The organism is Roseibium sp. SCP14 (genome assembly GCF_040329475.1).
Taxonomy (GTDB): Bacteria; Pseudomonadota; Alphaproteobacteria; order Rhizobiales; family Stappiaceae; genus Roseibium.
Map to the genome: position 1 here is coordinate 1 of NZ_JBDZYH010000005.1, position 57,671 is coordinate 57,671.

Sequence of the window (57,671 nt, forward strand, 5' to 3'; positions counted from 1 at the left end):
TGTGACGGATTTCGCGCTTGCGGATTTCGCAGCCCTGCAGGCACTGGCCAGCGACCGTCCCTCCGGTCTTCGTCTTGACTTCGGAGACGGAGACATCCTGTTCATCGACAACATGAGCCTGGCCCTGCTCGATAGCGGCGACGTGATCCTTTAGGACCCTCCTTGGTGATTAGGGCAATCGCAGTGCGGTTTCCTTAAGCGCTCGCGTTCGCAGTTCCACAGATCGCAAACTGCTCCGAAACATCTGGCATGTGGTTGCCTTTCGTCCATCCAGAGCGATTTCTGGTCTGCTTGAATCGAGCTTCTCAATTTAGCTGAAAGATGATTCAACATTAGAGCCGGGACTGGAGGCCAGCTTGCATGTCCAAATCTCTGTCAGAAGATCTGCACGCGCAGGTTCTTGATGCGGTTGTCCAAGGCTCGTCGTTCCGCCGCCACCCGCTTTGGTGTTGCCCCCTCGACAGCGGTGCATTGGGTCAAACGTTTTCAGCAGACAGGAGATCGAAGAGCGTTGCCACAGGGGGGCGATTATCGCTCACAGGACATAGAAGCTCATGCACACTTCATTCTAACCCTTGTGGCGGATCGCAAAGACACAACTCTTGCTGAGATCGTCAACCGTCTCAATGCCGACAAAGCTTTCTCCTGCGCGCAAAGTATCGTCTGACGGTTCTTTTCAAGGCGCGGCTTCACGTTCAAAAAAGACAGCGCATGCAAGCGAACAGCAGCGCCCGGATGTCTTGAGGCTTAGACACGCCTGGTTCGATAACCAGCTCGACCTTGATCCGGACAATTTGGTGTTCATCGATGAGACGGGAGCCTCCACCAAGATGGTCAGGCTTTACGGGCGTTCGAAGCGTGGCGAGCGTTGCCGGGCGTCGGTGCCCCATGGCCATTCGCTGCCCGGCAGGCGATGCAAGGCATCGCTGAGAGGGGGAAAACTACCACATTTGTGGCGGCACTCCGGCGCACAGGATTGACCGCTTCCATGGTGCTGGCCAGGGCCATGCACGGCATAGCGTTCTTGGTGTATGAGGAACAAGCTCTCGTCCCGACACTTGCACCTGGTGATGTCGTCGTCATGGACAACCTTCCCGCCCACAAACCTGCTGCAATACGAGAAGTTATTGAAAAAGCCGGGGCGACGCTCCGCTTTCTGCCGCCCTACAATTCTGACTTCAACCCGATCGAAATGGCCTTCTCAAAACTCAAAGCTGCCCTGAAAGCAAAAGCATGCCGCACAATTAACGAACTCTGGACCGCAATCGACGAGTTCAAACCGAAGAAATGCCAAAACTAATTCAATGCCTCTGGATACGAACCCGTGTGATCAGAAAACGCTCTAGTTAAAATTCTTTTTTTAAGAATAAGTGCATAGAAAACATTCTCCAATTTTTTGGAAGCGCTTCCCCCTTTACGGGTTTTATATGTAGCTCCTGTATCAATCACAATGTGTTTTCGGTTTGAAAGTGCATATCCACTACCGAAAAATGATCATGCGACTTCGCTGAATTCGAAAACCAAGTGATTGATATACACGCCCTTTGAAGATGAGGAATCTCAGCACGTGTGTACGCTTTGCGTTGCGAATGGCCGCTCAGAAGCACTTCCAATTGTTGCAGGATTTTCCTGCAGTCAGGCGATAACTAATTCTTCGTCTAATGTGCAGGCCTCTTCTCCGACCTACACTAACGACCAGATCGCTTACCAACTTACAAACGTCTATTGGGGCGGTTCGTCACTTTCCTACAATGTCGCTGTTGGCGGCACCATCAGTGTCAACATCACCGCGTTACCATCAGCTGTCCAAACCCTGGCCAGATATGCCCTCGAGCTCTGGTCGGATGCCACGGGTCTGACTTTTTCGTTCACTTCGGAAAGCGCTCAGATTGAATTTGACGATTCGAACGCAAACGGGGCGTACGCTTCCTTTTCTTATAGCGGGTCGACGCTCATCTCCAGTGATGTAAATGTCGGCACAAACTGGGTCGCCAGTTACGGCACTAGCATCAACTCCTATACGTTCCAAACCTATATCCACGAGATTGGCCACGCACTCGGTCTCGGGCATGCCGGCAACTACAATGGCTCAGCGACTTACGGCCGGGACAACCACTATGCCAATGATTCCTGGCAAGCATCGGTGATGTCATATTTCAGCCAGTCCGAAAACACCTCCATCAATGCAAGCTACGCCTACGCGATCACACCGCAGGTGGCTGATATCATTGCAATCCGGAACCTGTACGGAACGACCGGGACAACACGGACCGGCGACACGACTTATGGTGACAACGCCGATTCCGGCGACATCATGCAGCAGATTTCCAGCCTGAAGAGCGCTGTTTCCTACACAATCATCGATGATGGCGGCACGGATACGCTCAACTTCAGTTCTTCAGGCGCCAACCAGACCATCGACTTGCGCGAAGAGGCAATTTCCAGTGTGCGTGGATATACGGGCAACGTGACCATCTCTCGGGGAAGCGTGATCGAGAATGCGATTGGCGGAAGTGGGAATGATGTGCTGGTGGGGAATGGGGCGAACAATATCCTTACGGGTTCTTCCGGCAATGACTCTCTCGACGGCGGAGCCGGCAACGATACACTCATAGGCGGCCAGGGGACAGACACGCTGAGCGGGGATACGGGAAGCGATACCGCCAGTTACGGAAGCGCGACAGGCGGCGTAAGCGTTGATTTGCGCTACAGCGGTCGCGATGTCGGGGGTGGCCAGGGACGAGACAGTTTTGTCGGAATTGAGAACCTGACCGGTTCCGACTTCGATGATCGCCTGTCGGGAGACCAATACGCAAATGTCCTAGCCGGGGGCTCCGGCAACGACGTCCTGCGTGGTCAGGGAGGTAGCGATCATCTGCTCGGCGACGAAGGCAACGACAACCTACGCAGCGGAAACGATGGCGACACACTCGAAGGTGGAACGGGTAACGATACGCTGACAGCATTGGGCGGCAATGATTTGCTATATGGCAATGCGGGGAACGACTATCTGTATGGCGGCGCCGAAGACGACCAGCTTTTTGGCAATCGGGACAACGACCGGCTTCGCGGCAACAGTGGCAGTGATGAGCTCGATGGCGGTGCAGGCGATGACGACCTGCGTGGCGGCAACGGAAACGACATCATCATCGGTGGTGGTGGAAATGACTTCATTCTCGGTGACAATGGTAGCGACACGATCACTGGCGGCGCTGGCCGAGACATCTTGCGAGGCGGATCGGGCGGAGCAGTCGGCGACAGTGGCGAAGATACCTTTGTCTTCAATCGGGGCGACGAAAGCGATGTCATTCGCGACTATACGCCCGGTGTCGACAATCTCGATCTTAGCGATTTCGGGTTCACCAGTTTCAGTGAAATAGCTGCACTCGCGGAAGAGCGGCCATCAGGCCTGAAGCTCGACTTCGGAAATGGAGATGTTCTTTTCATCGACAATCTGGTTCTGGCGAGCTTTGAGGCCGGTGACGTGATCTTTTGATCAACGTTCAGCATGGACATTGTCACAACGCTGTCGATGCTGTGTACAAGGACCCTCGTCCTGATCATCGGGGAAGCAGAAGCGCTTCTTTTCGAAACTTGAGGATTAAAGAGTCGTATGTGAAGCCCGCCTTCGCGGCAATTGGTTTTCCCGATACGTCTCTTCTACCTGCCAATCAATCACTGGTGGTTCTGAACCAGCGGTGACGCACTTAATCACTGGCAATGAGCGGCCAACAAAAGTAGCTTTTGCAACCAGATTCGGTCTCCGGTTTATTCACTATCCAATTGAACCCATTTATAAGTTATTGAAATTTCTGATTCCTTGGAGGCTGTGGACCGAGGAGCGGCGTATTTGCCGCAATTATCTTCGAAATGAGTTGTCTCCGTCGGTAAACTGGGTGGTAATGTGCCTAGCCATAAAATGGCTTCAGTGCCGGTCAAGTATCGAATTAGCAAAAGGGATTCCACGTCGTGCGGGTGAGTGCACCTTCAATAATGATCAAGCGTCAGCTCGCAATAACCGGTGCGCTTATCATACGTGAAATGACCACGCGATATGGCAGCAAGATTGGCGGTTATGTCTGGGCCATTCTTGATCCGGTGCTCACCATCGCCATTTTGACAACCGTGTTTTCCGCAATTGCCAGAGTGCCGCCACTGGGACGCAGTTTCGCGTTTTTCTTTGCCACGGGCTACGTGGCCTTTTACATGTACCGCTCGCTAAGCGACCAGGTGAGCCAGTCGGTTGAAGTGAACCGGCCGCTTTTAATGTATCCAGTAGTTCAGATATATGATACTATAATCGCAAGATCATTTTTACAAATAATTACATTATTTGTAGTAACATTGGTGATATTTGGAAGTTTTAGAATCTTTTTAGGATATTATCACATCAACCTCGCCCCAATATTACTAGCAAGCTTAATATCAATAACGCTAGGGATAGGTGTAGGAATGTCCAATATTGTCTGGTTTCATTTAAATAGTACTTACCAGCAAATTTGGGACATCATCAACCGCCCGGCATTTCTGGTCTCTGGCGTGTTCTTCCTGCCTGAATCGCTTCCGCCGACCATTCGGGAAGTTTTGATGTGGAATCCGCTCGTTCATATTATCGGCCTCTTCCGATCGGGATTTTATCCAACCTACCGGGCCAGTTATGTGGATCTTCCCTATGTCATAGGACTTGCGGTTTTTTCTCTGGTATTTGGATTCGTGCTGATTTGGATTTTTGAAGCAAAACTCAGGGAACCGAAAAAATGATTAGACTCGAAAACGTCACTAAATCCTTTCGGTTCAAGCGCAACACAAGGTACATCGTTAAGGATGTCACATTTACGATTCCGCGAGGAGACAGTATTGGGCTGATGGGGCGCAACGGCGCCGGCAAATCGACTCTGCTGAAACTGATTGCCGGGACAATAAAGCCAACATCCGGCAAAATTCTTCGCCATGCAAATGTCTCATTTCCGCTCGGGTTCCAGGGAAGTTTCAATGGTACGCTGACCGGCGAACAAAATGTCAGATTTGTGGCACGCATATACGGCCACGACACAGATGAGTTAGTAGCCTATGTTGAAGACTTTGCCGAATTGGGCAAGGCCTATTACATGCCGGTCAAGTCCTACTCCTCCGGAATGAAAGCAAGACTTGCATTCGGCGTAAGCATGGGAATCAATTTTGACTATTATCTGGTCGATGAGATTACTGCGGTTGGCGATATGAACTTCAGGAAGAAGTGCAAAAAAGTATTTCAAGAAAAATTATCTTTTGCTGATATCATAATGGTATCTCACGGTGTTAAATCTTTGAAAGAGTACTGTGGCACGGGCATCGTACTAGAGGACGGCAAGTTGACTTATTTTTCTTCTATCGATGATGCAATAGAAATGCACAACGCCAATTTGGCTCGAAATTGATCATTCATTGAATCCGACCAAAGGAATCAACTATGTCTGCGGACCGTAAGCTAAAAGTTTCTGCTACGGAAAACAAACCTGCCGATAACGACGTTCTTCCATTGAACCGGGTGCAAAAGGTAAACTCTCCAGACAAGATTAAAGATCCGTCTTTATTGAATCGTCTTAAGAAGTCCGGCCTTGATCCACAAAAACTTCTGGATCTGGCACTTCCCGATGCCCAGACTGCAAAACGCGACTTGCGGGCCCGGCACAACGTCATTCGCGTCAGCCTGGTACTATTTGTCATTATTCCTTCGCTATTTTTTACAGCGTACATGTTCTTCGTCGCAAGCGACCAGTATCACAGTACCGTGGCGTTCGCCGTCCGGAGTTCCAATTCTTCACCCGCTACCGAAATTCTTGGCATGGTTTTGGATAGCGGCGGCGATTCAGTGACGTCGAACAGCTATATTGTTCACGATTATCTGCAAAGTCAGACCGTAGTGGAAGAAATTGGATCCGTGCAGGATCTGGATTCCGTTTTTAACAGAAGCGGCTCGGATTGGCTGTTCAGCATGGGTAATGACCTGCCAGTTGAAGACAAGCTGAGCTATTGGAAGCGCATGGTTGATGTGGACTTCGATGCGACGTCAGGCGTGATTTTCGTGGAAGTCCGCACCTTCGACGCCGAAGACTCCGTCAAATTGGCAAGCGAGATCTTGAATCGAAGCGAGACCCTAGTGAACAAGTTGTCGGAAGCCAATCGGCGCCAGAGTGTCCGGTTTGCCGAGGAAGCCGTGGCCAGGGCCGAAACCAGGCTGAAAGCCATCCGCAGACAACTGCTGCAATATCGGGAGCAGACCCAGGAAGTCAGTCCGGAGGACAATGCCCGGATATCAATGGAAAAGATCGCAGGTCTGGATAAACGGGTTTCCGAAAAGGAAGCCGAGCGCGAGACTTTGCTGAGCTACCTGGATGAGAACTCACCCCGCATCCGCATCCTGAGCGAAGAGATTTCGGCCCTAAGATCTCAAATCGCCGTCGCACGCGCCCAACTCGGGGCAGGAAGCTCGGCTGGCGATGTCAGTGAAAACGGTAACCCTCTCTCCAATAGGTCGATTTCTTTCAGGATTGCCGACTATTCGGACCTGAAACTGGAGGAGGAGTTTGCGAACCAGCTATTCGTCACCGCGCTCGCAAGCCTTGAACAGGCCCGGCAGGATGCGGACGCGCGTCATATGTACCTTGCGACCTTCATTACGCCGACCTTGTCGGAAGACGCTCAATACCCCAGCAGATTGTTCTATTCCCTCGCCGTCTTCCTTCTGCTCGCCGGGGCTTGGACCGTCGTGGTTCTTATGTACTACAACATTCGCGATCGGAACTGATATCCAGGATCCCCTGAAGTGTGACACCACCGAACCGGGTAGCCTCACGGCGCTTGCAGCCGTCTTGATCGAAACCAGCGCCAGTGAGCGCCGTGATTGGCGTTATGTGACAGCTTCGCCAGATCGCGCAGCGTCCCAACATCAAAATCCTGGCGAAGTGAAATGCGACCACTCATGTCAAACTCCTTGTTTGCCGTGGTGAATCATGAATTGCACTTCAGTGTGACATTGCGTCTTTCGAGATTGGTCATAGCACGCAGTGGTCCATTGCATCTCTTGCGTTAAGCAATAAGTAAACTATAATGATGCGTTAAGGCGACTCGCACTTTCCGCCTAAACTTCGCAATTGACATGACATTTGGAGGGATTGATTTTTTAGATTGTAATTGAATTGATTTTACCCGGTTCTTTGGCGCCGTCGAATTGGATAGCGTCAGATTTTATATTTCATGGTTTGTCCTTTGAGTTTCCATCCGGTCAGATGAACTCGTCATTCGAAATGGATTTTTTCTAATTTTTTTGTGGCGGCGGCAGAATTCCTATTCAGAAGTAATGAACCGCAAATAAAATTCAGAAGTTTGGAGTGGATACCTTCGTGCAAAGATCGGCATCATGTATTCAAGCTCTGAATATTTGTGAAAATTTAGTATTAGTTGTATGAGGTAGTGAGAATGTGTAAGGCTTATCTGAAATATCTATAGATAGTCTTTGAAAGCCCCTATTGCTATTTAGTAAGGGTGCTTCACAACAAATTTGAGATTGAAGGGGCACGGGCAACGAAATTGATCAATGCCCAGTGAGATATCAATCGGGTGACGATTGTCTGTTGATGCAGTGTTTTTAATTTAAATAGTATTTAGACTGCAAACGCGACCGCCAATTGTGATGGCGGGTCAATCCTCCCCAAAGACTATAGTTAACCTTGACCAGATCATAGTAAATATGGTTTGCCAGCTGTAATTTTTCGAATTTTACAGCGTCAATACTGGAATTTTATTTGCAAGGAGATTTAATATGCCTGTAGCGACTGTGACACAATTTGAAGCCGGTAGCGTTGACAATCTTTTGGACAATGAACTGGGATATGCCGAACTCGAATCCGGCAATTCCACAACGGCGACCATTCGCAAGCCTTCGTCTTCGGTAGAAATTATAATTTCCGGAACAGGGTTCTCTTATGACAACACGCCAACCTATGACAATGGCGAAGAGGTAACGGGAGGCACGGTCAATCAGATCGAGTTTCACGACAACTCAGGCCTCGTCTTACGCATCTCCGGCCTGTCGATTTCGGCGGTGGCGCTTGGCGATGCGCTGGGCGATATTCAGACGAGCGGCGACTACACCGCATTCGATGCCTTACTTGCGCCTTATACAATGAACTATGACGGCACCGCGGTTCCTTACGCGGCCCAGGTAGATGTTGGCGGCACCGATGGCAATGACACTTATGTTCTAGGTGACGGTGACTATTTCATTGCCCCCGGAGATGGCGACGATACGATTAATGCCGGCAATTCCTCCTCTTGGACCCAGATCGATTATGCCAACGAGTCAGGAGGCGGAATAACGGTCAACTGGAGCGCGGGAACGGTCACCGACCCTTACGGCAACACCGACACGTTCACAGGGCGCGTCAACGCGTTCCGAGGCACCAGTTCCGCCGACAATGTCACCGGGGACGAGAACAACAACGCGCTCAGAGGTCTGGCAGGCGACGACGTATTTGACGGAGGTGGTGGCTTCGACGAGATGCGTTATGACCGCGATGCGAATTATGGCGGCATGAATGGTGTGACGGTGAACCTGGCCACCGGCGTCGCGACTGACGGTTTCGGAGACACCGACACTCTCATCAACATTGAGCGTGTCCGCGGTACAGACTTCGCAGACACACTGACGGGAAACAGCAGCGACAATCGTCTGAGAGGTGAAGGAGGAGATGACATCCTGAGCGGCGGCGCCGGAAATGATGAATTTGAAGGCGGATCAGGCAACGACACAATCAATACCGGAAGCGGGGAAAACTACATTCGCGGTGCAGCCGGAAACGATATCATCAACGTCGACACGAGCACCAGCCTGACCGTTGAATACAACGATCTGTCGTCGGGCATTCTGTTTGATATCAACGCCACCGGGGCAACAGTCAATAAGGGTGCAAACGGCACGGACACGATCAATGGTCTGGACAACCTGGATTTTGAGATCGGAGGCTTTTCTTTTAGAGGCGGTTCCGCTGGCGATACGTTCAATATCAATACCGCGTCAAATCAATGGACCGGCATTAGCGGTCTGGGTGGAAATGACACGATAAACAACCTTGGTGATGGCTTCGTGCGCGCCGACTATCGTAGCGACGGCCAGAGCAACGGGTCAGGAATAACCTACACCAGCAACAATGGCAGCCGCGTAAGCGGTACCGTAACCGGCGCCGGTACAGGCACCGACACGCTCGTCGACGTTAACGAAATCCGCGGCACGGACTATGACGACGTCTTCAATGGCGGAAACGGTGACGAACGCTTTATTATGCGCGGAGGCAACGACACTGTGAACGGTGGCGGTGGCACCGACACCATTCGCTTTGACCGCTCGGGCATGGGCGCGGTGACGGTCAATTTGACCAATGGCGTTGCAACCGGGTCCTTTGACGGGAACGCTTTTTCCCACACGCTCAGTGGAATTGAAATCGTTAGAGGGTCAATAGATCACAACGACGAGATAACCGGGTCCGACTCTGACGAAACATTTTGGGGCAAAGGTGGCAACGACACATTGTCCGGGCTTGCGGGCAATGACATGCTCTTTGGTGAGGATGGCGATGATGACATTTCAGGTGGGGCGGACGAAGACACGCTTGATGGCGGCGATGGCAATGACACTCTGACTGGAAACCGCGGCAACGATACGCTGCTGGGTGGTGCCGGAGACGACATGCTCGACGGTGGCAACGATACGGACACCGCATCCTACGCCAACGCAGCAGGTGGTGTGAGTGTCGACATTCGCTGGAGCGGCCGTAATGTCGGTGGTGGTGAAGGCCGGGATAGCTTCAATTCTATTGAAAATCTCATCGGCTCCGACTTTGGTGATCGTTTGTCTGGCGACGTTGGCGACAACGTTCTGGACGGTGGTTCAGGGAATGACGTGTTGCGTGGTCAGGGTGGCAATGACACGCTGTTTGGTGGAGATGGCAATGATAACTTGCGCAGCCACGACGGCGTGGACTCATTGGATGGCGGAGCCGGAAATGACACGCTGATTGCGCTCGGCGGAAACGATACGCTGAGTGGCGGATCGGGAGAGGACTACCTGTACGGCGGCCAAGGCAACGACGAGTTGTTCGGGAATGAGGACGACGATCGTTTGCGCGGTAACCGTGGCAATGACGAGATGGACGGCGGCAATGGCAACGACGACCTTCGTGGCGGTGGCAACAACGACACGATCAATGGCGGCGCCGGGAACGACTTCATACTTGGCGAAAACGGTGCCGACACCATCACTGGCGGGGCCGGAAACGATGTACTTCGCGGCGGCTTCGGAGGGTCCACCGGTGATGGTAACAGCGACACGTTCGTGTTTAAGAATGGAGACGAAAGCGATTCTATCAAGGACTTTGAGAACGATCGCGATCTGCTTGATGTGAGCGATTTCAGTTTCGCGAGCTTCAATGACCTTCTCGCTTTGGCGGAAGATCGCCCTTCCGGTTTGCGCATCGACTTCGGCGATGGCGATGTCCTGTTCATCGACAACATGTTCCTGGCAAACTTCGATGCCGGAGACGTCATCCTGTAGATTGTAACAGGGGTATCAAGTTCCCGGTGTGGAAGTATTTCTCTAGTGTCAGTGCGCCATCGAACTTGTATTCGATGGCGCAGAAATTGAGGATGTTGATGCCGACGATAGTGCCATTCTCGAACGGACAAGGAATGTGACCTGAGACCCCAGATCTCCTCCGGTTTGGTGTAGAGTCTGCCGTAACTTGCAGTGCTACCCAACATGCCCTCGGGACGGGCTAGAGTTTTCCGGACCAAATCAAGAATACGGGCTGATCAAGAATACGGGCTGGCTGCATGTTCTGATTTCATCAGATCCACTGGCACCTTGTTGCCGATGGCACCATGAGGTCTGTGTTCGTTGTAGTCCTTGCGCCAATCCTCCAACTTTTCGACTGCATCCGCAAGGCTCAGACATCATTCGGGCCGATAGCTTCTTGGCGATCTTCCCGGAGTTTCGCTTTCACCCGGCGCTTCGGATGTTTGTTCCTGAGTTGCAGGCCCAAGTCGTTGTAGATACGCCGAGTTTTCTTCTGATTGATCATCCAGCCCTCCCGGCGCAGCAAAACATGCACGCGCCGGTATCCGAACCGGACACGTGTCTGGCAAATCTCCTTTATCCGCTGTTCCAAAGCGGCCTGGCCGGGTCGACGGGACTTGTACCGATAGGTTGTCGGATCGAACAGGATCACCGCGCAGGCGCGGCGAATGGACACCGGCCAGTCTGATCGCATCTCTTCGACCAGCGTTCTCTTCCGGGCAGGCCTCGGATCTTTCGCTTGACGATGTCCTGAAGCATCTCCTTGTCGAGAGACAGGTCCGCGACGATCTTCTTCAGCCGGGCATTCTCCTGCTCCAGCTCTCTGAGCCGCTTCATCTCCAACGGCATCAGACCCGCATACTTCTTGCGCCAGTTGAAATAGGTCGCCTGGCTGATCCCCGCCTCACGGCAGATCTCAGCGACAGAGACACCTTCGTCCCCACGCTTCACACTGAACGCCTTCTGCGCATCCGAAAACTTCGATGCCCTTCATCAATTCCGCTCCTTCCCGGCCAGGAAAATCGCCGCGGAAAACTCTAACCCAAATCGAGGATATTTGTCGGGGGCACATCACGCTCGAAATGGGAGCTAGTTCAATCACTGCAATCGAGAATGCACGCATCAGGGTAAAATGTGCGTGGTAGAACGCCCGTGGAAACCCTGATCGATGGAAAGCAGGTTTGGTTCGAAAAGAAAATAGACCGAACGTGATCTGACAAACACAGCCTCAAAGGCGGTAACCGTCAGATCAAATCGAAACTTCTACAAATAAGCAATTGAATGATCTCGCATTCGGAGCGACCGGGTCGAACCCGATCTTTGATATCAAGATGGATCCTGCAATAATTCAAATGCGCATTTCATGACAGGCAACTCAGGTTCGTTTCGCTATGCTCTTTAAAATAAAGTCGATTCTGCTCAGTATTGGTCGAGTTGCGGGCACACGGTCATATATGTACTCGCCAATCCTATAGATCCTGCGCCCGACATCAACTTTACTGCTCTCTCTTATTTCGGTCCTGACAAGCTTTGAAACGACTTCGGAATAGAATGGCGTACATAAAAGGTGTTTCCAATACAGGTCCGCGAATGGAACTGACTGGTTGTTCCAGGGCTTAAAACCCTCCGCCGCAAAATGGACAATTGCCGGGTTCTTCTTCGCAGCCATTGCCGAGTCGTAGTTTCTTCGAGGCACCTTGCTGTAACCGTCCGAAAAGGTATTAAACACGTTGTATCTACTCGGCAAAACCACCATTTCTTCCTTGAAGTAGGAATTCAATATGTCTTGATCTCTAAACAGACATTTTCCCTTCAGACCTTTTTCCTTCAGTTCTCTAGAACATTTTTTTGCATCAATTCGCTTCAAGTTGAAAAGCAAAACACCGGCATTCACGTAGTTATTGATCTGGACATCGGACAGTCCCAATTCGGATCTCTGATAGTTGTATAAGTCGGGAAAGTTTGGATCTTTCGTGGTCACCTGAATGTTGAGCGTCCGGGTCATTATGACATCAGGCACCCCGGCCAGGAGAGCGTTCCCCATTGGGGTGTTGAACAGCTCTTCAACGCATTCCAAGACTATCGTGTCACAATCCAGATAAAGAATGCGGTCCAGATGCGGAAACAAATCGAATATGAAAAATCGGTTGTAGGTCGCGTTTGATGGCGTTCGCGTTGGGCTTTTATAACTTTTTTCGAAATATTCTCCGACATTGATGAAAAACAGATTGGATCGGTCAAATCGGGATACAATCAGTTGTAACAGCTCACGGGCTTTTGCATCCACATCGGTCGCCAGGAAGAACAGGTTGTACTCTGCATTTTCCGTCTTACTCTGCAGCAGAGAGTGGATCATTGCAGCACTGTGCGGAACATAGGCTCTGTCCGCAGCAAATACTATGTTTACACTTTCTTCAGTATTAAAATCTTTTGAAAGTCTATATGGGTAAGCAATCGCATTTGAAATATTTAGAATGTGTCTGTGTTCTATGCGAAGTTCCGGTTGTTTTCTGTGAAGGTAATTGACATAAACCGTCAATAGTCTCTCCGCGATAAAGCCCAGGTACCTTGACTGATAAGGACTGTAGTACTCTCTGTTTAATTTTAGCTTTTCCAATTTTTCGAGAACGTCAAACAACCATTCACAATATTCATTAAACAGATTTCTCTTCATCAAGAAGATATTGCCGAGATATATCTCTTTCGACGCCAGTGTCTCTTCGAATGCTTCGAAAATCGCCGGTGAACCGTCTTTGAGTATTTCCCGAACTGCACACAGGTCCTGTTCCTGGTGGCCGGTGCAGTAATTGTCCCACACCGTTTGCGTCATCTTGAATGGTTTTGGAACAAATATGTCCGCAGAAGTCGAGGAAACAATCTCACTCGCATGATTTACATAGCGGTTGATATCAAACTCACCAACGAACACCTCTGCTTTTTCAGAGTCAAACGCTCCCTCGAAGTCCAGAAATCGTCGATAATGCATAAGCCCGACGTATTCGTCGGCAGTGCTGTTTTTCCATGCCCAGTATATAGCTGTCAGTTCACAGTATTCGTTATTCCTTGTCGAAATGTTATCTCCGGTGTCGTCACCGATCATAGACAGCCTGGGTCTACTCTTTAACGAACGGCCGACCTGAATCGGATGGAATACAGAACCGGAAACTATTGGAGCGTCAGCATGATAGGCTACGAATACTTGAATACTCAACCCTTCACCCTCTTAGCAGCATGAATAACTTCCTGTCGGATGATAATTATTCCTATACCAGAAGATCTTCTTGCAATTACTCAAAATACAAGAGCTCTTTTCCTGGTCATCTTGCCTACGACGCTTTATTCAATCTGCGCTCGCGCGCACAATTTTTCCATCAACGATGTGAATTCCGCACTCGGTCTTTTCGTGCCCTGACCACCGGCCGGCTCTTGCATCTTCGCCCAATTGGGTCGGATTTGTGCACGGGGCACATCCAATTGAACGATATCCCTTTTCTTTGAGAGGATGAGGCGGAAGATCGTGCTGCAAGTAATACTCGTTAACTTCTTGCGCAGTCCAATTATAAAGCGGATTTACTTTAATCCATTTGTCTTGAAATTCGAACAACCGGATGCGCGCGCGCGCATTTGAATGCACTCTTTTTCTTCCCGTAATCCAGCAATTGAACTCCTGAAGAGCCTGGACCATCGGAATCGTCTTGCGCAAGTGGCAGCATGCGTCTGGGTTGACCTTGCACAGATGATCGTCTGGATCCTCAGCGGCAATCCTCTCCAACTTTGGAGTAACGACCCTCAGCCCGGTCAAATTGAGTCGTGAACACACCTCATCCCGATATTCAATCGTCTCCGGGAAATGTTTCAACGTGTCCAGGAAGATAACTGGTGTGCTTGGATCAATCTCGGAAATCATGTGCAAAATGATCGCCGCTTCGGCTCCAAATGATGAGACGACAGCCGTTCTTTGCTTGAACTCGTACCCAACAATGGCGCTTAGCACGACTTCCGGGGCATGGCCCTCAAACCTTTCGTTCAGCTGGCTGACGGTCTGTTTGAGTTGCAGCTGCCTTACTGTTTCAAGCACCATGCCCCGTTACTCCAATCAATGAGCTATCTGATCAGGACCTGTTGCTCCAAATGGATACGCAGGGAATTTTTGCCCGGTCGCAACGGTCGGAGTACTTTTCCGCGATTTCCTTAACTTCATCCAGAAGACCGGCACTCAGTGTGATCGGCTCCAACCCAAGCCCCAAGAAACGGTCATTGGAGACGTGAAGGTCGTTTTCATCGGCTTCATTTCTCGGATTTTCCAGATATGCGATTTCGGCACCGGTCAAGTTCGAAATCATCTCTGCCAATTCCCGCACCCGATGCGTTTCCGTCATCTGGTTAAGGATGTTGACGCGTTCGCCGTGCTGCGGCGGGTTCTCCAGAGCGAGTTCAATGCAGCGGCAAGTATCTTGAATGTGAATGAAAGCCCTGGTCTGGCCACCAGTTCCGTGAACGGTCATCGGATAGTCAACCGCAGCCTGCATGACGAACCTGTTCAGCACAGTGCCGTAGTCGCCATCATAATCGAAGCGATTTACCAGCCGCTCGTCCATCTTTGTCTCGGCTGTCTGCGTACCCCAAACAATCCCCTGATGGAGGTCCGTAATCTTGACGCCGTCATTTTTGTTGTAGAAATGGAAAAACAGCTGATCCTGCGTTTTGGTCATATGGTAGATAGAACCAGGGTTCGCAGGATAAAGAATTTCCTGCTCACTCGGACCGTTCTTCGTATCTACGGTAACTTTCAGGTACCCTTCCGGGATTTTCATCCCGGCTGTTCCGTAGCCGTAAACACCCATGGTTCCCAAATGAACCAGATGAATTTCCTGACCGGATTCAACAATCGCCGCGAGAACGTCATTGGTGGCATTCAGGTTATTGTTTACGGTGTACCGCTTATGGTCGGGGGACTTCATTGAGTAAGGGGCAGCACGCTGTTCTGCAAAGTGTATTATCGCGTCCGGCCGCTCGTTTTCGATGAGTGTCAACAGGCGATGATAGTGCTGACCGACGGTAAAATCGTGAAACGGGATATTCTTCCCCGTCAGTTCTTTCCAGACACTCAGCCGTTCACCAATTGGACGAATTGGGGTCAAACTGTCGACTTCGAGCTCAATGTCAATTTTTCTGCGGGAAAGATTGTCAACAATTATTACTTCATGGCCGCGGTTTGAAAGATGCAAGGCGGTCGGCCAACCGCAAAATCCATCACCGCCGAGAACTATTACTTTCATCTTCTCTTCCTTGACTTCATTTCCGTTCAATTTGAGCGGAATTATTAGAAATTAATCTCATTCTTACAGCAATAAGGCACTCGATTTCGGTGCAGCCCGTTCCAAACCTCGCGCCACGCCCGTTTAAACGTGAGCTCGAATTACAGCGGCGACCTAAGTGCTTGCCTGTTCGTTGAACCAGGCCCACGTCTGTGCCAATCCGTCTTCCAATGAAGTCGGCGCATCGAACTCAAATACTTTCTTGGCCTTGTCAATGCAGCACCAGGTTCTGTGCAATTCCCCCGACCGGAATGGCTCGTAGTGAACTGTCGGATTTTTCCCGGTCACCGAACGGATCACATCGAGGAGTTCATTGACCGTTGTCGGCCGGCCGCTTCCCAGCTGATACGCACCCGAGGCAGTGCTTTCCATGGCTTTTTGGATACCGGTTACGAGATCTTCAATATATAAAAAATCCCGTGCCTGGCTTCCGTCTCCATAAACAAACAAATCTTCGCCACGCAATATCTTCCGATAAAACTCAGCAACCACGGATCCTTTGTGGAACGACAGAGGGCCATAGATGTTGGAAAAGCGCAGTGCGCAGGACTGAACCCCGTACGCACCAGAAAAGGCCGACAGGTAGCCTTCCATTGCAAGCTTTGACGCTCCATAGGGCGCCATGGGTTGTGCCGCCATTTCCTCGTTTACAGGGGGCTCCACCTCTCCGAGGATCGCACCACCCGTAGAAGCGGCGACCACACGTTTGACGCCATATTTTCTACAAGTCTGCAAAAGCTTGAAGCTGCCGACGACATTGACATTGAAGTTGAAATCGGGATTTTCGACCGAGTCCATAACGCGGGTATCTGCCGCCAGATGTACAACAATATCTTTGCCGTCGACTGCTCTTTCCAAATCGTCTGTCGATGTAATATCTCCGCGAATAACCGTGACATCATACGGAGCTAACTTTGAGCAATCTCCGGTTGTCTCGTTATCCAATATCGTGACGTTATATCTATCCAATGAACTCAAAAACTTAACAAGGTTAACGCCAATAAAACCTGCGCCACCTGTCACTAATACTTCGGCCACCTTGCGCGCACCCCATTATCATAAAACTACTTAGAACCCATATGAATTCCTCAGGTGGGTCAGAGCAGCTTATAAATCCCCATAGGTTAATTGTCGACACTCCGGCGAATGTCTGTTTGCTCGTCCCCAAATTTCACTTTATGCAACGCCAAATTTCATCTCTTTCTGCTTCGTATTGAGTTGGCTGCCGCGTACAATCAAAACTAAGTTGACCGATCGACGCAAAGCATTCCGACGCAATTCGCCGTTTCATCCAATACAACACCTGAAAAGCCAATCGTATTTCGCCCGCCCCAAACAAACACAACCAGGAAGCAGGATACGCCGCCGCCCGACCGCAGCGCAAAGATCATTGATCAACTCGCCTTCAGCGAATGCCACACGTTCCGTCGACATCGGGGGAAAATATGTGAGCGTTGCAACTGCCCTCAACATTCATCAGAGCCTCTGGGTTGGAAGCTTCAACCGATTGTCCAGACTCAATCTGGGCAGACTGGCAGACATCCTGTTTTTGATGCAACCGCATCCGTGACACAAACTGCAAAGCCAGGTCGATGTGAGCATCGGTGCGGCGCATTGGTCAGACACTTGCCATACGCGGGCATACGGTCATCCGGGCAACCCGATCTGGATGAGGCGCTCGGCCTTGTTGTTGGTTTGCCGCGGTTAGGTTCTGTGCGGACTGGATTGCAGGCTCATTTGTCTGCAAGCATGCCCGAAGGCAAAGCAGCTGCAGCAGGTAGCGTTGTCACTCATGCCCCGGTAATCGTGACGCCGAGCCGATGACACAGCCATGTTGCCTCCAGCCAAAGCCCTCTTCAGGGTCGAACGACGCCCCTGATAATTGCCGAAATCAGCTTTAGGAAATCCCCGTCCTGGCAGACACTTCGGCCGCTCCAGGATCGTGGGGTGGCGCTGATCGCCTCTGGTGCCGACGACCAGCGCCCATGCGCTCGAAAACACATGAGAATCCTATCCCGTTATTGTATAGGACTGTTGACCCTCATCATCTTCCACAAGCTGCTCATATCACCGGTAGGACAGTATGACTTCATATGATAGCAAATTTTATGACAGAATTGGCGAAGGTTCAGTTACCTCAGCAGAAGCAGTAATACCGGTTATCCTAGAGTTTGTTGAACCGGAAAGCGTGGTAGATCTTGGATGCGGAACGGGGGCCTGGCTGCGGACACTCCAAAGACTCGGTTCGTGCAAAGAGATTTTAGGGATTGAGTCGGGTCAAGTGGACCCCACCCAATTGTTAATTCCCGTTGAAAATACTTGTTCGGTAGATGTTTCAAAACCTTTCGATGTCGGCAGACGATTCGATGTCGCAATGACACTTGAAGTCGCTGAACATCTGCCACCGGAAGCCGCAAAGACCTTTGTAGAAAATTTGACGCGACTTTCTGATGTCGTGATTTTTTCCGCAGCGATACCAGGTCAGAAGGGGCGAAACCATGTCAACATGCAATATCCGAGCTATTGGCAAAAACTGTTCAACGAATTTGGCTACGAACTTGCAGATGTTTTGCGTTCCAAAATCTGGTCAAATGAAGAGGTCAAATTTTGGTATCGGCAAAACATTCTGTTTTTTTGCAATAGAAGTGGCCTGGACAAGTTCCCCAAATTGAGTAGCGCCGCCGCCACCCATTCAAACCTGGCCATTGACATCGTTCATCCCGAAATGTTGAAGAAAGTCATTGATGAAAACAAAGAGCGTCTTGCCGAAGTTCACACAACATACAAGGCGCGCATAAGCGATGCCAAAAAAGACATCTGGGAACGCGCCCGAAAGAAGTTCGGCAGCGCGCAAGACTGAAAGCAGCATTTCCTCTCACCGGTCAAAACGGTGGGCAAATGTGCAAGAGATTCTACCGAGAAAACACGTCGAGCAAAATCTGGGCAAAGCTTTCACCGCCGATATGTGCGCTGCTGCGCAAGCCTCACGAATCTGTTCTGGTAGTTTCTGGATAATAAATTTGCCGGACTACAATGTAATGTAGCGAACGGAGCAAATAGGGCAGGCAGCGAAACGAGCATGAAGATCTGTGTAGTCGGGACTGGAAGGTGTGGAACCACCTTGCTTTGGAGAATATTTAACCAGCACCCAGATGTTTTCATGTTCAAGGAAACTCACTGGATTCCCAAATTCTTGGAGCATTTTCGAGAAAGAAATTGTAATTCGGTCGATGAATACATTTCATTTATCAAGAAATTTCGATTTGCAGGCGGAGAAATAATTCTTGATACGCATTTACGTCGCCACAGAATTCGTGAAGACGACTTGCGAAACGAGTTATGTCTTCGATTTGGCGACAAGAACAGTGTCAGCCCAAAAGACTTTCTGGATATGCTGGGCGAGACATTTGCCAAACTTTCCGGAAAAACCATATGGGGTGACAAGACACCGTCTTACGGACTTCATCTCGCCGAACTGGCAAGAGAATGGCCTGAATGCAAGTTCATTCATATTGTTCGCAATGGCGTAGCAACGTCGGTGAGCATGATGGGGCACGCTGGCTTTCAATTTCTTTTGGCTCGTGGCGAGCATGACTATTCAAAGATCGCGGACACAATTGCCGGCAAAAACGGGACAACCGCGGCCCCGGACTCTGTCGACCCTTATGTTGATTTGTGGGCGCAAATGCTAACCGAAATACGAGAGCAAGCTTCTGAACTCTCGAAAGACCAATATATAGAACTACGATATGAAGACCTATTGGCGGCACCGACAGATGTCATAGAGCAACTGACAGAGTTTCTTGACCTGTCAGTTGATGATACTTGGCTAAAGTTTGTTGCGGATGAGGTAAGATCCGATCCGAATGCGCGAAAAGTATCGATAAGCGCCGACTTCAGAAAGCAGCATGCTCAAGCGACATCTCTGATGAACGACTATGGCTACTTGGAGGACTTTGGCGCCTTACCGAATTTAAAGGGCACGCCGGCTGAGCAGACGATTGCCGACACCGCGCACGCGAGCTTCGGATCCGCATCTCGAAACGACTTACCTGCTGGCGAGATGATGACGCGATTGGATGACAATGACATCAGCAACATAAAACAAGACGAGCTGTTGTTGTTTTGCGTCGGACGCAATGAATTTGAGCGCTTACCTTTTTTCCTGCAATATTATCGGAACTTGGGCATTGACCGCTTTTTTTACGTAGACAATGGTTCCGATGACGGCACATCAGAGTATTTGCTTGAACAGAATGACGTTCATCTATTTCATACCAAGCAAAGCTACCTGAAAGCCCAACGCGGCAATTTATGGTCTTCTTCCCTTAGAAACCAGCACGGGGTTGGCAAGTGGTGCCTGACCGTAGATGTCGATGAACTTCTAACTTACCCACTCTCTGAATCCTTTGATCTGAAACTGCTCGTTGGATATCTCGAGTCCCGTTCGTATGAAGCCCTCTTCACACTTATGGTCGACATGTATCCAATGGAATTGAACGCCTACAAATACATTCCGGGGGATGATTTTCTAAGGCACAGTCCATTTCTGGACGCTGCACCCTACTATTTTTCGTGGAACGCCAAGTTTCCATATGTCAGTGCTTATGGAGGAGTTCGCTATCGTCTGTTCTTTCAAAACAATGAAAACAGGCATGGGATTATCCGCCGGAACGGCGCGCCGGTATTACGCAAGGTTCCGCTTGTGAAGTGGTCCGCCGGCAAGAGATATTTCAATTCGACCCATAGCATGACCCCCTGCGCGCTTGCAGATCTAACGGGAGCCCTCCTGCATTATAAATTTCTGGGCGATTTCGAGGCATATGCATCAAAAGAGGTTGCAAGAGGAGAACGCCCACCAGGCGAGTATGAAACCTACCAAAGGGGGTTCTCCAAAGGAATTGACCGAAACCTACTTTGCAAAAATTCGGTCAGGTATGAGGATTCTTTGCAGCTTTTGCAGCTGGGCCTCATCAGATCCAGCAAGAATTATCGAAATTTCCTGATCGAAGAGCAAAAGCAACGGCAAGGGCGTCGCTCAGCGAAGGACCTTTGGAAAAAGCTTACGGAAATGGAACGATCTGTCGGCGCGGATTTTCAACTTCAGTTCAGTCATAGTTTTTCCGTCTGGGACAAACTGACTAGGTAAGAAACCGGTGTTACTCATCCACAATCGAGGGCTTCCGGCTCACGCGTTCACCTGAACTCGGAAGACATTCAGTGCGACATTGCGCACTTGCAGGTCAGTTCGCGCTGACAGAAGATGTCGACATTTCCGGTCCCGGACACGTACTTTCCCGCTTGTCAAAGTCACCTGTTTCCAATGATGCGCGTCTGTTGGATATCAAAGTCACCCGGTGAAAAGCGCCTTGATATTCTTTGGCACCGCTCGATGATCCTCGGCTTTGCACCTACCCGTCCTCGTCGAATTGTGCGAGTCCGTCACCCGGTCACAATCCAGAAACTCTCGACGCGGCCGGGTCCGGCGGCAACATTACCGCTGACCGGCACTTTGGGAGAGAAACAGCACGAAAATGGCCGACCGCCCAGGCAACCGATTGCCCGGGCGGCAAAAGACACTTTGAGCCTTCGGCAATTTGCTATCGACAATCCGTCAGACCGTCGAGCGAATGCCCCAATGCGCCGTCAAACACAACAGCACAAAACCTCAACCTCAAAATGAAGAAACAAGTCTGCGAACCAAACCGACTGACCGCCAAGCAGGAGTGGCGGCTATCAAGTCAATGCTGTTTCAGTAAACTCTTGGCGCTTGAACTACTTTCCTGCTCCGCATTGCGCGCCAACAGTTCAATTCATTGATCTGGCCCTCATTATGATATTCTTGATAGCGCCGCCCAATTCCCGAAGATGAACAGCCTTTTTTCTACCTTTTCCGGGCTGTGTTACTTTCTGGTAAGACCCATTAACAAGTTTTGCCCATTCCTCATTCTCATTAGACCAGCTGACGCTACGTCTACCTTGCAATGGAACCGGGCATCGTCTGAGGGACGTATTAGTGCCAAGCGGTCGGACATCCAGGAAAATGTCTTTGCGGCCTTGTTCATAAAAATACTCTAATGGCAAATCGGCCTTCCAGCCGAAGCCAACACCTTGCGAAGACTTTAGATCCTTGCGGGCGTTTCGGAGTTCCCCAAGAGCGACGAGTTGATTGTCAATGAAAACGGCAACCGGCCCCGGAAGTTTGTCAGGTGACTTGTGGCGAATCCATCCCCGTGCGACCCCGTTTTCAACCGACTCGACGACGCCATCCATTTCGGCAGAGGAAACCTTGTTCACCGATCGCTCGTTCGGCTGCGCGTTAAACACCGACACCGTCAACAATGGAGCCCCAAGCACCTGTCTGCTTTCACTCGACCTCCGGGACTCTCCCGTGTCAAAAGGAAAAACATCGTCCGGACTCAAATAGAAACACATATCCCGAAACAAATGATTCTTGCCCTTTTTGTCATTTGTCAGGTTGTGCTTGAGCTTATAGACGGACGGTAAAGAGGAATTTTCAGCAATTGAAAAGTTAGCATCTGAACCGTCCAGTTTTACTTTAAATTTGAACTCCCCTTCCGCAAAACACGAAATGCACAAATTCAAAGTCTTATGCCTGTAAACAAGATTTTCCGGAAGAAATACATAAACGTATTGATAATCAACATCGACTATCTTGATAGTTTTTCGTAGGTCTTGCAGCAATTTCATATTATCGAAATTACTTGGGATAACTGAATTACTTGAAAAATATGCAAATATTGATGGGTTATTCAGGATCGGCCAAATAAAAGGCAGTTGCCGCAATGACAATTCTTCATATTTGTTCAGCATAGGTGGATTAGAGAAATTCTCTTCACCATTTTTGCCCTGGAGAGCAGGACGTCCAATTTGACCTTCTTTGACCTTGCCCGTCGAGACGGCGTATTTATTATACTTTTCGGACGTCACGACGATCCCGTGCTGAACCAGATCACGAGACGATTGATACATCAGGGAATGCGGCCCAAAGAAACAAGGGTCCCTTTCTACCTTTTTCGCATAGTGATCGTAATCTTGCTGCTGCCGACGGTCACCGCGTTTGCTTTCTCTTGTCGCCAACTCAATGAAAAAGTCGAAAAACTTGAAATGTAGCAGTGCCCCGGTAATCGAGCTCAACTTGATGACCCTGTGAGAGTGCGTCGAATAAATGTAGCTGAACCCCTCACGCCACTTCACCAGCGGGATCTTTTTCATCATGGGGCCGGCCGTTTTTGGGAAACTCGGAAGAGATCTCCTTCGCGGGCCACCGAAAACATTCAGAAATGGCGGATTCCCACCTGGCTTCAACATATAGGAATCCACTTCAAAATATCTGCACGTATTCAGAAATGGTTCACCTGGTTGATATTTCGTCTCGGACAATGGGCGATCGGAGTACATGTCGAGAAATACACAAAAGATCCCGTCAGCACCTTCGTTGTCCAAGAACTGACATAGGTCAGGAATACTCAATTCTTCCGAGTTTGGGAAAGTCAGCAATTCATCGACATCAGCTGTCAAACACCAGTGACCGGTCCCGTAATAGTCGCACAATTCCTGCAACCAAAGGCGGCCAGCTGAACTTCCTTTGTAGCTGGAAGCCGTGTAAAAGTAATGAACATCATCTTGCGCCAGCAGAATTTCAGCAGAAGAGTCCGTTGACGCATTATCAATGATGAAGAAATGTTTTATACCCTTTTCTCTATAATACTTAAGAAAATACGGTATTCTTTCTGCTTCATTTTTCAAACAGCAAAAAAGCAATATTTCTTCTTGAGCAATTTCTATATCTTTTTTATCGAAATATTCGCTCTTTGGTGGAACGGCGAACATCATATCGTTCATTCGTATAACTCTTTCATATGTTGCAAAGACCAGAGCCAAGCTTCATTGAATGTAAATTACGAATATCAAGCACACGATTTTCGATCAACAATTTAATCACTCGTCAACAGACCGTCTCGATTACACGTATTACCTCCCCTCCGGTTGTCGAAAAAATAATTGACGCTCAATAAACTTACACCCCAATATTTTCGCCCGACGGTAAAATCTGGTCACACCTTATTTCGATTACAGTAATATCATCAACTATACATGCTCGAATTTCTTAGTTCTTCACATTTGCGCGTTCTATTTCGAATAGCTAATCATCTCACCTAATCTCCCGCAAATCCGATCGCGATTACAGGATAACCGTTGCTAAATATTTCCATCCAACTTGGCGCTCAAATTCGACCATAGAAAGGTATCGCGGTTTTCTGGCGTCAGCCGTCAACTGATCCGGTGTTTCGTGCGTGGTTTTGCGTCTGCGCTTAGACAATAGCGGCTGCAACTTTGAAAACTGCTCATCGTTGAGCCAGAAGAACCCACCAGACATCGTCAAACTCCAATCAGGAGCTTGAATCAGACTTCAACTGATTTGCATAGCTATTTTATGGGTCCGAAGCCTAACGCCCCGCGAGCCGTGCTGCGCTCTCCGGCATATGTTCGCTCAGCATCATGTACGCCAGGCGCTCTCGACCGTATCGCGTTAATCGGACATTCTTACGCAAGTTCATTCGGGCTCTCCGGGAGGTCCTGAATTGTAGCAACTCCAGACTTCTCGGGTCGGACCCGGTCATTTACATCAGACTAACGCACCACTTCCGCCCGGATCACCACAAACGAATGCATAACATGCATAATTCAACTCTCGCGTCTGCTACTCATCCACGCTTTCAAGAAACTGCTGTGCCGTATCAAGCGCTGCGCGTATGGTCGCGTCCATATCGAGATATTGATAGGTTCCCAGTCTCCCCACAAAGGTTATTCCGGAAATGTCTTTCGTTCTTTCTTTGTATTCCTCAAACTTGTTCTTATCTCCAACAAGCCGAATGGGATAATAGGGAATATCGTCGGGACCACAAGAACTACTGTACTCGCGGTAAGCAACAGAATGTGAAAACTTGTCCGTTTCCCAAGGAGAGAAATACTTATGCTCGGAGATTCTCGTGTAAGGAATTTCCTGGTCCGGATAATTCATCACCGCGGTCCCTTGAATGTCCCCCTTTTGCCGGATCTCTTCGAATTGAAGTGTGCGGTATTGAAGTCGGCCCAAATCGAAATTGAAGTAACGGTCCAATGGGCCGGAATAGAATATGTGCTGGAACGCCTCACTCAAGTCTTCAAATCGGCAGTTCAATTTCAATTCAATATTGTCATGATCCAATATTTCTTCAACAACTGCAGAATACCCTTTCCTCGGTATGCCTTGAAATCGATGGCTAAAGTAGTTGTCGTTATAGTTGAACCGAACAGGAAGCCGTTTCAAAATCGATGCGGGCAGTTTCTTGGGTTCGACACCCCATTGTTTGCGCGTGTAGCCATCAAAGAATGCGTAGTAGAGCGCTTCCCCAACAAACTTTAGCCCTTGCTGCTCAAAGGTCTGCGGGTCGTATATGTCCACCCTCGACTGCGACCGAACAAATTCTCTTGCTTCATCAGGGCTGAAGGACGCTTCAAAGAACTGGTTGATCGTGTGCAGATTTATCGGCAGGGAATACACACGGCCTTTCACAGTCGCCTTGACGCGATTTACATAAGGCATCATTTCGCCAAACTGGCTGATATATCGCCAAACCTCTTCATCGTCCGTGTGAAAAATATGCGGACCGTACCTGTGAACCATAATGCCGGTCGCGTCGTCACGCTCTGTATGGCAGTTTCCCGCAACGTGCCGGCGTTCATCAACAACGAGTATTTTCCTGCCTTTTTGAGCCAGTTCTCTCCCGATGACCGCTCCACTGAAGCCAGCGCCGACAATGCAAACTCTAGACACGTCTCTTCCTCGGATTTTTCAAAGAACAGCTCTCTGATTTGGGCCAATATTTTGCTACGCAGAAAAATCCAGAATTCAATTTCAACGATGTTGATCGGCGTATTCCGACTTGTGTCACCGTCAAGAAGAAATTCAACAACAACTTCTCTCTTCTTGTCATATCAGTCGACAACAATCACTCAACTCTACAACACACAAAAATCATCTCACCGTTATCGCGATTTCAGCAGCAAATCTTCATATACTCTTCTATTGTAGCACGGAACTACGGCATTACTCAGAACCTGATGTGAAAAGAACTTTAGACTATGAAAGAATGTCCATTTGGGATTGCAAACTTCTTGCCGTACTTCTTGCAGACCGGAAAAATAGGCCCACCAGAGCTTTGCTCCTCTTTTCAGATATCGTCCATCGACGGTTTCGCCGGCAAGGATGGCTGGCATTTGACGCTTGATTTCGAACAATCGGAAGGTCGCATCACGCTCCTTCATAATGTCAATTTGCATTTTTGACATATTAGATTTCAGGTGCTGCTTTCTTGGCCGATAGTGGCCCATCGGCGTCGCATCAACGATTGCGACCTCGTTCGCAGGATCGTCAGTCAATTGATGCCAAAAGAAATCCAAACCCAGCGCAGCATGCCTGTCCTTGAACAATGGCAAAAGACGCCTGACAATATCTCTGTGCATGATCGGCATCATCAATTCGACAAAATTCGTGTTCCTGAAACTAAAGCTTGGGTTAACAATTGTCATTCGGTCAGCATAGTAACTGTCAGGCTTGAGCGCTGGTTGAGCAAGTTTGAAGTTCTTTTCAACAACAGTGTCTAGGAACTGACCAGCGACGGCCGGCGTCGTTTCGATGTCATCGTCTGGAAACCAGAAATACTCGTATTTATTAATGTAGTTCGGATTATCGTAGAAAAAATCATAAATACCCGTCCATTTTCCACCTGAAAAATAATGTAATGACGGAATATCTCTGACGTTCGAGATGTCTCCATACAGGCTATAGCGATAATCACTTATCCGCCTTAGAGAATCATCCTCCGCCCAATTCGATGTATCTGATTTTTTGTCAGTTCTTATTAAGATGAATACTTTATCATTCATACGATCAGCACCGACCATTCTATTCACTTTACCTGCGGTTAATTCATGAACTAAAAAGCGCCAGGCGAAGGCGATATGTGAGCTGGTTTTGGCAATTTGTACTGAAACCGTTTTGAACGTACATGCACCGGCCCTTCTTACAGGCTATGCGGTTCGATTGCCATGGCTGTTTCTTTCTTTTGAGCCTGAGGTTTCAGAATACGGTCCTTGACGGCCTGTTGAGGGACTTTTCCCTTGCCTTTCGACCGTTTCCCGCGTATTTCCCCTCGCCCATTCCAATTCCAGTACCACACATCCCTGCCGGGAATGCACCTCGCACCCGGCGGTCCTTCGGCTTGCTGTTTCAACGAGGATATTGCCATGCACCAAACAATCGGACTTGATTTCGGCACCTCCAACACCGTGGCGGTTTCAGCAGACAGCGACTTTGCGACACAGCCGATTTCATTCGGAGATGGCAACGAAGTCTTCACATCGCTTGCAACGGTCCTGAGCTTTCTCGACCGCGGGGCAGCGCGGGCGTTGAATGCCGAGGCGGGACCCTGGGCGATCAAGCAGTTTCTGGAAAGTTACGGCGACGTGCGGTTTATCCAGTCGCTGAAAACGTTTGCTGCAAGCCCGGTTTTCAAGGGCACAGGCGTCTTCGGTGTCCGGTTCGAGTTTGAAGACCTGATGGCCACTTTTCTTGAGTGTGCGTTCGAGCGCGCTGGTACGGCATTCGATCCATCTTCGACACGGCTAACCGTTGGCCGACCGGTGGAATTTGCCGGGTACAATCCGGATGAAGCGCTGGCGATGGAGCGGTATCGCAGGGCGTTTCAGAAGGTCGGTTTCAAGGACATCCTGTTCGTGATGGAACCCGTCGGTGCGGCATTCTCCTACGCCCAGTCTCTCGAGAAAGACACCACAATACTGGTGGCGGACCTCGGTGGCGGTACCACCGACTATTCCATCATGCGGTTCGAAATGTCCGCAGGTCACCTGAAGGCAACGCCGCTCGGGCGTGGCGGTATCGGCATTGCCGGCGACACGTTCGATTATCGCATCATTGACAATGTCATCCTGCCGAAACTCGGCAAGGGCTCGACCTATAAAAGCATGGGCAAGGTACTGGAAATCCCACCCAACCTGTTCTCCAACTTTGCCCGCTGGCACATGCTCTCGATCTTCAAGACTTCCGACGACTACAAGGAAATGAAGAAGCTGCTGCGCTGGTGTGTGGAGCCGGAGAAGATTGAGCTGTTCATCGATCTTGTCGATGAAGACCAGGGGTATCCGCTTTACAAGTCCGTCTCGGAAACCAAGGCGCTCCTGTCTTCTGAAGAAGAAGCAGAATTTTCCTTTGCGCCTCTCGGCCCGGACTTCAAGGCAAGTGTCTCCCGAAAGAATTTCGAAAACTGGATCGCGCCGGACCTTGCCAGGATGGACAGGGCACTGGATGCAACCCTCGCGAAGGCCGGTCTGACCGAAAACGATATCGATCGGGTGTTCATGACCGGAGGCACTTCCTTCGTTCCCGCGGTTCGCCGTCAGTTTGCCAACCGGTTCGGGCAGGAGCGGATGTCAGGCGGCAACGAGCTGACCTCGGTCGCCAACGGCCTTGCACTTATCGGCGCCCGTGAAGATGCAGGCGATTGGGCAATCGCGGCCTAAGCCTCCACTCAAAATCCTGGTGGTGCCAGGAGTCTCAAGATCACCTCGGTTTTATCTCCGGCAGATATCTTCTGCGCCCTGCGCACCGCAGCTTTGACCGGGAGCAGAAATGAGCCGGAGGCCTTGTCGGGCCAGATTGTCGTGTCCCAGGTCGATGAGCCGATGCTGGCTTTCACTTTGATCATGCCCCAGGCCCGACCTTTCCTGCTGCCGGTGTAGAACCGGATCTGATCCGCACAATCCTGTGGCAGCGTGATGAAGGTCCAGCCCCCCGATCCGGGCGAGAGCCACAGCTCTCCGGAAAATTCCAACTGATCAAGCACTTTGTCTTCTTCATGTCCTGGAACAGCATGATTGCAGTGTCTTGCGACAGGTCATTCCAGAAAACAATCGTCGCCGTCAACCCACTATGCCGACGTCTTCCGGTCTGCTGTCGCGTCCAGACACTGGAAGTACCGGGCGCTGATAAAAGCGCCCGGACAAGGTTCATCCAAATGCTTTCCGGAGCGCCGGCACGCGCTTCACCAGGATGTAGTCGAGTGCCAGGACAGTCAGCAAGGTTATGCCGACAAGCGGAAAGGCCAGCGACAGGAACAGCATCAGGATCATCGCGCCACGCCAATGCGGCAGGTTTTCCGGCGTCTTCGGAGCAAACACGCGAAGAGCAGCCCCCTTTGGCCGCCGGAGCCACCACATCGCAACACCGCTGACACACAGGAAAATCACCGACAGGCAGACAATCGTGTTCAAGATGAAGTTCCACAAGCCAATCAACCCCATATGCAGCGGAATGCCGACTGCCATGGCTTTGCCGGCAAGCGAATAATCCGCAAAGGCGACATTGGCCAGTACCCTGCCCGTATATTTGTCCACATGAACCGTCCGATCCGAGAACGGATCTTCGGCATCGGCGCTCATAGTATCCTGATTGATCGTCCAGACCCCTGTCGCACCGTTCGGGTAGGCAACACGGTAGCGGGCGTTAAAGCCGATCGCATCGGCGAGCTTCGCGACACTGTCAATGGTGACCGGTACGCCGGGGGCGATCCCCACGACACCGGCTTCAGATCCCGAGGTGGGCATTGGGGTCTGTTCGATGGCCCAGGGCACTTCCCCCACAGGTCCGTGGTTCATCGAAGCATGGGTTTCGTCGGAAAGTGGCACATTGTTCCATTTTTCAGCCGGAAAGGTATTCCACGCCTGAACCAGCTTGCTGCCCCACACTCCCGTCCAGGCCATGCCAGATATCAGGAAGAGCAGCAGGACCACCGACAGATAGACGCCGACATTGGCGTGCAACGTCTTCCAGAGTGCCCGGCCCCGTTCGCTCAGGTCCGGCAAAAGTGTACGCAGCAAGGAGCGGTCTCGCGGCCACCAAAGGTAAATGCCGGTCACAATCAAAACGATCGCCAGCCCGGCTGCGATTTCCAACAACCGGTCACCTGTCGTCCCGAGCATAAGGTCGCTGTGAATGCCGTCGGCAAAGTCGTACCAGCCTTGACGCCGTTGCCAGCTCTCAACCACGTCACCAGTGTAAGGGTCGACCGCGACCATGGTCTGGACGCCATCGGTCTTGATCCGGAATACGGAAACATTGTCGCCGCCCCTGCCCTTGAGCCATTCGACGATCTTTCCATCCGGCTGGGTTGCGAGAGCTGCCTCCGCTTGCGCCGACACGCTTAGTGCGGCGGCTCCGGATGGAACCGGCACGGTGATCTTTTCGCCGTCACGGCCGTCGAAATAGCCGATATACATCATGATCAGGCCCGTCACGGCCAGGATCATCAGAAACGGGATGACAAACAGTCCGGCATAAAAATGCCAACGCCAGGCCGCCAGATAAAAGCGGTTGGGGGTGGACGCACCTATGGCGCCCCGAGAGATGTTGCTCATGGGATCTCCACACCGGAACAGCCGCGAACTGGCAACGCTGCAGGCAGGTCCGGTTTCAATTGAAATTCAGATAGGAAGCGGGAAGATCAGGCCCCATGAGGCGGCGCGCGGGCGCCGTTTTGGCCGAGAACGGCGGATTGCCGCCAGGCAATGGCCTGCGGGAAAGGTTTTTGTTGCGCAATGACATCCGGGAGGGCGACTTCGGGCTGCTTGCCCGCCTCCAGGAACGCCCCGACACCGGCGAACACACAATGTTCCATCGCGCCGGTTTCCGGCTCCTCGTCAGAGCCAGGCGGGATTTCAACACCATTTGCGTTAAGCGTAACGGTTCTGATGCCTTCGGTCGTACACAGCGTGACCGTAAAGCCACCCTCGGCCTGAACCGAAGGCATGAAGCCCTGGGGCACAAGCGCACTGAAGACAAACGGCAGGAACAGCAGTGCCAAGACTGCTGATTTCACATCCGGAAATTTTAGCCGGAATTGTTTCAAGTTCCTGTTGCCCCCGATTCAGAACCGCAGATCCTTAAGACATAATCGGTTCAAAAACAAACCTGACCGATACAGAAACTCCAATGCCCAAAACCCAACGGACCGGCGCCGAATTGCCGGATGTGTCCGATTGAACCAAAGGATGTCGCTTTCGTGCTTGATCCGCTCTCAGGCGTCCCCTAATGTGCCGCGATCCGACGGCGTCCTTTTAGGGACTGAAAGCGATTCTGGATGCGGTTGACCCAAATAGGGGACCAATGCCGGAGCTGTCCAAGACACTTGCAGGAGCGTGGCTCAGTGCCCGCTGTTGCGTGCGTGTCTGCTTTCATCTCCTTCAATGTGCCGACAACACAAACCGCCACTTCGGCGCCTGCCATACTGGGGGAGATACATGACCCAACGGACTATTCTTGCCGGCCTTGCCGCCGCTATCCTGCCCACGTCCGCCTTCGCTCACGGCGGTCACCTCGGCGACCTGGCCGGACACTCCCATTGGGTCGGCGTTGCCGCCCTTGCAGGTGCGGCACTGGTGGCCGGTCTGGTTGCTCTTAAAGGACGCAAACAGAAAGACGCCGAAGACGCGCAGGACATTCAGGGCGAAGAAGAAGAAACCGCCGGGGAAGCCGCTCAATGAGTGAAAAACTCGGCTTGATGATTTGCGGCCACGGCAGTCGCAACAAGGGTGCGGTCAAGCAATTTGCTCAACTGGCGGAGGGTCTGAAAGCCCGGTTTCCGGACTGGCCGGTGGAATACGGCTATCTGGAGTTTGCCAATCCTGTCATCCATGACGGCCTGAACAAGTTGCGGGAACAGGGCTGCACGCATGTGCTTGCGGTTCCGGGAATGCTGTTTGCCGCCGGTCACGCCAAGAACGACATACCCTCGGTTCTGAACACCTACCAGGCGATGCACCCGGAGATGAAGATCTCCTATGGCCGAGAACTGGCCGTGGACACGCGCATGGTCAAGGCGGCAGCCGCCCGCATCCAGGAAGCGATCGACGCATCTGACAGCGACGTTCCATTGCATGAAACCCTGTTGATGGTCGTCGGACGGGGTGCGTCCGATCCGGATGCGAATTCCAACGTTGCCAAGATCACCCGGCTTCTTTGGGAAGGATTCGGGTTCGGCTGGGCGGAAACCTGTTATTCCGGTGTCACGTTCCCGCTGGTCGGGCCCGGCCTGGAGCACGCTGCCAAGCTCGGCTACAAGCGCGTCATCGTTTTCCCGTATTTCCTCTTCACCGGAGTGCTGGTGCAGCGCATTTACGGGACAACGGACGAAGTCGCCGCCAAGCACCCTGATATCGAATTTCTCAAGGCGGATTACCTCAACGACCATCCCCACGTGATCGACACGATGGCCGACCGCGTCCAGGAAATCCTGGAGGGCGCAAACCTGATGAACTGCCAGATGTGCAAGTACCGGGAGCAGGTGCTTGGCTTCGAAGCGGAAATCGGGCTTGCCCAGGAAAGCCATCACCATCATGTGGAAGGTCTTGGGGCCGAAGCAGAGTGCAAGCTTTGCGACGAGTTCTGCAGCGGTGCTTGCGAACAACAGGTGCAGGCAGGTGGTCATCATCACCATCACGGACATGGCCACCACCATCATGATCACCACCATCATCATGGCGATCGTGATCACGGTCATTCGCACGGCCATTCACACGACCACGATCACGGCCACCACCACCATCCCTATCCGCATGCGGATCACCCGCACGGACCGAAGTCGCTGGTCCGGGAAAGGTAAAAGAGAACGTGTCAACCGATACCGTCCCGGCTTACAGTTACGAGAAAGATCCTTCGGCGATTTATCGCCAGTCTTTTTCCATCGTGCGGGAAGAAGCGGATCTCTCTCATATGCCGGAAGGGTTGCGGCCCGCCGCCATTCGCCTGATTCATTCCTGCGGCATGACCGACCTGCCGCAGGATCTGGCATGGTCGGAGGATGTAACAGAGGCCGCCCGGCGCGCTTTTGCAGAACACGCAGCCGTTTTCTGTGATGTGGAAATGGTGGCTCACGGCATTATCTCTTCCCGCCTGCCGAAAAACACCGAAGTCATCTGCACCCTGAATGACAGCTCGGTTCCGGATCTCGCACGAAAGCTCGGTACGACTCGATCGGCAGCCGCCATTGAACTCTGGCGCGATCGGCTTGAAGGTGCGGTGGTGGCGATCGGCAATGCCCCAACTGCGCTGTTCCACTTGCTTGAGCTGATCGCCGCAGGCGGACCGAAGCCTGCATTGATCCTCGGATTTCCGGTCGGATTTGTCGGGGCAGCGGAATCGAAAGACGCACTCATCGCCAATCCCTTCGGTATGCCGTTTCTCGCCGTCAAAGGCCGCCGGGGAGGTTCCGCAATGGCCGCTGCTGCCGTCAATGCGCTTGCCGCCGGCTTGCCGGAGGAAAAATGACATGCCCGAGGGTTTCAAAAGCAAGGGGCTGAAGTCGGTTTCTGGCGCAAAGCCGCTACGTTCGAGAGGTTTCCTGTCCCAACCTGACGGTCAGGCTGTCACGTCGGAGACGGAAGGGGACATGAAAAAGCATCATCGTTCGCGTGGCGCGCGGCAAGCGACCGTTTCGACCGATGGGAAACCGACAGATCTCTCCGTGAAACCCGCCATCAGGCCTTACACCCTGGAGGACGAATGACCTCCCCTTGGCTTACACTGATCGGAATTGGCGAGGACGGTGTCCTGGCGCCTGGAGGAGCGGAAGCTCTGGGTCAATCCGATATCGTCTATGGCGGTACCCGGCATCTTGAGCTTGCCGGCTCCATACAGGCGGAAAAGCGAACCTGGCCTTCTCCTTTTACTTCGGTTTTTGATGAACTCGCCGACCTGAAAACCCGGAAAGTCGCGATCCTGGCGACTGGCGATCCGATGTGGTTCGGCATTGGCTCATCGCTGTTGAAACGCTTTAATGCCGACGAAATGACGATCCTGCCGTCGCTCTCGGCGTTCCAGCTTGCAGCCTCCCGCATGGGCTGGGCCGTGCAGGAAACCGAATGCCTTTCCGTTCACGGACGGCCGGTAGACCTCTTGCGTTGCGCGCTCTATCCGGGCGCCCGCCTTATCACTTTGACAAGCGGCGCCGACACGCCCCGGCAAGTGGCCGACCTTCTGGCCGACGAAGGTTACGGGCGAACCGGAATGACCGTTCTGGAGCATATTGGCGGCGAAAGGGAACGACGCGTTGCCGGGACTGCGGAGAATTGGTCCTTCGAAGTCGCGGGTTTCCATACGCTTTGCCTTGACGTTGTCGCCGATCCCGGCCTCAGACTACGCGGGCGAACACCTGGACTTCCCGACGGCGCCTTTCGCCACGATGGCAAGATGACCAAACAGGATATTCGTGCGGTCACGCTGGCGGAGCTGAAACCTTACCCCGGCGCCCTGCTTTGGGATATCGGCGCCGGCTGCGGTTCGATTGCCATTGAATGGCTGCGCTCGGCCAACCGTACTCGAGCCATCGGCCTGGAGCCCCACGCCGAGCGCCGGCAGATGGCAGCGGAAAATGCGGTTGCCCTTGGCGTGCCTCAACTGGAGCTCAAGGATACCGCGGCGCCGGATGGCCTCGATGGTCTTCCAGAGCCGGACGCCATCTTCATTGGAGGCGGGTTGACGGTTTCAGGCATTGTTGATGCCGCATTGAATGCCCTGCCCTCCGGCGGAAGGCTGGTAGCTAATGCCGTGACGCTGGAAAGCGAAGCGGTGCTTCTGGCCGCATACCAGGCGCTTGGGGGAACATTGAAAAAACTGTCGGTACATCGTGCAAGCGCAGTCGGCGGGTTGACCGGCTGGCGTCCGCTCATGCCGGTGACCCAGTGGAGTTACACCAAACCATGAGCGGAACCCTTTACGGCATTGGTCTGGGCCCCGGAGATCCGGAACTGATGACCTTGAAAGCGCACCGGTTGATTTCGTCTGCAAAGGTCATTGCCTATCCGGCACCGGATTCGGGCGAGAGCTTTGCCCGCTCGATCGCGTCTGCCTCGATACCGCCCGGTGCCCGCGAAATCCCGATCGTAGTGCCTATGCGCGTCGACAGGTTTCCAGCGCAGGAAATCTATGACAAGGCCGCGGGAGAAATCGCCGAAGCTCTGGCTGCGGGACAGGACGTCGTGACGCTTTGCGAAGGTGACCCGTTCTTCTACGGCTCCTTCATGTATCTGTTTGAACGTCTCTCCGACCGGTTTGACATCGAAATCGTACCGGGCGTCACATCGTTGACGGCATGCGCGGCACAGCTTCAGCGGCCGCTGACATCGAGAAATGACGTCCTGACCGTCATTCCCGGGCCATTGCCGGATGAAGACATCCGGCAAAAAATCAATGAAGCCCAGGCTGTCGCCATCATGAAGGTCGGCCGGCATCTGGCGCGTCTCAAGGCGCTGCTAGGCGATATGAACCTGCTGGACAGAGCAGGTTATGTGGAACGCGCCAGCCTGTCCGAGCAGAAAGTTCATCGTCTCATCGATCTCGAGACCGACACCGCCCCCTATTTTTCCATGATCCTCATCTACAAGGGAGAAGAAGCGTGGACGCTTCCCCCATCCTACTCGTCCTGAACCAGGCCGGCCTCGATACGGCTGAAGACGTTGCGAAGCGCTTTTCGACAGCTCGTATACACGGGCTCGCGGGCCGCGTTCCGACGGCGGACACCCAGTTCAACGAAACACTTGAACACATCCAGCTGCTCTTCAAGGCCGGGCACCCGATCATCGGTTTTTGCGCCAGCGGCATTCTGATCCGGGCCCTTGCGCCGATCCTGTCGGACAAGCGCAACGAGCCGCCGGTGATTGCGGTTTCCGAAGACGGTTCAAGCATCGTTCCGCTGCTGGGCGGCCATCGGGGCGCCAACGAGCTTGCCCGCATTCTCGCCAAGTCGCTTGGCGGTCATCCGGCGATCACAACAGCCGGTGACACCAAGCTCGGCATCGCGCTCGATGTTCCGCCAAAAGGATGGTGCCTCGCCAACCCGGAAGATGCAAAGCCGGTGATGGCTGAACTCCTGTCTGGAGCTTCAGTACGCCTTGAAGGCTCCGCTGACTGGCTTGCCGACGCCAACCTGGACCAGGCCGACGACGCTGCCATATCGCTTGTCGCAACCGAAAAACCTGTTGAAGGCAGCCCGACGCAGCTCGTCTATCATCCGCAGAAATATGCCGTTGGTGTGGGCTGTGCCCGCCACTGCGACCCCCGGGAACTCATCGAACTGGTCGAAGCCAACCTTGCCGAGGCCCGGATCGCCAAGGGCGCCGTCGCCTGTATCGCAACCATCGACCTGAAGGCCGATGAAGAGGCGATGAATGTTCTGGCAGAGCACCTGGGCGTGCCACTGCGCCTGTTCTCCGCAGAAGAATTGCAACGTGAGACCCCGCGTCTGAAAAACCCTTCCAATGTGGTCTTTGCCGAAGTCGGCTGCCACGGGGTGTCGGAAGGCGCAGCACTTGCCGCTGCCGGAGCTTTCAGCGCGCTGACTGTCGAAAAGCAGAAAACGGAAAATGCGACCTGTGCCATCGCCCGCTCCCCTCAGCCGATTGAGCCGGAAGCTGCCGGGCGGGCGCGGGGCCATCTTTCCGTGATCGGGATCGGCCCCGGCAAAGATGACTGGCGCACGCCCGAGGCCACCAGGCTTTTGTCCGAAGCGTCCGACGTGGTCGGCTATTCGCTCTATCTGGACATTGTCGAGAACCACATTACCGGCAAGACCCACCACAATTTCCCGCTCGGTGCGGAGGAAGACCGGGTCCGGTTTGCGCTCGAAGAAGCCGGCAAAGGCAAGAACGTCGCGTTGATCTCTTCCGGAGACGCCGGAATTTACGCAATGGGCTCGCTCGTCTACGAACTTTTGCACCGTAACGCGGAATATGGCGGCGTGTCGGATGCGGCCAAGCGGGTCAGCGTCACGAATGCGCCCGGCATCACCGCGCTCCAGGCCTGTTCCGCGCGCATCGGCGCTCCAATCGGTCATGACTTCTGCGCAATCTCGCTCTCCGATCTTCTGACCCCCTGGGACGCGATTGAGAAGCGACTGCATGCGGCGGCTGAAGGTGATTTCGTAATCGCCTTCTACAATCCGGTATCAAAGCGCCGCCGGACGCAGCTGGCAGCGGCCAAGGACATTCTCCTGCAGCACCGCCCGGCCACCACTCCCGTCATTCTCGGTGTCAATCTCGGCCGGCCGGAAGAGACCCTGCGGGTCACCACGCTTGAAGCGCTCAGCGTGGACGACGTCGACATGCTCACCACCGTGATGGTCGGCTCTTCCAACACGAGAGCGATCATGAAGGGTGACGGCAAGATCTTCGTCTACACCCCGCGCGGCTATGCCAAGCGCATCGACGCACCGAAGGCAGAGCAGGCTCAAACCAACACTCCAGAACTGGAAGAGCAAAAGGCATGACCGTACATTTCATTGGCGCAGGCCCAGGAGACCCCGATCTCATCACCGTTCGCGGCTTGCGGCTGATCCAGTCCTGTCCCGTCTGCCTCTATGCCGGTTCGCTGGTACCGGAGCAGATTGTTGCCGCCGCGCCGGAAGGTGCTCGCGTGATCGACACCGCTCCGATGACGCTGGACGAAATCATCGATGAGATCAAAGACGCCCATGACAAGGGTCTCAATGTTGCCCGCGTCCATTCCGGCGACCCTTCCATTTATGGAGCGACCGCGGAACAGATGCGCCGGCTGGACGCACTTGGCATCGACTATGATGTCACACCGGGCGTGCCCGCCTTTGCCGCAGCTGCAGCAGCATTGAAAACGGAACTCACGATCCCCGAAGTTGCCCAGACCATCATCGTCACCCGCACGGCGATGCAGTCTTCGGCGATGCCCAACAACGAGGATCTCGACACTCTGGGCAAGAGCGGCGCAACGCTGGCAATTCATCTTTCTGTCCGCAACGTCCGCGAGATCGAACGCCAGCTTACCCCGCACTACGGTCCGGATTGCCCGGTGATCGTCGCCTATCGCGTCGGCTGGCCGGATGAAGCGTTTATCCATGCCACGCTTTCGACGCTTGCTGAAAAGATCCGCGCCTCAAAGATCACGCGAACGGCTCTGATCTTTGTCGGCCACGCCCTGAATGCGGGGAATGACTTCCGCGACAGCGCGCTCTATGACGCCGATCACGTGCACGTATTGAGACCGAAGAAGAAAGCCAAGGCCTGACAGAGAACCCCTCTTATCTTGCGCTTGCCGGGTGTCTGCGACTACCCTCATCAGGTGGTATTGTTGAGCTGTCTGCCCCGCAGCGGACGGCCAATGGTCGCGAGCCAACGGGGGGCGTTATGGGCCTTTACTCGGAAGGAAACCGCAAGTGGTGGCTTCTGGTCGCCGTCAGTTGCGTTCTCGGACTGGTGCTTCTGGATGAGACGGTGGTCGGCATCGCCCTGCCGACGATCCAGGCAGAACTGGACCTGTCACTCAACCAGTCACACTGGGTGGTGAACTCCTACCTCTTGGTCTTTGCCTGTTTTGTGGCAGTCGGCGGAAAGCTGGGCGACCAGTTCGGCATGCTGCCGGTATTCCTGACGGGGCTTGCGGTTTTCGGCCTTTGCTCGGTTGCGGGCGGTTTTGCTCCATCCGGCGAGGTGCTGATCACCGCCCGGGCTCTTCAGGGGATAGGCGCGGCGATCATCTTCCCGCTTTTCGTCGCCATGACGGCCATGACCTTTCCCCAGGAAGAACGCGGTTTTGCCCTTGGAATCGGGGGTGCCATCGGTACGATTTTCCTGGCAATCGGCCCGCTCGTCGGAGGGCTCCTGACAGACCTGTTGTCCTGGCGCTGGATCTTCTGGATCAACCCGCCGATCGTCATCCTGATCGCCGTGGTCACATTCGTTTCCTGGCGGGACGTTGACCGGCCGCCACCACCCCCCATCGATTGGACCGGCCTTGCCCTGATCGCATCGGGCATGTTCTGCACAGTCTTCTCGCTGATGCAGTCCGAGGACTGGGGATGGAACTCCCCAGCCGTTTCGGGACTGATGGTTGCCGGATTGGCATTGCTCGTCGTATTCGCGATTTATGAATTGCGTACCGCCAATCCGCTGATCGAGGTCGACCTGTTCAAGATTCCGGTCTTTACGGCATCCAACCTGACGATCTTCGTGGCGCAGTATTCCAAAATGCCGATATTCATTTTCGCAGCGCTTTACGCTCAGACGGAACTTTCATTGTCGCCATTGGGCGCCGGCATGCTTGTCATGCTTGCGGCACTTCCCCAGCCCTTCGTAGCGCCCTACTGCGGAAAACTGACGGATCAGCATCCTCCCGGTCTGCTGGCAACCGGAGGCCTTTTCGGCATCGCCGTTGCGATGGCTTTACTCAGCCTCGCAGCTCCGTTCGGCAACATCTGGCTGTTTGCTCCCGGTTTGCTGGTTGCGGGAATTGTCACTCCGTTCGTTTTCGTTCCGACACAGGCGGCGATCATGGCGTCGCTGCCCGAGCACAAACATGGGCAGGGTGGCGGCATCTCCATGTCCAGCCAGATGATCGGGGGAACGGTCGGACTGGCCGTCTGCAGCACACTGTTCGCGTTTCACAAGAGCTACGTTCTCGTGTTCGCTTCAACCGCTATGCTTCTGTTTGTCGTTGCCGCACTCTGTCTCTTCCTGTTCCGCCGGTCGTCTCCGGTACAGACGGTTTGAACTGGTCAGGACCGAATTGATGCGAGACCCGAGCTTTCGGAAGTCTTGATTTGCAACGGTTCGGCGTTGTCGCATAGACTGTTCCAACTGGACAGGAGGCGGTCATGAATGACGAGAATGCTCTCTTGAAACAGGCGCTGTTGCTTGACGGCAGTCCTGACATGATCCGGAAATTCTATGAAGGCTGGTCTCATACCTACGATACTGACCTTGTTCAGGATATCGGCTATATCGGCCCCGAGATAGTTGCTGACGCCTTATGCAAAAAAGTTTCAAATCACGCCACGATCCTGGACGCAGGTTGCGGCACCGGCTTGGTGGGTGTTGAGCTCCTGAAACGCAAACCTGGCCTGATCGTTGATGGTGTCGACCTCACACCGGCCATGTTGGCGCAATCGCGCCAGAAGGGTGTGTATCGCAAGCTGAACGAAGCCGATCTCAACAGCCAGCTGACCGAGTTCGCGCATGATTTTTACGACGGCACCGTGAGCGCAGGCGTTTTTACCAACGGCCATGTCGGACCCAACGGCCTCGACGGACTGATCCGCGTTACCAAGCCCGGAGCACCGATCGTCCTGACCGTACGAGACAGCGCCTGGGAAGTGGATGGCTTCAAGGACAAGATCGAGCAGCTGGAAAGCGAGAATCGAACACGAACCACCAGCGTGACACACAGCCCCTACCACACCAATGAAGGCATCTACTGTCAGCTTGTCGTGCTGGAAGTTGTTTGAGTTTCACCAGCCGCATTTCCTGCGAACGGTATCGTGCAGTTCCGCCAAACCGTCGACCTCAAACCGCAAGTGAAACTCAGCTCCGTACCTGTCATTCATCGAAATCTGGAGCCATCCACCTTTCCTTGAATTGAAAAGCAATGAGTTTGCGTGGCCGGGGTACTTTATCATGACGAGATTGGCATTACTGATGGGTGGTTCCAGGTGCCTCAAATAGGCTTCATATTCCGCGGCAAATCCTTCAACCGGCACGACGGGCATCTTTCTTTCAATATCGTCTCGCAGCTTGTACCTGGCGTCCTGATCCGAAAGCAGCTTGAAACGGTCGTCATCCGGCAAGGCAATGAACGAAACGCCGAAGAAGTCCTTGTCCAGACAATAAAAGACCAGGGAAACCCTTTCTCGCTTACTGTCTGCTGTGCTGCCTGACACACTCAGGACAATTACGTTTTCGTGCAGCTTCGACCGGGAAATGCGCAGCGTCCAATCATTGCTGGTTCGAAGCTCAGTGCGAGGTGCAAACCTTAGCTGAGGGGCCATGATTGCAGACTGGGCAGCAACCGCAGCAAGCAAAACCAGAAGTCCAGCGATCAGAATTCTCATAAAACACCATTTGGGTGACGGTTACGCCCCAAGTGAAATCACATGAGCGAACGACCCCATCACTGTCCCGTTCCGCAGTCCCATGTCCGCCAGTCCATTTCCTTCTGCGTCCTTTGCCCGGAACAGTCTGTCCGCCCCTTTCTCCGAAACGATCGACGCATAGTGGAACTCGTGTGCTGCCAGGTTTCCTTTCCAGGGCAGACCGCCCAGCGGCTGCAGCTCTCGATACCCGAGGTGCCGCTTTCGAGCAGCGAAAGACGTTTCAAGAGGCAGCAAGTCCAGCATTTCATGCCGATTGCCGGATGCATCAACAATTCCGCTTCCAAGCGTCATGTAGCCCCCGCACTCACCGTAAACGAGTTTGCCCGCCTGCGCGGCATCCCGAAGCCCGGCCTTGAACCGGCTGGCATCCGCAAGTTTTCCCGCATGCAGTTCCGGATATCCGCCCGGCAAATACACGGCGTCAGCACCTGCTTGAGGCATCTCATCTGCCAAAGGCGAAAAGAAGCTCAGCTCGGCGCCTGAATTTTGCCAATGGTCGAGTAGGTGCGGATAGGAAAACGCGAAAGCAACGTCACGTGCGACGGCAACCCGTTGTCCGAGCGGAGCAGGCAATTTCAGCTCTACCTTAGCCGGAGACCGCAATGGAAAGGCGGCACCTTCCAGGGCGGACAGGTCGACATGCTCGCTGCACACCGTTGCTGCCTGCTCCAGAAATGCTTCCAGTTCCAGGTGTTCACCTGCCTGAACGAGCCCAAGGTGGCGTTCCGGCAATTCAAGCGCCTTCAATCGAGGTAACGCCCCGAGAACTGGAACATCGAGCGGAGCAAGAGCTGTTCTGAGCATGGTTTCGTGGCGCGCGCTGCCAAACCGATTGAGTATGGTACCGGCGAGCTTCACATCCGGCCTGTATGACCTGAAACCGTGCACCAGCGCGGCAACCGACTGGGCCTGCTTGGCGCAATCGACCACAAGGATCACCGGTAGTCCTACTGCGACGGCAAGGTCGGCCGCAGATCCTCCACCGCCGGCTGCGCCGTCGAACAGTCCCATGGCCCCCTCGACAATCAGAAAGTCGTGTCCGGCAGCGTGACGACAGGCCAGGGAGCGCAAGGTTCCCGTGTCCATGGCCCAGGCGTCGAGGTTGACGCATGGCCGCCCGCTCGCGGCTTCATGAAATTTCGGATCGATATAGTCCGGTCCGGATTTTGCGGACAAAACTCTTCGCCCGGAGGTCTTCAGCGCCCTCAAGAGTGCGAGAGTTGTAGTCGTCTTGCCGGCTCCGGATGATGGCGCGGCAATCAAAAGGCCTTTTGCGGCAGATGCCGGACCACTATCCGGCATCGGCGGAACGTGTGTCCGGGCGGAGCCCGAGGGGATCCGACGTCAGGACCTTGCCCGACATGGCGCCAAGCCAGTCGAGACCGCCACGAAGACGAACCACCTCGCCAACGCAAACGATTGCCGGCGGTTCGATGCCGGCTGCTTTCGCATCCACAAAACACTTGCCCAGTGTCGTCTCCAGAACCTGTTGCCCATCCAGCGAAGCATTGCACACGATGCCCACAGGCTCGTCCACAGACCGTCCACCGGCCATGAGTTTGCCGGCTATCGTTTCCATGTGCTTCATCGCCATATACATGACGATCACCGGAGACCCCTTGGCAATTCCTTCCCAGTTGATCGCATCCGGCGTCAGGCCCGTCTGGTCATGACCCGTCAGGAAGGTAACAGCCTGGTTGCAATCACGGTGCGTTGCCGGAATACCCGCATAGGCGAGTCCGCCGATCCCTGCAGTGATACCCGGGATGATGCGGAACGGCACACCAGCCTCGACCAGCCCCAGCGCTTCTTCGCCGCCCCGTCCGAATACGAACGGGTCCCCGCCCTTGAGGCGAAGCACACGCTTGCCTTCCTTGGCGTAGTCAATCAACTTCAGGGTAATGTCACGCTGCTTGGGGCTAGGTTTTCCGCCGCGTTTGCCGGCGTAGTCGGTAATCGCGCCCGGCTTGACCCAATCAAGGATGCTCTTGTCGACCAGGGCATCATAAACAACCACATCGGCCTGCCTGAGGCCGTTCACCGCATGCAGGGTCAACAACCCGGGATCTCCCGGACCGGCACCGGCCAGCCAGACCCAGCCAGCGTTGAATTCCGGTAGGCCTTCCGGCATGTGATTGTTGTGTTCAGTACCCATCATGGTTCCTGTTTACCTGCCCCACGGTACTGCGCCAAGCGTTTCCACGATGGAAAACGATACGATTCCGACATTTTGGAACTATGTGGCGAAAAGCAGGAATTCTTGAGCTATAGAGATCTCATGTCGAAGGTGGAAACCAAAGAGCTGAGACGGGGATGGACGACAGGAGCCTGTGCAACGGCTGCTGCCAAGGCCGCTTACACCGCGCTGTTGACCGGCACTTTTCCAGACCCTGTGGAAATAACTCTGCCGAAAGGCGGAACCACCGATTTTGTTCTGACCCGGCATGGTGTTTCACCGACCGAGGCCTTCGCCACAATCACCAAGGACGCCGGCGATGATCCGGACGTCACCCATGGAGCCCTGATCACCTCAACTGTCCGGATTCTGCCCGCGGGAGATGGCGTGCGCTTCAAGGCGGGCGAAGGCGTCGGCACTGTCACGAGACCAGGCTTGCCGATCTCTCCCGGAGAACCGGCCATCAATCCGGTACCGCGCCAGATGATGCAAACCGCCATTGCTGAAGTTGCTGCCAGGACGGGGGCACCCGGCGACGTTGAAATCGAAGTGTCGATTGCCGGTGGAACCGAGCTTGCGCGGAAAACCATGAATTCCAGACTGGGCATTGTCGGCGGGCTGTCGGTCCTCGGCACGACAGGGATCGTACGTCCCTTTTCCTGTGCCTCCTGGATTGCCTCCATTCACCGGGGGGTCGATGTTGCCCGGGCGATCGGCCTCACGCACGTCGTCGGCGCGACCGGTGCGTCCTCGGAAGATGCCGTGCGGGCCCGGTACGATCTGGATGAAACCGCGTTTCTCGACATGGGCGATTTTGCGGGAGGGTTGCTGAAATACCTGCGCAATCACCCGGTGGAAAGACTTACCCTTGCCGGAGGATTTGCAAAATTCTCAAAGCTGGCGCAAGGCGCGCTCGATCTTCATTCCGCCCGCAGTTCCGTCGATTTTTCTTTTCTGCAAGGATTGCTGAGAGAAGCAGGTGCTTCGGACGGGCTGATCGAGAGTGCCGCTTCCGCCAACACCGCCAAGGAAATTCTGGACCGGTCCCTCGCCGAAAAGCTTGATCTCAGCACCTTGCTGGCAAAGCGTACCAAGCTAGCTGTACGTCAGATCCTGAGAAACGCGCCGGTGTCGGTCGAGGTTCTTGTTACCGACCGACAAGGCAACATTCTGGGAGAATGCGGCTTTGACGACACCTGAACACATTCTTCTGCTTGCGGGGACGCAAGAGGCTCGACAGCTTGCCGGCCGCATTGCAGCAGAGTTTCCACAGCTGCGGTTGACCGCGTCCTTCGCCGGTGCCGTGCGCGATCTGCCGGATCTGGGTGTTCCAACGAGGGTTGGTGGTTTTGGCGGTGTCGACGGGCTGGTCCGTTTTCTGCGGTCGGAAAGTATCAACCTCATCATCGACGCAACCCATCCCTTCGCCGCCCAGATGAGCCGGAATGCGGCCTTGGCCGCCGAAACGCTTTCAATTCCGGTCATCCGATTGGAACGCCCCGCCTGGCAGGCGGGTCCGCGAGATCTCTGGCAATCCGTCGCTTCCATGAACGAAGCGGCAAATGCCCTTGCGCCCGGCGCGCGCGCTTTTCTGGCCATCGGACGCAAGGAAATACAGGCATTCACGAAGCGTTCGGATATCTACGGCCTTGCCCGCATGATCGAACCTCCTTCCCCACCCCTTCCCGCCAGTTGGGATCTCATCCTGACCCGGCCTCCGCATTCGGCTGACGAGGAAGCCGAATTGTTCAGAGCGCGTCACATCACTCATGTCGTGACCAAGAACAGCGGCGGCGAAAGGTCCTATGCCAAAATCGAAGCCGCCCGACACCTTCAGCTGCCAGTCATCATGATCGAACGACCGAAATTGCCGGAAGTGAATAGTGTACCGGCGATTATGGAACTACTGGACAAGACGCGAGAATTTTTGCCGTTGAGCTGAAGGCTTAGACTGTTTCAGATCTGGTAAGCACACCCAGTTACCGATCTATCGATTCTGCCACTAGGCATTTTCCGATCGCGGTCCAAGCAAACGCTGCGACAGAACTGTCCGAATGTCGGCAATATTTACGGCAAACGCAGCGACACTGTACGCAATGACACCTGTGAGTACCGGGACCGCAATTCCTGTAATGCCGTCCAAATTGAGTGCGCGAAGAGACAAAATAACCAATATCGCCATGAATGCCGTCGCCGAGCAGACTTTGACAACCGGTAAGACTTTCAAAGGCATAGGATAAGCCCGCCGCGACACAACGAAACCGAAAATCACGCCGCAAATTTCTGCGATTACCACAGAAAAAGCCGCTCCCATCAAGCCAAACAACGGCACCAGTACAATCATGCCGATCACATTGGCAATCAGAATGAAAAGTCCCTGAAAGCCCATGAGGAAAGGTTTTTTTGCGATCTGAAAACTGACGTGAATGTACTGAAAGCTGATAGATCGGAACATCAACGCAAAAACCAGTACCGGGATCAGGATCGAAGCTGCTTCACGAAAGGCTTCTCCCAGAACCAACGCCGCTAGCCTGTCGGCAGTCAATGCCATTCCAACAGCCGCGGGAAGGATCAAAGCCAGCAAAATTTCAAAACTCTTGATCAGGTGCTCGTTCGTGGCTTGGCGGTCCTCTTGCGCATAAAGCCTGATTGCTACTGGAACAATTGCAGACCCAACCGCAACTCCCAGCATCTGGATCACCTGACGAACAAAATCTGCAGACGCTCCATAGACACCCGCAGACGCTTCACCCAAAAAATTCACTATGACCAGTCGATCAACGAAAGCGTGCAATGTGAACGCCGCACCGGAAAGTGTCATCGGCAATCCGAATTTGAGCATTGTACGGAGAATTTCGGGGTCGAACTTGTGGACCGGACGATTCCAAATCTTCGGCATGAAAATCAGTATTGTGACTGCATAGCCGCCAGCTACCCCGAACAACAGCCCCTGACCGCCAAGGTCGAACAGAAGCACCAGTAAACAGGAAATGCAGAACGCCAAGGCACTTCTGCAAATCATTGACACGGCATAGAGCCCAGTGCGTTGCCGCGCTCGGAAAATTTCCAGCGTAAATTCAAACAGGCCAACACCAATCGCGACGCAAAGTGCGGGAACCAGGTAATCCTGAGCCCCTTCGGACAGAGCAAAAACGGCTCCAAACGCAATTGGGCCCAGCACCGCGACCACGACAAATGCAACAAGAGCGGTAAACCGCATGTCGACATCATCTCCTTCGGAGCTGAAGCGCAACAATGAAACAATTATCCAGCTGAAAAGCACGAACGAAATCAGCGCCGAAAAGCCGATACCAACGACATAGATTCCGTATTCGGCAGGACTGAGAATTCGCGTGAAAGTGACAACAAGAGCAAACCCGAAAATGGCCGCTACCAGGTTGGCAATCATATAGGAGGAGACGTGACGCAGCACTATTGGCCTGCTCGCGTGAACTGCTGCAATACCTGCATCATTGCCTTCGGTTTGTAATCTTCGTCAAGGGGCAAAGGCCTGTTCGGAAGTCCGTCTCTGCGCGAAAACCAGATTGGCACCCACGTATAACGATCGGAAATTCCCCAAGTAAGAACCGTTCTCGGTTCAACCACGTCATAAATCGCAGTCAGATAATCATGCACACGTTTTGCGACTATCTGATCCCGGACGTAAACCGTTCCCGGAAGGTTCTTATCAATAACATCAAGCTCCGTTACAAGTATTTCCAATCCCAGATCTCGAACTTCCTCAACGAATTTAGACAACTCTTCCTTGCCAATCTCCGCCTCGCCTTTCAAGTGCCCCTGGAGACCCAATGCATGAATGGGAACATCCCTGTCTTTAAGACCCTTTAACAGATCGAGCATTGCCGCACGTTTGTCACCCGAATTCACGGACGCTTCTTCAAAGTTGAAATCATTCAGTACAAGCTGGGCCTTTGGATCGATTGCGGCAGCGGTTCTGAATGCCCGGTCTATATAGTCTTCTCCTAACTGCGCATACCAGACGGAATCGCGCAAAGGATTCCCTTTTCCCGGTTCGTCGGCAATGGGCTCGTTGACAACGTCCCAGCTAGGAATGCGTCCCCTGTACCTGCCCACAACAACTTCGATGTGATGCTCCAGTTCAAACTCAGCTTCACGCCTGCTATCGATTTCGTTGACCCATTCCGGCATCGCGGAATACCAAATCAAGGTATGCCCTCGCATGGTCATGCCATTTTCTTCTGCAAAGGCAAGCAGTTTGTCTGGATCGCCAAATTCGAAACTCGACCTGGTAGGTCTAAGATCGATCCATTTCAGTCCGCCTTCACCCACGACTTGCTGGCAGTATTTTCTCACCGCCGCCGCGTAGTTCGGATCGTCGCTCAAGTGCCCGACGCGGATAGCAGCACCGTAGGGAACTTGCCGGCCAGATCCTGTAGCTAATGCGGAACCGGCATATGAAGGTTGTATCGGAGTCAAACCCGATGCCAGCAGCCCGGCTCCCAGGACGTTTCGGACAAAGTCCCGTCTATGCATTCAATTCGTTCCTTCGCGCCAGCACAATTCAAACGGCCCCAAAACCGTGAAATCAACCTGAGCTTCGTCGTAACATGCTACTCCATCACCTGAACATCAATTTTTCTGGGAAGAATCCCGCTGATTTGGCGTAACAGGATCAGTCGTTGCTATAGTCATTGCCGGTAACGGAAACAGATTCGAGCAGATGTACAGAGCCCTTCCAGACCGATCTCCACCTTCCCGGCACATTGGTGACATTGCCAAGGTATCCGCGGGACGACGGCTCTTAACAGCAGCGATTTTTCTTGCTGTCTTTTTCTATTTCTGGATCGGTCTGAGTCCATTCCCTGAACAGTATTTGAATCTTAGTAACGCGCCTTACGGCGGTCAGTCCAACCGTCTTAACCAGATAATAGTCGTGCTGATGTCGGGAGGGTTGTTGTTTTTCGTTCTGGGCAAGGCGAACCGAACGCTACTCTTACGCCCGCGCTCGCTTCTCATTGCAATTCTCGTCTGGTTTTCATTTGTCAGCCTGTTTGCCGGTGACCCTGCTTCAGCTTATCGCAGAATTGTCTTTTCTTTGCTTGTTTGCGCCTGCAGCAGCGCAATCTTGCTGCTCCCCAGATCGAGAGAACAATTTACAGATCTTATGACAATTGCCGTGCCGACAATTCTCGGACTTTCCTATTTCGGAGTTGTCGTTCTGCCGCATCTGGCCGTTCATTCTGCAAACGCTTCAGACCCGTCTCTGATCGGCGACTGGCGGGGACATTTCCCTCACAAGAACGTTGCAGCACCGGCAATGGTATTCTCCGTTTTTTTTGGACTTTACGTATTGCGTGCAAAGTCGCTGCTTGCCGGCAGTGCCATCATTGGATTGGCAGCTGTGTTTCTATGGAACACGGGAAGCAAAACGTCGATTGCCATGCTCCCGAGCATTCTTGTATTAGGCTGGATGTTTGAACGTATCAGGATATTGCGCCCGGTTGTGGTTCTGGGCGGCCTGGTTGCTGTCAATGTAATCCTCATGTCCGCGGCCACCTCCAGTACCTTGCAATCCTTTCTTGTGTCGCTCGGCATCGATCCGTCGTTTACCGACAGAACTTCAATCTGGAGCGTGGGTCTGGATGCTTTCGCCAGAAACCCGATCACCGGATACGGATTCAGGTCATTCTGGCAAACAGAAGCACTCTTTCGAAGTGATTTTTCCCTCTACACCTGGGCCGTAACCGCCGCGCATGCGCATAATGGGTATCTAGAACAGCTTCTCAATGGCGGGATGGTGGGCCTGGTTCTGGTGTTAATCTGGCTGGTTCTACTGCCGATCGGTTACGCAAGCAGGGCCTTTGCCGGCCCGAATAACAGTGACCTGACCAGGCTGTTTCTGCGCCTCTGGCTGTTCTCTCTCTTTCTTGCTTGTCTGGAAAGTCCAATCTTCGAAAACACGGGTCCGATCTGGTTCGCTATGCTTGTGAGCGTTTTTGGTTTGCGGCTGCAAGCCTATGCACTTCTGCTCGATCCATCTCCTCGCAAAGCCGCCACAGGTTCAAACACCATTGTCGCGGCAAATTGCCGTTAACTTCTTCTCAGTATTAGATTTGAAGCACATGTTGTTGACTGGACCCGCGAGCGCGCTTTCCCGGGACCATAAATCCGGGTATCGAGGGGAGCCATGGCTCAACCTTCAGACAGATCGCATATCAATGCCGTAGTTTGTATTCCTACATTCAGGCGACCGGACTGGCTCTCGCAGACGCTGGCCTCCCTATCAAGACAAACTGCGGAGGTAGCATTTGCGATCGTTGTGGTGGACAACGATCCCGGCAATCCGGCCGGCGCTCGCACAGCAGAAGAGTTCTTTGCCGATACCGGTTTGCCAAACGCGGTGTTCATCGAATCCAATCAAGGCAATTGCTTTGCAATCAATCGCGCATTCGGTGAAGCGCTCAAGAGATTTCCTGAAGCAGAATTCTTCCTGATGATCGACGATGACGAAGTTGCATCTGCGGATTGGTTGGCAAACATCGTCGAAACCGCAAATCAGGAAGAGGCCGACATTGTTGGAGGACCGGTACTCAGACAATTCTTAGAAGAACCAGGTGATGCGGTAAAGAACCATCAACTCTTCGTATCCATTGACGGTCCGAGTAGGCAGCTGGAACAGATTCACGGTTCTGGAAACTGCTTGATAAGGCGAGGCGTTTTCGAGACGCTCGGCACTCCCATATTTGATCTCAAATACAATTTTCTGGGTGGTGGTGACATGGACTTCTTCACGCGGTGCCGCAAGGCAGGATTCAAGACGTGTTGGAGTGCACAGGCAATCATTCACGAGTTCGTTCCGCGGGAACGAACATCTCCCCAGTTCCTTATGACCCGCTCAATTCGGACAGGTTCCATCAATTATGTGGTCGATCGATCAAATGGGATGCCCGCTTCCAAGGCGTTTCTGAAAAACCTGGTGAGCTTGGCACTTGGTATCGGGCGGTCAGCCACCGTATTCTTCAGAACCGGCCACTTTCTGCCTGCGTCTCACCCGTTCCTTGTATCGCTTGGCCGGATGTATGCCGCATTGGGTTTCCTGCCGGAACCATACAAAGATTCTGAAAAGACCTAGGCTTTGACGACCTCTGCAAGAATGGTTTCACGGATCAAGTCGACTGAGGTTTCCGTGTGAGACTGAATGGTGACTGCGCAATGGTGCGGCTGCAGTTCGTTCAATATTGAAGCCAACCCGGCGCGGTCTAGGTGATCCCCTTCCCAATATGTAAGACAGAGATTTGAAGTCACCACGTCATGACGCGCCATCAGCTCCGGATCATTGATTACCGCAATGCCGTAGGTCATATACTCGGAAAACTGACGCTGACGGGCCAAACATAACCACCAAGGTTGCCCACTCACCTGTTCAATCTTGTTCGTTACAGCGGAAACTGTTTCTTTGTCCCAAACGACCAACGGACCGATAAAGTCGTCACCGGGTAGATCTGGTGCCTCGTACCCCAGGCATCGGTATGCATTGCGCCACCACCTGATGTGATCGGGCCTGGACATATTAACGTCGCCAGGCGTCAGAAATAGCCGCGTCCTGGGCTGTCCCACGAGTTCTCGCAAGTCGCTTGGTTTGCAGAAAACGCAGTCAGAATCCGTAAAGACTACGCGGTCGCTATCCTGAGCAGCCGCCACTGCAATCTTGCGCAATTGCTGTAGGTGCCAGCCATATACCGGAATTCGAATTCGAGGGGACCACCAATATCGCCTTCCACGCCATTTAGCGAACGGCAGCAAGCTTGGGAGATATTGTGAAGAGGGCACAACCATGCGCTTGGGACTGTTCAGATGCCTGAATAGTTCAAGATCTTCATCCCCAACGACAATGAGATGGTTTTCGTAACCCGTCACGAAAAGATCAATCGACTCACACAGCAATTCACACCGGTGCAGATCCGCGCAGTAACTCGGTGTTACAATTGAAACCGTCGGGGGGGGCATCGGGTGACCAGTGTCCAGTTCTTGACCTTCTCAATCAGCGCTTATTCAATCTCCCATAGCTAAATAAATGAATAATGGTCGTTGTACGTCCGCGGGCTTGATCACTTATCCTAAAGAACTTGTTTATGTCAGTGAATTAGAGTCGTTTTCACTCGCATCGACAAGGCCCAATACACTCAAGATGTCATCCCGCCGCTACCTCGTTATGACTTCAGATACGACGCAGACCTGCGGCGTTGAAGAGTTTGCCAGAATCCTTGCCTGCAAATTCGATACCCGTGCGCAACAGCACACCCTGAGTTTTGATATTGGCGGCCTGCGCAAAGCCTTTCAAAACGTCGATGCGATTGTGTTCAATTTTCCTGTTGTTGCCTGGAAGAAAAAACTGATCGAGCCATTTCTGGCTGCCCTGATCGCTCGCGCAAGTGGAAAAGAGATCGTTGTTATCCTGCACGAATGGGATGCGTTAAACTGGAAGCGACAGGCTATTCTGATACCGGTACTGCTGCTTGCAACCAAAATTTGTTTCTCGGCGCCTGAGATCGCCGAAGAGTTTGCCGGTTGCTCCCTCGCCAGAGCAACGACAAAGCGCCGGGGCGTTGTCCCAATTCCACCTAATCTAATTCCGTCAACGCAAAGAAAATCCGGAAATTTTTCCGACAAACTCAAGCAGGAGCGGCAAAAGGGAAGATTAATCCTGGGTCAGTTCGGTTCGATCTACCCACAGAAGCATGTGACGGCTGCACTTGACGTCTCGGCAGAGTTGCGAAAACACGGTTATGACGTATTTGCGGCCTTTGCTGGTTCATTTATCAAAGGCCAAGACACCGTTGAGCAAGATTTTCTCACAGCTGTTCACAAACTCGACCTTTCCGAGCGGGTTGCTGTCAGTGGTTTTATCGAAAGTCCGGAAGAACTTTTCGCTATTTTCAACGAAATCGACGTGTTTTTCTATCTTCTGCCGGGAGGTCTCACATCACGTAGAGCCAGTGTGTTGGCCGCTGCCCTCTCCGGAAAACCTGTTGTCGTAAACGCTCCCGATCATGACGATGCCCTTGATCACCATCACCTTTTCGAAAAACTGATCGAAACCGGCTGCCTCCAGCTTATCCCAACAAACGCGGACATCGGAACGGCGGCCGAGGCCATTCTGGCTGCACGGCAAACTGAGATCGGTCAAATCCCTTTCAATGCTGAAATTGAACAGCTCTGGGACGATGTTCTGAGCAGAATTGACAATTTCTCCGACTAGACCTGTTTGCGATTTTCAAGTCTACCGGGGTTTCTATTTTCGTAACCGCAATTACTTGGAATTGAACAGCAACTCGCGGAATGCTACCGGGTTGGTGACCAGATATCTCCAGGCGAGACGTTTCGGCTCGAGTATCGTGCGGTAGAGCCATTCCAAACCACGCTTCTGCATCCAGGACGGTGCGCGCGTGTTCTTGCCAGACAAAAAGTCAAACAGACCGCCACTTGTCTTGATAACACCTACATTCTGCAGACTTTCAAGATTTCTGGCGACAAATTTCTGTTCGTAAGGAACTCCCATTCCGATCCAGAGGATATCGGGACCTAAGCGATTGATTTCTTCCACCACCACTCTTTCTTGCTCTTTTGAAGCAAGGTACCCATGCGAGGCACCCGCGAATTTCAGGCCGGGATAAAGTTCTTGCATCCTCTTTACCGCCAACCCGTTCACTTCTTCCTGCGCCCCCAGAAAGTAAAAACTCACCCCAGCGTCCTGTGCCTGTTGTGCGACGGCATGAACGAGGTCGGTCGTCGCGACCCGTTCGTGAAGTCGATTCTTCGATACAAAGCGGGACATAAGAACCATTGGCATGCCATCGGCATGAATTTGGTCTGCATTGAGCAGTAGCTTCTTAAATTCAGGGTCTTTTGCTGCCAGCGCGATAACTTGGCCATTCGCGGAGGTCGAATAATAGGGGGCCACACTCTTCCCACGGGTGGACAGGGCAATCTTAACAAATTGCCGGGCGGTCTCGTGCATCCCGATATTTGCAATCGGCAATCCGCCCAACAGGACCGTTTCCTGTGGTTGGCGAAGGCCAAATCTCTGCCATCGTTCAGCTTGAGCTGTAGCCATAGTGTTGAAAGTCCGCATTGCGAAAATTTTGTAATTGAATTTTCAGTACCATGCGGGAAGTTAAATGGCGGTTAGAAACACCTATTCATTAAAAGCCCTTGGCTAATATCTATTATCAATGTTACTGACCACTTAATATAAAAGAACTAATTTACCATATTTCTTTAATCATCAATAAAAGCGGAAGTACAAAAAGATGCCACGGCACCGCAACCTGCCGTCAGATTTCGACGCCTATCCTCGTCTGATTTAACGGCTTCAGGTGAGCATTAGGCTGTTGCTAACCAAGTTTGTTTAGTTTGTCGGAACGACAAAAGCTCGCGCAAACATTAGATCCTGGACCGGTCGAGGGCATAACGTGGCGGATACTGCGCCTAAATTTCAAGACGTGCTGAATCTTCTGACGCTGTTACGGCGCAGACTTTGGGTTGTGTTCGTGTGCGCCATTATCGCTACCGCAACTGCAGTCGCGGTTTCTCTCACTCTTGAGCCAGTCTACCGAGCAACGACACAGGTCCTGATCGACCCCTCGGTCCGGCAGCCTTTTGAAGACCGAAATGCACCGGCGCGTTACCTGGAGGATACCTTCGTCGTTGATAGCCAGGTGACTGTTCTACAGTCCTATTCTGTTTTACGCAGTGTTGTGACTCAGCTCGATTTGACGCAAGATTCCGAACTGGGTCAGAGCTCTCCCGCCAATGGAATCTTATCCACTGTCGGCGCGTTGTTTGGCCGATCAGGAAGCAGGTCGCCCGAGACCGAGGAAGCGGCAATCAACAGTGCGGTTGACGCCTTGGCAGAAGCAACCTCCGTCGGCCGCGAAGGCTTGACTTTCGTGATCAATGTTTCCGTAGACACCGACGCCCCGGTCAAGTCTGCAATTCTGTCAAATGCGATCGTCGAAAGTTACATCGCGGACCAGAACGGTCAGATTTCGGATGTGACCCGGACTGTTGAGGCTAGGGTTGGAGATAGTCTCCGACGTCTCAGGGAGGAACTGCGCACAGCAGAAGCAAAGGTCGAAGAATTCAAGGCTCAGAACAATCTTCAATCAACCGATCAAAATGCATTGCTGACCGATCAGGAACTTGCCGAACTCAACACCAAGCTGACCACCGAGCGCGCTGCGTTGGCCGCCGCTGAAGCAAAGGTGTCTGAGATACGGCGACTTGTCGACTCAGGTGCCGATGTTGATGCTCTTTCAGATGTAACTTCGTCACCAACTATCGCAAATCTACGACAGCAATATGCTACCGCGGCGCGTGCGCAAGCCAACCTGTCCGCCGAACTCCTGCCTTCACATCCTGAGCTTGTGCGATCCCGCGCACAGACTGACGAGATTCGGAAACTGATTGATGCAGAAGTACGAAGAATCGCGAACTCGGCCGAGCTGGAAACAAATGTGATTCGAGATCGAATCGCAAACCTGGAAACACAGCTGAACACTGCCAGGACGAAATCCAATCTGGATCAGCAATCGCGTATAGAACTGCAGGAACTTCAAATCGAGGCAGATACGGTCAAGGCCCTTTATGAAAATCTGCTCGGGCGGACGAGGGAATTGACCGAGATCGAACAAATCAGCATTCCCAACGCCCGGATCATCTCACCGGCAATTCCGCCGGAATCGCCGATCTGGCCAAAGAAAAAACTTCTCGTCCTGCTTGGTGCGGCACTCGGCTGTCTGGTCGGAATTCTGCTGGCAATTGGTCGAGACGCAATATCACTTGTCGTTCGCTATCTCCTCTACCCTGAGCCTGAACTTGCTCCTGTAGCTGGACCTGTCGGCCCCGCCACCGACCTGGTCACCGAAGCTCCTCGCATCGAAGCATCCAGCACATTGCCGTTGTCAGATATTTCCTACCTTCCGCACCTATCTGACCAAATGTCGCCGAATGGCAACTATGCGGACGAATTGCTGGAAGCCCTGTGGGAGTTCCGCAACGGTGTATTCGATCACGAAATGCGCCCGTACTGGCGTACCATTTTTGAAATTCTCAAGCAGATTCAATCTTCAAGAATGAAGGGAGTCGCCAGTACGATCGCCGTGACCAGTGTTGACGGCAATCACAACACTGCAGCCCTCTCCGTCGTGTATGCGGCAGCAAGTCTCAGAAATTTTCGCGTCCTGCTGATTGACAACAATCCGAACGACCGGAAGCCGTCGAAACACTCGCTTTCTGCCGACGCCGCTCTCTTGGATCTGGAGGATGCGGTCCGCACAGCGGATCTCGGGATCAACTTTCTGAGTCTCACCCACGGCCGGCGCAAATACCAGCACGCCGAACCAGGCGAAGTTTCGGAAGGCAATTACTCAAATCGGGATCCAAACTTCGATTTGATCGTTGTTTCCGAGCCACCGATGACGCGGCCGGAGATTGACGAGAAACTGACAGAAATGGCTGATCACGTCATCGTTTCGATTGAGCCGCCTCTGTCGATGACATGAGTTTTCGCCGGAAAACGCTGACCCGGAGAATTCGTCAGCCCGATGTGCGATAGAGTTTCAGTTTTCACCCGCGAGCCTCTGGCTCTCTACCGGTGTTTCCAGATTCAGGTCATTGATGAAAATGAAATCTTCTGATGTCTTCACACCGCAACTGGGCAATCTCCTCCTTGCCTTTGTCAGCTTGCTTTCAAAGCGGACAGTCTGCGTGATTGCCGTACTGTCTTATTTGTCTATTGTTCTTGTCACTCTTGCGATTGGCTATTTGAAACCAGACTACAACTGGGACCTGTTGCCTTATGTCGCTGCTGCTTCGGAAGATCAGGCCGCCGATGTTTCCGAGCTTCATGCGCTGGCTTATTCAGCAGTAAGGGAAGCAGCGACCGATGGACAGTATCAGGGCCTGATCGCGGACATTCCCTACCGAGTAAGCCAGTTTGAAAATCCGGACAACTTCGTATCAATGCTCCCGATGTATCGCGTCAAGGTGGGTTATGTTGCTGCGGTTCGAGCGCTAGGTGGGCCGTTTGGATTTGTTCAGGCAACGACCATTATCTCCTTCGCCTCTGCAGCGCTTGTTGCCTTCTTCATATTGATCTGGTGTATTCGGGAAAGCGCCCTGCAAGGTCTGTTGATCATTGGACCTGCAATGATTTTGCTCGGATTTACCGCCCTGGCCCGCGCTGCCACGCCTGATCTGTTGATGGCCACGTTCAGCGTTCCCGCAATATACTTTGTCTGTAGACGGCAACCGCTCTTTGCATCCGTTTTTCTCATTCTGATGATGCTTGTGCGACCCGACGGAATTCTGCTGTTCTTCGCTCTTCTTCTGGCGTCTCTTGCGACAAGAGTGGACCGGCTCGCCTATCTGGCCCTGTTTGTGCTTGCCGTCGCCCTCTATGTCTGGGCAACCGGTTCATCGGGACACCCGGGCTGGTGGCCGCATTTCTATTTTTCCAATATTGAAGTTCAGAACAACATGGACGGGTTCGCACCGCCATTTAACCTGCTTCTCTACGTGAAGGCGTTGATATTCCAGCTCATCAGGTCGATCGTTGACAATGACTGGCTGGCATTGTTCGTGCTGTTTCTTCTCGGTTTCGCACTGCTTTTGCGAAACGGCTGGGACGTGTCCCCGGGACAGTGGACGGCCGTGATCGCCCTGACGCTTTGCACTGGGGGAAAGTTTGTCACATTTCCTCTTCCCGATGACCGGGTGTACCTGCCCTACTTACTACCGTTGCTACTGGTTCTAATGGAAATCTGGAAACCGGAAGTATCCTGCTCAGGGACAAAACCGCACGCGAAGGTCCAGGTTCAGCAATTAACCTGAAGGAATTCCATCGCGGCAACAGACATCCATTTCGCCGCATACGTCGCAACCGGGCATTTGGTAAGCCCGCTCTAATAAGAGCAGGCTTACTTGCAAAAGAGAAATGAGTTCAGAACTTATTGCCTGGTCGGCACTGTTTGCACCCGCGCGAAGCAGGAGCGATCAACCGGCCTGCGATTTGATGAACCCGTTCACGATGCTGACGATCCCCTTTGACAACAGATCATCAAGGGCATCGCAGAAGGTATCGACGTTTTCATTCGAGCAAATCAATGGCGGCTCGAGACGAATGACATTTCGGTTGTACTCGGTGAAGGCGACCAGAATATCATAGTCCCTGAGAAGCTGCGCTCCGATAAATCCGGAGAGCGATCCTTTGAGCTTGTCATCAAGCAGGGACAGCATTGGCCGGATGACCATTGGCATGGTCTTGGAAAAGTCCTGGAACTCCAGTCCGATCATCAGGCCTTTGCCGCGTACGTCCTTGATGATCTTCGGGTATTTTTCCTGAAGCGTTCTGAGACGCGTCAGTAGATGGTCTCCAACCCGAGCGGAGTTCTCGATCAGGTTCTCATCGTAGAGAACATTCAGACCCTCGATCGCAGTGATACTGGCCTCGCCAATGCCGCCGAATGTCGCCTGCGCATGGATCATCGCCGTCT

General features: G+C 52.8%; 45 protein-coding genes and 2 pseudogenes (1 of these 47 running past the window's edge). 26 read left to right on the plus strand and 21 right to left on the minus strand.

The window, feature by feature from the left end; genetic code table 11:
• The first annotated feature begins 360 nt into the window (after nucleotides 1-360).
• The 5 genes and pseudogenes from ABLQ08_RS20170 (at nucleotide 361) to ABLQ08_RS20190 (ending at nucleotide 6,787) form a co-directional block, all read left to right on the plus strand.
• Nucleotides 361-1,300: pseudogene (locus ABLQ08_RS20170) on the plus strand (IS630 family transposase).
• A 267-nt stretch (nucleotides 1,301-1,567) separates the two neighbouring features.
• Entirely contained in the window at nucleotides 1,568-3,496 is a 1,929-nt protein-coding gene (locus ABLQ08_RS20175) for a M10 family metallopeptidase (protein WP_352945615.1), read from the plus strand.
• A gap of 497 nt (nucleotides 3,497-3,993) precedes the next feature.
• On the plus strand, nucleotides 3,994-4,761 hold the full coding sequence (locus tag ABLQ08_RS20180; RefSeq protein WP_352945616.1) for an ABC transporter permease: 768 nt from the start codon (nucleotides 3,994-3,996) through the stop codon (nucleotides 4,759-4,761).
• Nucleotides 4,758-5,417, plus strand: a complete 660-nt coding sequence (locus ABLQ08_RS20185) for an ABC transporter ATP-binding protein (RefSeq protein WP_352945618.1) — start codon at nucleotides 4,758-4,760, stop codon at nucleotides 5,415-5,417. Before ABLQ08_RS20180 ends, ABLQ08_RS20185 begins: the two co-directional genes overlap by 4 nt.
• Nucleotides 5,418-5,572: 155 nt before the next feature.
• On the plus strand, nucleotides 5,573-6,787 hold the full coding sequence (locus ABLQ08_RS20190; protein WP_352945619.1) for an RkpR, polysaccharide export protein: 1,215 nt from the start codon (nucleotides 5,573-5,575) through the stop codon (nucleotides 6,785-6,787).
• A gap of 44 nt (nucleotides 6,788-6,831) precedes the next feature.
• Here ABLQ08_RS20190 and ABLQ08_RS20195 read toward each other — a convergent pair whose 3' ends face one another.
• A complete protein-coding gene (locus ABLQ08_RS20195) occupies nucleotides 6,832-6,963 on the minus strand; it encodes a hypothetical protein (RefSeq protein WP_352945621.1) in 132 nt (43 codons plus the stop codon).
• An 838-nt stretch (nucleotides 6,964-7,801) separates the two neighbouring features.
• Between ABLQ08_RS20195 and ABLQ08_RS20200 the strand changes: the two genes are divergently transcribed.
• The gene (locus ABLQ08_RS20200) at nucleotides 7,802-10,588 is read left to right on the plus strand and encodes a calcium-binding protein (protein ID WP_352945622.1); all 2,787 of its coding nucleotides are present in this window, start codon (nucleotides 7,802-7,804) and stop codon (nucleotides 10,586-10,588) included.
• 257 nt (nucleotides 10,589-10,845) lie between these two features.
• Here ABLQ08_RS20200 and ABLQ08_RS20205 read toward each other — a convergent pair.
• From ABLQ08_RS20205 to ABLQ08_RS20230, 5 genes and pseudogenes are all read right to left on the minus strand, one after another.
• Nucleotides 10,846-11,560, minus strand: a pseudogene (locus tag ABLQ08_RS20205) (transposase).
• Nucleotides 11,561-11,984: 424 nt separating this feature from the next.
• Nucleotides 11,985-13,820, minus strand: coding sequence for a DUF4422 domain-containing protein (locus ABLQ08_RS20215; RefSeq protein ID WP_352945624.1), 1,836 nt, complete (start codon nucleotides 13,818-13,820; stop codon nucleotides 11,985-11,987).
• 129 nt (nucleotides 13,821-13,949) lie between these two features.
• A complete protein-coding gene (locus ABLQ08_RS20220; protein ID WP_352945625.1) occupies nucleotides 13,950-14,690 on the minus strand; it encodes a phosphoadenylyl-sulfate reductase in 741 nt (246 codons plus the stop codon).
• A gap of 31 nt (nucleotides 14,691-14,721) precedes the next feature.
• Nucleotides 14,722-15,888 carry an NAD-dependent epimerase/dehydratase family protein gene (locus ABLQ08_RS20225; protein WP_352945626.1) on the minus strand — a complete coding sequence of 389 codons (1,167 nt, stop codon included), beginning with the start codon at nucleotides 15,886-15,888 and terminating at the stop codon, nucleotides 14,722-14,724.
• A 153-nt stretch (nucleotides 15,889-16,041) separates the two neighbouring features.
• Nucleotides 16,042-16,965: an NAD-dependent epimerase/dehydratase family protein gene (locus tag ABLQ08_RS20230; protein WP_352945627.1), complete on the minus strand. Its 924-nt coding sequence runs from the start codon at nucleotides 16,963-16,965 to the stop codon at nucleotides 16,042-16,044.
• A gap of 1,045 nt (nucleotides 16,966-18,010) precedes the next feature.
• On the opposite strand from ABLQ08_RS20230, the gene ABLQ08_RS20235 reads away from it, so the two are divergent.
• Both ABLQ08_RS20235 and ABLQ08_RS20240 read left to right on the plus strand, forming a co-directional pair.
• Nucleotides 18,011-18,787, plus strand: a complete 777-nt coding sequence (locus ABLQ08_RS20235) for a class I SAM-dependent methyltransferase (protein ID WP_352945628.1) — start codon at nucleotides 18,011-18,013, stop codon at nucleotides 18,785-18,787.
• A 219-nt stretch (nucleotides 18,788-19,006) separates the two neighbouring features.
• Nucleotides 19,007-21,076 carry a sulfotransferase gene (locus tag ABLQ08_RS20240; protein ID WP_352945630.1) on the plus strand — a complete coding sequence of 690 codons (2,070 nt, stop codon included), beginning with the start codon at nucleotides 19,007-19,009 and terminating at the stop codon, nucleotides 21,074-21,076.
• A gap of 659 nt (nucleotides 21,077-21,735) precedes the next feature.
• Here the strand turns inward: ABLQ08_RS20240 and ABLQ08_RS20245 are convergent.
• The 4 genes from ABLQ08_RS20245 to ABLQ08_RS20260 all read right to left on the minus strand — a co-directional run bounded on the left by ABLQ08_RS20245 (nucleotide 21,736) and on the right by ABLQ08_RS20260 (nucleotide 26,898).
• The gene (locus ABLQ08_RS20245) at nucleotides 21,736-23,793 is read right to left on the minus strand and encodes a glycosyltransferase family 2 protein (RefSeq protein WP_352945632.1); all 2,058 of its coding nucleotides are present in this window, start codon (nucleotides 23,791-23,793) and stop codon (nucleotides 21,736-21,738) included.
• Between the two features lie 340 nt (nucleotides 23,794-24,133).
• The gene (locus tag ABLQ08_RS20250; protein ID WP_352945634.1) at nucleotides 24,134-24,328 is read right to left on the minus strand and encodes a hypothetical protein; all 195 of its coding nucleotides are present in this window, start codon (nucleotides 24,326-24,328) and stop codon (nucleotides 24,134-24,136) included.
• Nucleotides 24,329-24,652: 324 nt separating this feature from the next.
• Nucleotides 24,653-25,768 (minus strand): UDP-galactopyranose mutase, encoded by a 1,116-nt coding sequence (glf, locus tag ABLQ08_RS20255; protein ID WP_352945635.1) that lies wholly within the window; start codon nucleotides 25,766-25,768, stop codon nucleotides 24,653-24,655.
• A gap of 212 nt (nucleotides 25,769-25,980) precedes the next feature.
• A complete protein-coding gene (locus ABLQ08_RS20260) occupies nucleotides 25,981-26,898 on the minus strand; it encodes a hypothetical protein (RefSeq protein WP_352945637.1) in 918 nt (305 codons plus the stop codon).
• 342 nt (nucleotides 26,899-27,240) lie between these two features.
• On the opposite strand from ABLQ08_RS20260, the gene ABLQ08_RS20265 reads away from it, so the two are divergent.
• The gene (locus ABLQ08_RS20265; protein ID WP_352945638.1) at nucleotides 27,241-28,533 is read left to right on the plus strand and encodes an Hsp70 family protein; all 1,293 of its coding nucleotides are present in this window, start codon (nucleotides 27,241-27,243) and stop codon (nucleotides 28,531-28,533) included.
• Between the two features lie 8 nt (nucleotides 28,534-28,541).
• Here ABLQ08_RS20265 and ABLQ08_RS20270 read toward each other — a convergent pair whose 3' ends face one another.
• From ABLQ08_RS20270 to ABLQ08_RS20280, 3 genes are all read right to left on the minus strand, one after another.
• Nucleotides 28,542-28,856: a DUF1905 domain-containing protein gene (locus tag ABLQ08_RS20270; protein WP_352945640.1), complete on the minus strand. Its 315-nt coding sequence runs from the start codon at nucleotides 28,854-28,856 to the stop codon at nucleotides 28,542-28,544.
• Nucleotides 28,857-29,019: 163 nt separating this feature from the next.
• Nucleotides 29,020-30,426: a PepSY-associated TM helix domain-containing protein gene (locus ABLQ08_RS20275; protein ID WP_352945642.1), complete on the minus strand. Its 1,407-nt coding sequence runs from the start codon at nucleotides 30,424-30,426 to the stop codon at nucleotides 29,020-29,022.
• 86 nt (nucleotides 30,427-30,512) lie between these two features.
• On the minus strand, nucleotides 30,513-30,872 hold the full coding sequence (locus ABLQ08_RS20280; RefSeq protein ID WP_352945644.1) for a DUF2946 family protein: 360 nt from the start codon (nucleotides 30,870-30,872) through the stop codon (nucleotides 30,513-30,515).
• A gap of 436 nt (nucleotides 30,873-31,308) precedes the next feature.
• On the opposite strand from ABLQ08_RS20280, the gene ABLQ08_RS20285 reads away from it, so the two are divergent.
• The 10 genes from ABLQ08_RS20285 (at nucleotide 31,309) to ABLQ08_RS20330 (ending at nucleotide 40,313) form a co-directional block, all read left to right on the plus strand.
• Nucleotides 31,309-31,551: a DUF6732 family protein gene (locus ABLQ08_RS20285; RefSeq protein ID WP_352945646.1), complete on the plus strand. Its 243-nt coding sequence runs from the start codon at nucleotides 31,309-31,311 to the stop codon at nucleotides 31,549-31,551.
• Nucleotides 31,548-32,669 carry a sirohydrochlorin chelatase gene (locus ABLQ08_RS20290; RefSeq protein WP_352945648.1) on the plus strand — a complete coding sequence of 374 codons (1,122 nt, stop codon included), beginning with the start codon at nucleotides 31,548-31,550 and terminating at the stop codon, nucleotides 32,667-32,669. The genes ABLQ08_RS20285 and ABLQ08_RS20290 overlap by 4 nt, the downstream gene beginning before the upstream one ends.
• An 8-nt stretch (nucleotides 32,670-32,677) precedes the next feature.
• Nucleotides 32,678-33,334: a precorrin-8X methylmutase gene (locus ABLQ08_RS20295; RefSeq protein ID WP_352945650.1), complete on the plus strand. Its 657-nt coding sequence runs from the start codon at nucleotides 32,678-32,680 to the stop codon at nucleotides 33,332-33,334.
• 1 nt (nucleotide 33,335) lies between these two features.
• Nucleotides 33,336-33,572, plus strand: coding sequence for a hypothetical protein (locus ABLQ08_RS20300; protein ID WP_352945652.1), 237 nt, complete (start codon nucleotides 33,336-33,338; stop codon nucleotides 33,570-33,572).
• The gene (gene cbiE, locus ABLQ08_RS20305; protein WP_352945654.1) at nucleotides 33,569-34,768 is read left to right on the plus strand and encodes a precorrin-6y C5,15-methyltransferase (decarboxylating) subunit CbiE; all 1,200 of its coding nucleotides are present in this window, start codon (nucleotides 33,569-33,571) and stop codon (nucleotides 34,766-34,768) included. The genes ABLQ08_RS20300 and cbiE overlap by 4 nt, the downstream gene beginning before the upstream one ends.
• Complete coding sequence (gene cobI / locus ABLQ08_RS20310) at nucleotides 34,765-35,490, plus strand: precorrin-2 C(20)-methyltransferase (RefSeq protein WP_352945656.1); 726 nt, start codon at nucleotides 34,765-34,767, stop codon at nucleotides 35,488-35,490. The genes cbiE and cobI overlap by 4 nt, the downstream gene beginning before the upstream one ends.
• Nucleotides 35,460-37,328 (plus strand): precorrin-3B C(17)-methyltransferase, encoded by a 1,869-nt coding sequence (gene cobJ / locus ABLQ08_RS20315; RefSeq protein ID WP_352945658.1) that lies wholly within the window; start codon nucleotides 35,460-35,462, stop codon nucleotides 37,326-37,328. Before cobI ends, cobJ begins: the two co-directional genes overlap by 31 nt.
• Nucleotides 37,325-38,098, plus strand: a complete 774-nt coding sequence (gene cobM, locus ABLQ08_RS20320) for a precorrin-4 C(11)-methyltransferase (protein WP_352945660.1) — start codon at nucleotides 37,325-37,327, stop codon at nucleotides 38,096-38,098. The genes cobJ and cobM overlap by 4 nt, the downstream gene beginning before the upstream one ends.
• Nucleotides 38,099-38,217: 119 nt before the next feature.
• The gene (locus ABLQ08_RS20325; RefSeq protein ID WP_352945662.1) at nucleotides 38,218-39,579 is read left to right on the plus strand and encodes an MFS transporter; all 1,362 of its coding nucleotides are present in this window, start codon (nucleotides 38,218-38,220) and stop codon (nucleotides 39,577-39,579) included.
• Nucleotides 39,580-39,683: 104 nt separating this feature from the next.
• Nucleotides 39,684-40,313, plus strand: a complete 630-nt coding sequence (locus ABLQ08_RS20330) for a class I SAM-dependent DNA methyltransferase (protein ID WP_352945664.1) — start codon at nucleotides 39,684-39,686, stop codon at nucleotides 40,311-40,313.
• Between the two features lie 3 nt (nucleotides 40,314-40,316).
• Here the strand turns inward: ABLQ08_RS20330 and ABLQ08_RS20335 are convergent, their stop codons facing one another.
• Genes ABLQ08_RS20335 through cobA form a run of 3 tightly spaced genes read right to left on the minus strand, consistent with a single transcriptional unit; the run spans nucleotide 40,317 to nucleotide 43,116 of the window.
• A complete protein-coding gene (locus ABLQ08_RS20335) occupies nucleotides 40,317-40,916 on the minus strand; it encodes a hypothetical protein (RefSeq protein WP_352945666.1) in 600 nt (199 codons plus the stop codon).
• Nucleotides 40,917-40,937: 21 nt separating this feature from the next.
• A complete protein-coding gene (locus ABLQ08_RS20340) occupies nucleotides 40,938-42,260 on the minus strand; it encodes a cobyrinate a,c-diamide synthase (RefSeq protein ID WP_352945668.1) in 1,323 nt (440 codons plus the stop codon).
• Nucleotides 42,250-43,116, minus strand: coding sequence for a uroporphyrinogen-III C-methyltransferase (gene cobA, locus ABLQ08_RS20345; RefSeq protein ID WP_352945670.1), 867 nt, complete (start codon nucleotides 43,114-43,116; stop codon nucleotides 42,250-42,252). The genes ABLQ08_RS20340 and cobA overlap by 11 nt, the downstream gene beginning before the upstream one ends.
• Nucleotides 43,117-43,236: 120 nt before the next feature.
• Here cobA and ABLQ08_RS20350 point away from each other — a divergent pair, with 120 nt between their 5' ends.
• On the plus strand, nucleotides 43,237-44,334 hold the full coding sequence (locus ABLQ08_RS20350; protein ID WP_352945672.1) for a cobalt-precorrin-5B (C(1))-methyltransferase: 1,098 nt from the start codon (nucleotides 43,237-43,239) through the stop codon (nucleotides 44,332-44,334).
• Nucleotides 44,321-45,076, plus strand: coding sequence for a cobalt-precorrin-6A reductase (locus ABLQ08_RS20355; protein ID WP_352945674.1), 756 nt, complete (start codon nucleotides 44,321-44,323; stop codon nucleotides 45,074-45,076). Before ABLQ08_RS20350 ends, ABLQ08_RS20355 begins: the two co-directional genes overlap by 14 nt.
• A 60-nt stretch (nucleotides 45,077-45,136) precedes the next feature.
• On the opposite strand, the gene ABLQ08_RS20360 is transcribed toward ABLQ08_RS20355, so the two are convergent.
• On the minus strand, nucleotides 45,137-46,567 hold the full coding sequence (locus ABLQ08_RS20360; RefSeq protein WP_352945676.1) for an oligosaccharide flippase family protein: 1,431 nt from the start codon (nucleotides 46,565-46,567) through the stop codon (nucleotides 45,137-45,139).
• Nucleotides 46,567-47,649, minus strand: a complete 1,083-nt coding sequence (locus ABLQ08_RS20365; protein WP_352945678.1) for an endo-1,4-beta-xylanase — start codon at nucleotides 47,647-47,649, stop codon at nucleotides 46,567-46,569. The genes ABLQ08_RS20360 and ABLQ08_RS20365 overlap by 1 nt, the downstream gene beginning before the upstream one ends.
• Nucleotides 47,650-48,280: 631 nt before the next feature.
• Here ABLQ08_RS20365 and ABLQ08_RS20370 point away from each other — a divergent pair.
• Together ABLQ08_RS20370 and ABLQ08_RS20375 are read left to right on the plus strand one after the other, a co-directional pair.
• On the plus strand, nucleotides 48,281-49,210 hold the full coding sequence (locus ABLQ08_RS20370; protein ID WP_352945680.1) for an O-antigen ligase family protein: 930 nt from the start codon (nucleotides 48,281-48,283) through the stop codon (nucleotides 49,208-49,210).
• A gap of 93 nt (nucleotides 49,211-49,303) precedes the next feature.
• Nucleotides 49,304-50,248 (plus strand): glycosyltransferase family 2 protein, encoded by a 945-nt coding sequence (locus tag ABLQ08_RS20375; RefSeq protein WP_352945682.1) that lies wholly within the window; start codon nucleotides 49,304-49,306, stop codon nucleotides 50,246-50,248.
• Here the strand turns inward: ABLQ08_RS20375 and ABLQ08_RS20380 are convergent.
• Entirely contained in the window at nucleotides 50,245-51,123 is an 879-nt protein-coding gene (locus ABLQ08_RS20380) for a DUF6492 family protein (RefSeq protein ID WP_352945684.1), read from the minus strand. The genes ABLQ08_RS20375 and ABLQ08_RS20380 overlap by 4 nt on opposite strands.
• 67 nt (nucleotides 51,124-51,190) lie before the next feature.
• Here ABLQ08_RS20380 and ABLQ08_RS20385 point away from each other — a divergent pair, with 67 nt between their 5' ends.
• Nucleotides 51,191-52,375 carry a glycosyltransferase family 1 protein gene (locus ABLQ08_RS20385; protein WP_352945686.1) on the plus strand — a complete coding sequence of 395 codons (1,185 nt, stop codon included), beginning with the start codon at nucleotides 51,191-51,193 and terminating at the stop codon, nucleotides 52,373-52,375.
• Between the two features lie 51 nt (nucleotides 52,376-52,426).
• On the opposite strand, the gene ABLQ08_RS20390 is transcribed toward ABLQ08_RS20385, so the two are convergent.
• Nucleotides 52,427-53,230 carry a WecB/TagA/CpsF family glycosyltransferase gene (locus ABLQ08_RS20390; protein WP_352945688.1) on the minus strand — a complete coding sequence of 268 codons (804 nt, stop codon included), beginning with the start codon at nucleotides 53,228-53,230 and terminating at the stop codon, nucleotides 52,427-52,429.
• 358 nt (nucleotides 53,231-53,588) lie between these two features.
• On the opposite strand from ABLQ08_RS20390, the gene ABLQ08_RS20395 reads away from it, so the two are divergent.
• On the plus strand, nucleotides 53,589-55,679 hold the full coding sequence (locus tag ABLQ08_RS20395; RefSeq protein WP_352945690.1) for a GumC family protein: 2,091 nt from the start codon (nucleotides 53,589-53,591) through the stop codon (nucleotides 55,677-55,679).
• A gap of 121 nt (nucleotides 55,680-55,800) precedes the next feature.
• On the plus strand, nucleotides 55,801-57,009 hold the full coding sequence (locus ABLQ08_RS20400; RefSeq protein WP_352945692.1) for a hypothetical protein: 1,209 nt from the start codon (nucleotides 55,801-55,803) through the stop codon (nucleotides 57,007-57,009).
• Between the two features lie 162 nt (nucleotides 57,010-57,171).
• Here the strand turns inward: ABLQ08_RS20400 and ABLQ08_RS20405 are convergent, their stop codons facing one another.
• Nucleotides 57,172-57,671 carry the 3' end of an aspartate aminotransferase family protein gene (locus ABLQ08_RS20405; RefSeq protein WP_352945694.1) on the minus strand. 952 nt of this gene lie beyond the right edge of the window, so only the last 500 of its 1,452 coding nucleotides appear in the window; the start codon falls outside the window, past its right edge — the gene reads right to left on this strand; the stop codon is at nucleotides 57,172-57,174.

Excerpts from the sequence above, each read along its gene's own strand:
- ABLQ08_RS20375 (WP_352945682.1), top strand. The coding sequence starts at position 49,304 with ATGGCTCAACCTTCAGACAGATCGCATATCAATGCCGTAGTTTGTATT.
- ABLQ08_RS20185 (WP_352945618.1), top strand. The coding sequence starts at position 4,758 with ATGATTAGACTCGAAAACGTCACTAAATCCTTTCGGTTCAAGCGCAAC.
- cbiE (WP_352945654.1), top strand. The coding sequence starts at position 33,569 with ATGACCTCCCCTTGGCTTACACTGATCGGAATTGGCGAGGACGGTGTC.
- ABLQ08_RS20380 (WP_352945684.1), bottom strand. The coding sequence starts at position 51,123 with ATGCCCCCCCCGACGGTTTCAATTGTAACACCGAGTTACTGCGCGGAT.
- ABLQ08_RS20195 (WP_352945621.1), bottom strand. The coding sequence starts at position 6,963 with ATGAGTGGTCGCATTTCACTTCGCCAGGATTTTGATGTTGGGACGCTG.
- ABLQ08_RS20370 (WP_352945680.1), top strand. The coding sequence starts at position 48,281 with ATGACAATTGCCGTGCCGACAATTCTCGGACTTTCCTATTTCGGAGTT.
- cobM (WP_352945660.1), top strand. The coding sequence starts at position 37,325 with ATGACCGTACATTTCATTGGCGCAGGCCCAGGAGACCCCGATCTCATC.
- ABLQ08_RS20275 (WP_352945642.1), bottom strand. The coding sequence starts at position 30,426 with ATGAGCAACATCTCTCGGGGCGCCATAGGTGCGTCCACCCCCAACCGC.
- ABLQ08_RS20265 (WP_352945638.1), top strand. The coding sequence starts at position 27,241 with ATGCACCAAACAATCGGACTTGATTTCGGCACCTCCAACACCGTGGCG.
- cobA (WP_352945670.1), bottom strand. The coding sequence starts at position 43,116 with ATGATGGGTACTGAACACAACAATCACATGCCGGAAGGCCTACCGGAA.
- ABLQ08_RS20390 (WP_352945688.1), bottom strand. The coding sequence starts at position 53,230 with ATGGCTACAGCTCAAGCTGAACGATGGCAGAGATTTGGCCTTCGCCAA.
- ABLQ08_RS20245 (WP_352945632.1), bottom strand. The coding sequence starts at position 23,793 with ATGAACGATATGATGTTCGCCGTTCCACCAAAGAGCGAATATTTCGAT.
- ABLQ08_RS20200 (WP_352945622.1), top strand. The coding sequence starts at position 7,802 with ATGCCTGTAGCGACTGTGACACAATTTGAAGCCGGTAGCGTTGACAAT.
- cobI (WP_352945656.1), top strand. The coding sequence starts at position 34,765 with ATGAGCGGAACCCTTTACGGCATTGGTCTGGGCCCCGGAGATCCGGAA.
- ABLQ08_RS20350 (WP_352945672.1), top strand. The coding sequence starts at position 43,237 with ATGTCGAAGGTGGAAACCAAAGAGCTGAGACGGGGATGGACGACAGGA.
- ABLQ08_RS20400 (WP_352945692.1), top strand. The coding sequence starts at position 55,801 with ATGAAATCTTCTGATGTCTTCACACCGCAACTGGGCAATCTCCTCCTT.
- ABLQ08_RS20335 (WP_352945666.1), bottom strand. The coding sequence starts at position 40,916 with ATGAGAATTCTGATCGCTGGACTTCTGGTTTTGCTTGCTGCGGTTGCT.
- ABLQ08_RS20300 (WP_352945652.1), top strand. The coding sequence starts at position 33,336 with ATGCCCGAGGGTTTCAAAAGCAAGGGGCTGAAGTCGGTTTCTGGCGCA.
- ABLQ08_RS20260 (WP_352945637.1), bottom strand. The coding sequence starts at position 26,898 with ATGGTCGGTGCTGATCGTATGAATGATAAAGTATTCATCTTAATAAGA.
- ABLQ08_RS20385 (WP_352945686.1), top strand. The coding sequence starts at position 51,191 with ATGAATAATGGTCGTTGTACGTCCGCGGGCTTGATCACTTATCCTAAA.
- ABLQ08_RS20225 (WP_352945626.1), bottom strand. The coding sequence starts at position 15,888 with ATGAAAGTAATAGTTCTCGGCGGTGATGGATTTTGCGGTTGGCCGACC.
- ABLQ08_RS20235 (WP_352945628.1), top strand. The coding sequence starts at position 18,011 with ATGACTTCATATGATAGCAAATTTTATGACAGAATTGGCGAAGGTTCA.
- ABLQ08_RS20340 (WP_352945668.1), bottom strand. The coding sequence starts at position 42,260 with ATGCCGGATAGTGGTCCGGCATCTGCCGCAAAAGGCCTTTTGATTGCC.
- ABLQ08_RS20285 (WP_352945646.1), top strand. The coding sequence starts at position 31,309 with ATGACCCAACGGACTATTCTTGCCGGCCTTGCCGCCGCTATCCTGCCC.
- ABLQ08_RS20240 (WP_352945630.1), top strand. The coding sequence starts at position 19,007 with ATGAAGATCTGTGTAGTCGGGACTGGAAGGTGTGGAACCACCTTGCTT.
- ABLQ08_RS20180 (WP_352945616.1), top strand. The coding sequence starts at position 3,994 with ATGATCAAGCGTCAGCTCGCAATAACCGGTGCGCTTATCATACGTGAA.
- ABLQ08_RS20220 (WP_352945625.1), bottom strand. The coding sequence starts at position 14,690 with ATGGTGCTTGAAACAGTAAGGCAGCTGCAACTCAAACAGACCGTCAGC.
- ABLQ08_RS20290 (WP_352945648.1), top strand. The coding sequence starts at position 31,548 with ATGAGTGAAAAACTCGGCTTGATGATTTGCGGCCACGGCAGTCGCAAC.
- ABLQ08_RS20330 (WP_352945664.1), top strand. The coding sequence starts at position 39,684 with ATGAATGACGAGAATGCTCTCTTGAAACAGGCGCTGTTGCTTGACGGC.
- ABLQ08_RS20365 (WP_352945678.1), bottom strand. The coding sequence starts at position 47,649 with ATGCATAGACGGGACTTTGTCCGAAACGTCCTGGGAGCCGGGCTGCTG.
- ABLQ08_RS20250 (WP_352945634.1), bottom strand. The coding sequence starts at position 24,328 with ATGTCTGGTGGGTTCTTCTGGCTCAACGATGAGCAGTTTTCAAAGTTG.
- ABLQ08_RS20325 (WP_352945662.1), top strand. The coding sequence starts at position 38,218 with ATGGGCCTTTACTCGGAAGGAAACCGCAAGTGGTGGCTTCTGGTCGCC.